Below are 57,671 nucleotides of genomic sequence, written 5' to 3'. Positions count from 1 at the left end.
GACAGCACCTCGTCGATGATCAGGATTTCCGGTTCAAGGTGGGCGGCGACAGCAAAAGCGAGTCGCACATACATGCCGGAAGAGTAGCGCTTGACCGGGGTATCGAGGAATCTTTCAACTCCCGCAAAATCGACAATTTCACCGAATTTTTTTCTTATTTCCGCCTTGGACATGCCGAGGATGGCCCCGTTGAGGAAGATATTCTCGCGGCCCGTCAGTTCCGGATGGAAGCCGGTTCCGACTTCAAGCAGAGAGGCAACCCGGCCATCTAGTTCAACGCGCCCGGATGTAGGCTCGGTGATGCGAGATAAAATCTTTAACAGGGTTGATTTTCCCGCGCCATTGCGGCCGATGATGCCGAGCACCTCACCGCGTTTCACCTCGAAGGAGACGTCCTTGAGCGCCCAGAATTCTTCAACAGTGTCGCCTTGGATGATCTGGCGCCCACGGGCCATGTCCACAGCTTTTCGGACATAGTTCTTGCTATGGCGGACGATAGTATCGCGTAACGAATGGTAGCGCTCTTGGGGGCCATCGTGGCCGATTAGGTATGATTTAGACAGGTTTTCTACGCTAATTACAGTATCGCTCATAGGGTCTGGATTCGGAATATAAGCTAGAGGAATGGCAAGTCGAACGGCGCCTTGTCACTTAAAGGCGATCTCAAGGATGCGAAGAAACAGTTTTCCGCAATAACGGGAGAATGATTTTCCTGGCGCCCCAAGCGCTCATGTGCTGTGAGTCTCGATATAGGGCTGATCCGTCCGTCTCAACGATGTAGTGAGAACCGTTTGAGTTCAAAAATTCGGGTCGCGGGTCCAAGATGTACCCGCCTGCCTGTCGCAATTTATCGCTAAATTCAGGATTTGCACCGATGAGACCACTATTTGTTTGTGGAGTCGCGCAAAGTTCAACGATGTTTTGCCCCCGTATCGAGAAGCGAGCCAGCATTCGTGGTACGTCAAAAGGCTGGGTGGGCGCCTCAAGGAGTATCCAGGGGCGAGATCCGGTTTTCGCGATTCTCCTTACCGTCGCAATCAATGACGTTTCGAACGGAAGATTACTGGGAAAACGGGGGTCATTGTCGTCACAGCAACTCCACCTGCCGATCAGCACGACATTCGGAATACGCCGGGCCTGCAGTTGGGCAAAAACCGCGTCGTTGAAAGCAACTGCACCAGGCCCAAGACCATACTGGGTTCTTTGGAAATAGTTGAGGATAGGAACAGTGGACGAATGAGTGGCGGCTAGGCCTGCCTGACCCTGTTCTTTTAAGAACGCGTCGAAGCCAGGTAGTGCGGCCATCGCGAAGCTGTCACCCCAAACCAACCATGTCAAAGGCGCTCCCTGTTTCTCAGATCCAAACTGGACAAATTTGCCGGCAATAACATCGCTGGTGGTAACCTCATTAACAAATTCCGAATCTTTCGCAGCTTGGGCGTAATGCGAAGCAACAGCGGGGAGGCGTTGAGGAATTCCAGATTTGAGGCGGAGCATGGCCCCCGATGCGGCAGTCACGGCAGTAGCAATCGCGCCGAAAATGAAGATCGATTTTCGGGATGGACAATATTGACGCTTCCGAAAAGGCGTTTCTATGAATCGCCAAGAGACTATGGCGAGAAGCAGGCTGCAGAAAACCAATGCGAAGCGCCAGTTCAGGTTCAATGGAAGCAAGGCCCAATATCTACTGAATGCGAAAAGAGGCCAATGCCATAGGTAGAGTGAATACGAGATTAAGCCGATAAAGACTACCGGACGCCTGGAAAGCAGTAGGGCGATGGCTGGGAGGCGGGTACCGGTTCCAGTGATCCGGGTGGAGAAGATAAAAAGGGCAGCACCCAGGCAAGGAGGAAGGGCCGCCATACCGGGAAAATGCGTTTCCTTGCTATAGAGGAAACAAGGAAGGAGGATGCTGGCGAGAGCGAGTATGGACAGGATTTCTCGTAACGTGCGATTCAAAGTGAATCCAGGCAGGAGTGCGACAAAGGAACCAAGGACAAGCTCCCAGGCCCGACTGGGGAGAAGGTAGAAACTGGCGGTCGATTGACGGGATACTCCGTAGATACTCAAAGCGAGACTTGATAAAATAACTACTCCACAAACGGAAAGAATCACTTTCCGACTCTGGAGTCTTGGAATGCGGAAAATTGCCAGCAGCAGAAAAGGAACAAGCAAATAGAACTGCTCTTCCACAGCGAGCGACCAAGTATGCAACAGTGGCTTTTCGTCGACAGCTCCGTCGAAATAGCCTGTTTCGCGCCAGAAGTAAATGTTGGCAGCACACAGCGCTTGGTAGAATGCGGACTTGCCGAGAGAAGATAAATCATCCGGGAGAAACATAAACCAACCGGCCACAAGCGCCAGGAGAGCGACCAGCCCCAACGCCGGCAGGATTCGACGAATTCGTCGTTCCCAGAAATTGAACAAGGTAAAGGTTCCCGATTCCAGGTCTTTGATAATTAAAGAAGTGATCAGATAGCCGGAGATAACGAAAAAGACATCAACTCCAATATAGCCACCGGGGACGCCAAGATCAGCATGAAAGAAAACAACAGCCAACACCGCGATAGCGCGCAAGCCATCGATTTCCGGCCGATAGCGCAGGTTTTCGATCAATGATGCCATACAAGAAAACAGACTATCGTTGAGTGCTCAGCGAAATGGATTTCCGCCTCGGTTTCAGTTGCTTGATCGAGTGAGGTTGAACTCATTTCCCAACGACAAGCCGAGACTCTTATTCACCAATAGCATGACGATTGAGTATCCAACGCCGGATAGGTCGTTCAAAATAGGCAAATACAGCGTAAGTAGCCATGATCGACATAGCAGCAAAGACAACAATCCCAATCCATGAGTCGAACGCAGACCAACCGAGTCTCACGGTAGCGACGTAAATGAGGGCGAGGACCATCAATCATTCAGACTAAATTTATCTTCTGTCTCCTCCCCTTTTTTCAAATCAGGTCCGCAAAGCTCTTCTCGGTTTTCCTGAATTGGCGGATTCCCAGCCAGAGGAAGAAGGCGGTGACGCCGAGGGAAAGTCCGAAGGCCTGCCAGTCGATCGCGGACTGTCCGCCTAGCAGGCACCAGCGGAAGCCGTCGATGACGCCGACCATGGGATTGAGCGAGTAGAGCAACCGCCATTTTTCCGGAATGACGGAACTGGAGAAACCGACGGGAGAGATATAGAGACCGAATTGGACGATGAACGGGATGACGTAACGGAAGTCCCGGTATTTCACGTTGAGCGCGGTTATCCAGAGGCCGGGGCCGAGGGAGGTGAGGAAGGCGATGAGGACAAAGACCGGCAGGAGCAATATCTGCCAACCGGGTAGGAAGCGAAACCAAACCATCATGCCCACCAAGATGATGAAGCTGATTAGGAAATCAACAAAGGCGACCACGACGGTGGCGGTCGGAACGATGAGCCGGGGGAAATAGACCTTGGAGATGAGGTTGGAGTTGGAAACCAAACTGCCAGACGCCTCAGATAAGGCGGTGGCGAAGAAGGTCCAGGGTAACATCCCAGCGAAGACCATGAGGGCGTAAGGCGTGCTGCCTTCCGAGGGAAGTTTGGCGACCCTGCCGAAAATGACGGTAAAGACGACCATCGTGAGGAATGGCCGGATCAACGCCCAGGCAACGCCAATGATGGTCTGCTTGTAACGGACCGAGAGATCGCGCCAGGCGAGCACTTGGAAGAGTTCGCGGTAGCGCCAAAGATCGCGCCAATAGTTTTTCTCGGCACGGCCGGGTTCAAGGATGGTCTTCAAGAAATGGATAAGTAATAGCGGAAGGTGCCTATATGATGCACATGCTGCCGCCCTTGGTGCACCGTATATAGTGGGGCATTCAGGGGCGGGAACAAGTTTTGAGGATGGAATCGGGGAGAATCCAAGAATTCACAGTTAAAAGAAGTTTCGAGAAAGCGTCAAAAGGAATCCGAAAGCCGTGTTCAACGGACATTTGCCAGCGGGTCGAGACGTTGCACCAGTGGAACACTCGCTGATCGCATTGGGAACAAGCGCAGAACCCTTGGGACCGAGACAAGTTCCTATCGGGACGACTCCTTGAACCCATGGAACCAGGAGTGGTTCCGTTGGTTTCACGCGAAGAACCGCTGGAACCGGCCTTGATTCCGTTGGAACAAGCCTTGGTTCCAATGGCGCAAGCCTGTTGTCCAACGGAACAAGACGATGATCCGGCAGGAAAAGTGCAGTGGCAGCGGCGATTATTTTTAAGGAAAATGATGGGGGTGCCTCACTCATTCTTTCTAAGCGGTTGATCCACAGGGAGATAGCAGATTTATCGCCCTGGCAACAAAAGCGAGTGACTTCAAAATAACGCATTGACGAAAAAGACGAATGCCTGCATCCTGTCAACAAGCATGATTCCCGCAGCCACCACTCTTTTCGGCACTCGCCTGCTCCAGGCGCGCAAGCGTCATGCGTGGTCTCTGCGAGATCTGGCCGAAAAGTTGGGGGGGCAGGTTTCAGCCGCCGCCCTCAACAAATATGAAAAAGGAGCGATGCATCCGTCGCCTTCCATCGTGATCGCGCTGTGCGAGATACTGGGGCTGTCGGAAGATTTCTTTGTCCGTCCTCTCACCTCCCGCCTCGGACGGGTGGATTTTCGCAAACGCTCCAGCCTTGGGGTCAAGGAGGAGGAGTCGATCCGGGAAATCACTTCCGATTTTTTCGAGCGATACACGGAATTGGAGGAGCTGGTGGGGCTGACGGATGTGTTCATCAATCCTCTGGCGGGACACCGTGTTGAGAAAGCAGAAGACGTGGAGGCGGCAGCCGATCAACTGCGAAAGCTCTGGAAGATGGGCACGGCTCCCATTCCCTCGGTGGTCGGGCTGCTGGAGGCGAAACATATTCTGGTTCATCTGCTGGAGGCCCCCTCCGGGTTCGACGGGTTTTCTGGAAAGGCTGGCCCGCGCGATGTGGTGGCTTTGAACTCCCGCTATACGGTGGATCGGCGGCGCTTCAGTGCGTTGCACGAGCTGGGCCATATCGTGCTGCAGTTTGCGGCTGATGCGTTTGACGAAAAAGCCCGCGAAAAGCTGTGTCATCGCTTTGCCGGCGCGATGCTGCTGCCCAGAGAGACTTTCCTGGCCGAGATCGGCTCCCGTCGGCAGCATATTTCTTTGGCCGAACTGAAAAATCTCAAGTCCATCCATGGAATCTCTTGCGCGGCCATACTCAGCCGGGCTGGCACCCTGGGAGTGCTGGCAGAATCGACTTTGACTCGCATCTGGGCGAGGTGGTCCGCGCAAGGGTATCGCACACAGGATCCAGGGGAATGTCCCTTTGATGAAACGCCGCGCCGGTTTGATTTGCTCCTCCAGCGCGGGGTGGCGGAGAAATGCCTCAGCCTGGACAAAGCAGCCATGCTGGCCGGGAAATCTGAGGAAGAATTTAGCAGTGAATGGGAGATCTATCCATGAACCTGGCCATTCACGACATCCGGCAGCTTTCCCGATTGCATGAGTCGGGCCAGACCCAGACGTGGGCGGCGCGAAAGGTCGTTGGATGGGTGACGCGCGGGCAGTTTTTGCGCCGCCCGCATCTGGCCAGCTTGCAAAGAGAGGTGCCATTGCACTTGATGGAGCTCGCGCCAGAGGAAGAAGACTTTTTCCTGATCTTTCAACAGCCGCTGCGCCGCCTGACGCACCGTGAATCCCTCCTTCTCTACCTCGCCGACCGGACGGGGAGCGTAGTGCTGACCGGAGAACCGCTGGTGGTGCAAATCGCACAAAGCCTCGGCCTGCGCGTCTGCTCCGGCAGCGAATCCTCCATGGATCTTCTTTTTCCGCTGCTGCCACAGAGCGTCGCAAAACCCGCAGCCACGTTCAAGCCGCCGGGTTTGTCCGTGACGGACATCGTGAACGATTTGTCCGCATCCCTTTCCCCAGAGCCTCCTCCATCCTCCTGGCGTGTGCCAGATCGGGATGAACCTGTCTCACGCCCAATCGCCATCGCCCTCCGCAGGTCGAAGGAACCCGGCAGGCAGCTGGGCACGACGCAACGCAACCAACAATGAATAAGTCATGGCCAAATCAAAACTACCGGTCTCCATCGACAAACTTCTCAGTGCCTGGGAACAACTGGCTCCTGACGCCATCTTTTCGGAGATGACGCGGGAACAGTTCCTCGCCGCCAGCCTGCCATCCAACACCGTTCGCACTCGCATTAGCGATATCGACCGGGAGCGGAAAGCTTCGCTGGCGACCCGGAAAACCTCTGATGCGACTTCCAGCGTGCTCTACCAGCGCGTGGTGAATTCCATCAAAGGCTCTCCGGCGCATGGAGAAGATTCCGCCCTCTACCGCGCGATTGGTTATAAAACCAAAAGCGAACGGAGTTCCGGGCTGACCCGCAAAGCGCAGGCTTCGCCCGAAAACCCCGTGGTCCCGTAAGGTTGCAGCCTTGCCAGACCCGGATTTCCTTGCCGGCGGATTGCTACGCCAAAGGAAACCTCACGATTATGAAACGGCCATTCACCTCGGTGGATGGCCGTTCTCATTGGCAGAATAGCTCTTTTGGTTCCTTTTTCAATAAACGAATCTGTTAATGCCCAAGGCCAGATCACACCATGGTTCCGTTCGCTCCAGTTTTCTTGTGGGGGCTTGGTTTCTTGGTATGTTCAGCCATCCCCCAATCATGGATCTGACTCATTCCCCCGAGCTTTTGGAGTCTTCCGATGTGCCAGTCCTTTCCTGGAAACAGTCAAATTTCTGGCTGGTGACATTGTTTGCCGTGGTCCTTTGGGGCGTGTTGTGCCGGATGCTGGGAGCGGAGTGGTCCGTCAATGAGCAGTACAGCTATGGATGGTTTGTCCCGGCTTTTGCAGTTTATCTTTTCTGGCTGCGCTGGCCAGACCGTCCCATTCGGGAATCGGGCAGGGGCTATCTGCCAGGGACTTCGGTCCGAATTCTACTGGGTGCAGGCGCCATTTTACTGTTGCTGGCATGGGTTCCCATCCGTCTTTTTGAAGTGGCCAATCCGGAATGGCGGCCTTTGGAGTGGGTCCATGCTCTGTTGGCCCTCGGTTTGAGTTTGAGCCTGCTCTGGCTGGCGGGTGGCTGGCCCTGGCTGAGGTATTTTGCGTTTCCTGTGGCCTTTGTGCTGGTCGCCGTTCCTTGGGTGACCCCTATCGAGGTTCCAATCATCCAGGGATTGCAGCATGCGGTGGCGATCATCAATACCGAATTGATGAATCTGATTGGCATTCCCGCGCAGCTGGAGGGGAGTGTCATTCGCCTGCGAACCGGATTGGTTGGTGTGAATGAGGCTTGTAGTGGCGTGCGTTCGTTGCAGACCTCGATCATGGCGGGGCTGCTCTTTGGCGAATTGAATCGAATGAACTGGCGGCGCCGGGTTGGGCTGCTGGGGGCAGTCGTTGCGCTGGCTTTTGTGGCCAATGTGATGAGGGGCGGTTTTCTGGTTTGGACAGCGGCCACGAAAAGCATTGAAGCGGTGGATCATGTCCACGATGCGGCTGGCCTAGCGGTGCTGGGGATTGTGATGGTCGGGACTTTCGCGTTGGCGAATGTTTTCCGGGATAGGCGACAAGGTGTTTCCTCCACAGAGTCCAATGGAACTCGACTGCGTTGTATTCCTGCAGTTGGTGACGGTTCCCTGCGGAAGATTTTGATTGTGGCCTTGTGCTGGCTGGTGGCAGTGGAGATTGGCGTCGAGGCCTGGTATCGCCTCCACGAAAAGGGTTTGCTAACCACGGCCCAATGGTCGGCGCAATGGCCGGAGAAAGCTCCCGGATACGCCAAGGTGAAGATCGATGAAATGACACGCAGCACGTTGCGTTACGACAAGGGCGGCGGCGCGATGTGGCGGGTGGGTCAGTCGGCGGCTCCGGAAACGGCGCAGCCGCAGCTCAATATGGATCAGGGCTGGCTCATGTATTTCTTCCGCTGGGAGCCGGGGCAATCCAGTGTTTTGCGGGCGCGCGCCCATCGGCCCGATGTCTGTTTTCCAAACACAGGCTGGCGTCAGACTGAGGATCGCGGTGTGAAATATTACGAGGCTGCCCCTGGCCTGAAGCTACCGTTTCGTCATTTTGGATTCATCCATTCGCAAGGCCGGTCCGTAAAATACGCCCATGCGTTCTTCTGCCTGCAGGCGGATAAGGTTTCAGCTCGCGAAAATCCACTGGCGGCTAATAACGAAGTGGCCGGAAGCTCTTTGGGCGATTGGAATATCTACGACCGCATTCGGATGGTGCGGGAAGCCCGGCGGGATCTGGGGCAGCAGGTGATGGAAATTGTCATCACCACAGATCGCGAAGTCGGAGGAGAAGCCGCAGAGGCGGCTTTTGCACGCGAGTTGGGAGCCTTGGTGCAAACCAAATAGAATCCCGCAGATTCGATCAGCCGATGAGCCGTGGATTCGACGGCAGAAGCCGCGCGGCTTCGATCTCGATCTCCCGCATTTGCCCGAGAATCTCGAAGAGGATGGCGACTCTTTTTTGGGCCGGAATCAGACGAGTGACCAAGGCACGCATCCCTGCATACGGGCCGGAGGCGATGACGATTTCCTGTCCGGCTTGGGGTTCCTGCTGGATCTCGATGGTTTCCTGATCTGTGACTAGAGAGCGGATTTCCGCCACCAAGCTGTCTGGCAGAGGTTGAATGAGATCGCCAAACCGAATGATGTCGGCCACTCCAGACGTGGCTCGGATCTGGCGATGATGCCAGGCATAGACGCAGCGGACAAAAACGTAACCCGGAAAGAGGGCTTCCGAGACCCAGATGGGGACATTCCGGCGGGGTCGGCGAAAACGCAGGACGGGCGAAAACACCTCGAGTTCCATCTCTTTGCGCAGCAGGCGGGCCACTTTATTTTCCTGCTTGGGACGAGTGGAAACGCAATACCAGAGAAGTTGCTCAGCGGAGGACATGAACATCCGAGAATAACTCAGGACGTGACCGCCATCTACGCAAAAATAGCGGTTTACCGGCTGCGATCTTGGAGCCACGCGGTGGCGAAATCGAGGGCTTCGCCGATGACGTGGTGCATGTCCATGTAGCGGTAAGTGGCCAGGCGGCCCAGAAAGGAGACGGTGGATTCTTCTTTCGCGAGGGCTTGGTAGGCGGCTAATTTTTCAAGGTCGCCGGGGAGACGTTTTGGGTAATACGGGACGTCTTCGGGCGCGGTTTCCTTGCTGAATTCGGTGAAAACATCGGTCTTTGCGTGCTCTTCCCATGGGGTGAAATGTTTGTGCTCGTGGATGCGGGTATGGGGAACGTCCTGACTCGGGTAATTGATCACGGCATTACCCTGAAAGTCGCCTTCGTGGCTCTCGTGCTTCCAGAAAACGGTGCGGTAGGTGAGGCGACCGTGGGTGAAGTTGTAAAACGCATCGATCGGGCCGGTGTAAAAAACGTGCTCAAACTCCGCCGCCATCGACGCGTCGTAGGACGTGCTGAGTTTCACTTCGATGTTCGGGTGGTCCAGAATGCGCCGCACGATCTCGGTGTAGCCGTCGCGCGGAATGCCCTGGAACTTCGTGTTGTAATAATTGTCGTCGTAATTAAAGCGCACTGGCAGCCGTTGCAGGATCGAGGCGGGGAGTTCGCGCGGCTCGCAGCCCCATTGTTTCTTGGTGTAGCCGTAGAAAAAAGCCTCGTAGAGGTTGTGGCCGAGAAACTTCAGCGCCTGCTCTTCGAAGTTAGCGGGTTCGAGGATTGTTTGGTCGCCCAGATTTTGCACAAACGCGCGCGCCTCGGCCGGTCCGAAGCGTTTGCCGAAAAATTGATTGATCGTGTGCAGATTGATCGGCATCGAGAAAACGCCGCGCTCGATGGAGGCTTTTACCCGGTTGATGTAGGGGACGAATTCCCCGAATTTCCGCACGTAATCCCAGACCTGGACGTTGCTCGTATTGAAAATATGCGGCCCGTAATGGTGGATCATCACGCCCGTCTCGGCGCTGCGCTCGGTGTGGCAATTTCCGGCGATATGATTCCGCGAGTCGATCACGAGAGAATACAGTCCGGCTTCGGCCAGTTCACGCGCCAGAACAGCCCCGGAAAATCCGGCTCCCACAATTAAAAATCGACTCATAGTTTGATCAATATCGCACTTGCTCCCAAAGCCAAATGTCTAATCCTCTCAGACTTGACGTGGAAAGACGCCTGATTCGCTCCAGAAGGGCGATTTGGCAAAGCGCTTCAATCGAGTCCAAGTCGGATGAGAACGTTTAATGGCCGTTTAATGCGTTCTTTGGCTAATTTAATCTACCTGGCGCATCCACTGGCACGCTTCATGCATTTGGGGCGGGTGTGTCTTTTCCACGCCATTCAGCACTTAGCCTCGTGAACGCAGGACGACAGTTCACAAAACCGACTCAATGACGATGATCAACTGGTTCAGAAATCTCAAAGTGGCCCAGAAGCTGGCTCTCATCAGCATCTTCTTCGTCATGCCCGATTCGGTGATGCTCTATCTCTTCATCACAGGCATCAACGCGAACATCGAGTTTGCCCGGCAGGAGGAGAAGGGGAATGAATACCAGCGTCCGCTCGAAGATTTGCTCGAATTTATTCCGCAACATCGCCAGCTCGTTACCCAATCGATTCGGGGCGAGTCTGTGGCCGCTGAATTGACTCAGAAAGAGGCGGAAATCGAGTCGGCTTTCGATCGATTGCAGGAGATCGATTCCCGCATTGGCACCGATCTGCAATTCACCCCGGAAGGCCTCGCCAAACGCAAGCGCGAGCACTACAAGGCGGCCATCGTTCGCGCCGAATGGACCAAGCTCAGGCAAAGTCTGAAGGATCTCGACCCGGCGGCCTCGGCGGCGCAGCACCTGCATTTGATCGCCGATATTCGCGTGATGATCACCCATGCCGGCGATCTTTCGAACCTGATCCTGGACCCGGACTTGGATAGTTATTACCTGATGGACGCCACGCTGCTGGCCCTGCCGGAAACGCAGGATCGCCTGGCCGCCGTCGTCGCCCACGGCGAGGCGGTGCTGCGGCAGCCGTCCATTTCCAATGCCGAGCAACAGCAGCTCGCGATCTACGCGACCATGTTGAAAGAGGCCGACTTGGAGCGCATTCAGGGCAGTGTGCAGACCGGCTTGAATGAGGACGCCAATTTTTACGGCATCAGTCCCACGCTTCAATCACGCGTCCCAGCCGCGCTGAAACAATACGTCGCTTGCAACGAGAACTTCATCAAAATGATCGAGCTGCTCGTCAGCTCCGGCAAAAAACAGGTCTCCACCACGAGTTATCTCGCCGCCGGAACTCTGGCCCGCGACGCCAGTTTCAATCTCTGGAGAATCACCGACAACGAACTCGACAAGCTCCTCGAAATCCGCATTCACGCCTATCAGCACCGGCGCGCGCGCAGCCTCTTCGTCGCCGCCGCCGCCCTCGTCGCTGCACTGTGTTTTGTGACGTTCATCACCCGAAGCATCTCTGGTCCGCTTCGCAAACAGGCCAATGACCTCACGGCGGCCAACGATTCCCTGCAAGCCGAGATCCTCGACCGCAAACGCGCCGAGGCCGAGTTGCGTCACAGTGAAAACCAGCTTGCCATCGCCCAGAAAATCGCCCGCGTCGGCAGTTGGGACTGGGATATTCACTCGAACATCATGCATTGGTCGGAGGAAAATTACCGCATTCACGGCTACGCCACCTCGGGCGAAAAAGTGAGCTACGACACGGCGCTCCAGCTCATTCATCCAGACGATCGAGAGTTTTCCGACAAGACCTTCAAGCGCGCCTTAAAAGAAAAGAAACCCTTCAGCTTCGAGCAGCGCATCATTCGCCAGGACGGCACCGTGCGCATTCTCCAGCAAAACGGCGAGGTTCTCCTCCACGCCGACGGCAAAGTCGCGGAAGTCTTCGGCACCGCCCAGGACGTGACCGAGCGGAAACTTTCCGAGCAGGAACTCGAGCGTGTGAACAAGGAATTGATCACTGTCTCCCGCGAGGCTGGCATGGCCGAAGTCGCCACCGGCGTGCTGCACAACGTCGGCAACGTCCTCAACAGCGTCAACGTTTCCGCCATGCTCATCTCGGAGCGGCTGGGCAAATCGCGCATTGCCCACCTTACGAATGTCGCGCAGCTCCTGGAGCAAAATTCCAAGAACCTTGGGAAATTTCTCACCACCGATCCGCGCGGCAAGATGTTGCCCAAATTCATCAACACCCTCTCCGAGCGCCTCACCGTCGAGCAGGCCGAGACATTGGCCGAAGCCGAGCGGCTCGCAAAAAACATCACTCACATCAAGGACATCGTCGCCGTCCAGCAGAACTACGCCAAGGTGTCCGGTCTCCTCGAATCCATGCCGGCGAGCGAACTCGTCGAGGACGCGCTCGGCATGAATGGAGCCGCCTTCGACCGTCACCACATCGAAGTCGTCCGCGATTTCGCCGATGTGCCGCTCGTTCGCGTGGACAAACACAAGGTCCTGCAGGTGCTGGTCAACCTCATCCGCAACGCCAAATACGCCGTCAGCGAAGCGTTGCGACCGGAGAAAACAATCAAAGTCCGCATCGTCGCGAGCGGCAAATCGCGGGTAAAAATCATCGTCGCCGACAACGGCATCGGCATCGCTCCGGAGAATCTCCAGCGCATCTTCGAGCACGGCTTTACCACCAAGGAAGACGGCCACGGTTTCGGCCTGCACAGCGCTGCACTCGCCGCCAGCGAGATGGGCGGCTCGCTCTCCGTCCACAGCGCCGGCGTCGGCAAAGGAGCCACCTTTACCCTGGAAGTCCCGGTGGACGAGGAAACCATCGGACTTCCATCCTAATCTCCATGCGCGCCAAAAAAGATTCCCACTCCACTCAGCCAGCGCAGCCCAACCAGCGCATTCTGGTGATCGACGACAATCGCTCGATCCACGACGACATCCGCAAGATTCTCGGCAACCCGGCGCAGGAAGACTCGGAACTCGACATGGAGGCCGCCGCACTTTTCGGGGTCGAAGTCGAGGCATTGATGGATACCGAATTCGAGATCGACTCCGCTTTCCAGGGCCAGGAAGGGCTGAAAATGGTCCAGGCTGCCGTCAAGGAAGGCCGCCCCTATGCGATGGCCTTTGTGGACGTGCGGATGCCACCCGGCTGGGACGGCGTGGAAACCATCACCCGCATTTGGAAACTTTTTCCCGACCTGCAGATCGTCATTTGCACCGCGTATTCCGACTATTCCTGGGCCGACATGATCCGGAAATTTGGCAAGACCGACAGTCTCGTCATTCTCAAAAAACCTTTCGACAACGTCGAGGTGCTGCAGCTCGCCCACACGTTGACTCAGAAGTGGACCCTGAGCCATCGCCTGCAAACTCACCTCGACAGCCTCGATCACATCGTCGCCAGCCGCACCGAGGAACTTCAGTCGGCCAACGCCCGACTGCGTCAGGAAATGGGCGAACGCGCGCAGGCGGAAAAGGAATTGCGCCAGTCCGAGGAACGTTTCGCGCGGGCTTTTCAGGCGAGTCCCATTCCCATGGCGATCCAGTCGCTCGGCAGCGAACTTTACATTGACGTGAACGACGCCTTTCTCGCCATCTCAGGCTGGGAACGTGCGGACATCATCAACCACACGCCCGACGAACTAAAAATCAGTTCCAACCCCGGTCTGCGCACGCTCGTTATCGAGCAACTTCGCCAGGGAAAAGCCGTCCGCAATTTCGAGTGTCCGCTCCGCACCCGCGCCGGAGAAACGCGGGAATGTGTCATCTCCGCCGAGGCGTTTCGGTTGGGCGAGGAAATGGTCGCGCTCATCGCCACGCTCGATGTCAGCGAGCAGCGGAGCCTCGAAAAACAACTTCGACATTCGCAGAAACTGGAGGCCGTTGGGCAATTCGCGGCCGGCGTTGCGCACGACTTCAATAACATTCTCACCGTCATCCAGGGCCACGCCAGTATCCATCTCGCCGCCGACAACCTCGACCGTGGCGTCGCCGAATCTCTCAACCACGTCTCCGTCGCCGCCGAGCGCGCTGCCGCATTGACCCGACAACTTTTGAGTTTCAGCCGCAAGCAAGTCATCCAAATGCGTGCGCTCAACTTGAACGACGTCGTGAAAAATCTCGACGGCATGTTGAGCCGCCTCATCGGCGAACACATCGAGTTGCGCTGCAACTTTGCGAAGAAACTCCCCGGAGTTTGGGCCGACCAAAGCAACGTCGAGCAGATCGTGATGAACCTTGTCGTGAACGCGCGCGACGCGATGCCCACCGGCGGCAAACTAACCATTCAAACCAAGGTGAATAACATCGACGACGCTCATGTTAGCAAACATCCGCAGGCGCGCACCGGCACCTACGTTTGCGTGAGCGTTACCGACACCGGCACCGGCATGAGTCCGGAAACGATGAACCGCATTTTCGAGCCGTTTTTCACCACCAAGGAAGTCGGCAAAGGCACAGGCCTCGGCCTCGCCACCGTCTATGGCATCGCCGCCCAGCACGAGGGTTGGATCGAAGTAGCTAGCCAATTAAAGAAGGGCTCCACCTTCCACATTTACCTGCCCGCCAGCGCCGAGATCCCTTTGCAGGCCGACGGTTCCAGTGGCGAGGAATTGCGCGGAGGCAGCGAGACCATTCTCGTCGTCGAAGATGAGCCCGCCGTGCGCGAAATCATGACGCACGTCCTGCGCGACTACGGTTACGATGTTCTGGAGGCCGCCGACGGGCCGACTGCGCTGGTTGTGTGGTCGAAGAAACATCGCGAGATCGATTTGTTAGTCACCGACATCGTCATGCCCAACGGGATGAGTGGCAACGCCGTCGCCGAGCGGCTGCAATCGGAAAAGTCCGCGCTCAAAGTCATCTTTTCCAGCGGCTATAGTTCCAACTTCGCCACCCACGCCGACCCGCAAAACGGCTTCATCAACTTTCTGGAGAAACCCTACAAACCCGAAGTCCTAGTCCGCGCCGTCCGCGATTGTCTGGATAGCTAGGAGTAGTAATCTCCCCCGAGAGCGCACGCGTTTGCCTCGATGAACATTTTCCTCGTTCCCAAACTCCGTTTGGGAACGCACTTGTCTTGGAAACTCTGTTTCCTAACCATCGCAGCGGGTCCGCTGCCCCCAAGTCCTACTCGATCAACATGCTTTCCGTCTGCGCGAGCACATCGGAAAACGGCAGATGCGCCAGCATCCCAAACGCATCATGCCGCGTGAGCCGATCCCGCTGCAACGCCGGGCTCTGCAAGCCGCAGAGAAATTTCGCCAGTTGTCGGCTGCTGCGAAGCGCGGGCTCCTTCTCCTCGATCAGATCGCGAATCAACGCCACTTGCTCCAGGCTGATCGGAGTTAGACGCGACTGCGGCAGCTTCTTCCTAACCTTGGAAGAAACACAATTCGCACAATGCCCGCACGGCGGAATCTTCTCTCCAAAATGCAGCAGCAACCGCGAGGTGAGACATTGCGTCGTCTCGGCCAGCGCCACGATGGATTTCAGCCGCTTCATATCGGCGGCCTCGCGCTCCGTGAAAAACGGATGCAACCAGTCTGCCAGCGATGCGGGAGTATGCTCAGCCGCGCTTCCTAACAATCGATAGCTATGACGAATCCCTTTCGGCACGAGAACAATGTCGCCCGCCTCCTCCAGCAACTTTAAGTTGCGCAAAATCTTCTCGCGCGACTCTTCCAGCATCTTCACCGCCTCATTCATCGTAATGGTTAGTTTTCTCGACCACTGGCCGCGCTTCGTTCCGCAAGCCAGCAACTTCTGCAAAAATCGCTGACGCCCCTCGCTGTGTCCACTCAGGGCGCGACCTTCGCCGTGGGTAAACGTGATCTCGAACTTCGTGTAATACGACCCCGCCGGCTCCAGCACCTTCGCCTTTTCCAGATAAATCAGAGCCGTTTCCAGCACGATTGTTTTCACATCGTGGCTCCGCGACAAATCATAGCGGCTGATAGAAAACTCCTGGCCCTGACGCAGAAAATGACCGGTGAGTTCCAACAGTGCGTGGCGCGTTGGCGTGTCTCCTAATATGAAATTCTCCAGCACGCGAATGTCGTCGCCGCAGGCCAGCATTTCGCAGTGCGATGGAAGTCCGTCGCGGCCAGCGCGTCCGATTTCCTGCTGATAATTCTCCAGCGTCTTCGGCAGATTGAAATGAAACACGGATCTAACATTTGCCTTGTCCACGCCCATTCCGAAGGCAATCGTCGCCACGATCACCTCGATGGCGTCTAACATAAACGCCTGCTGCACCTCGCTCCTAACATCATCCGCCAGACCCGCGTGATAGGCGCGCGCGCGGATTCCGGCGCGTTGCAGGTGGGCTGCAACGGACTCGCTCGTCTCTTGCAGCGTGACATAAACAATCGCCGGGAAACGCGTTTCCACTGTTAGTTTTTCCACCAGAAGCGCAATGCGTTCCGAGGCTTTGACCGGCGTGATTTGCAGAAACAAATTCGGACGATGAAATGACGTCACCACCCGGTTCTCGCGAGTGATGCGAAATTCTTTGGCAATGTCGCGTGCCACATCGGGAGTGGCCGTGGCGGTCAATGCCAGCACGCGCGGGATGCGCCATTTCCTAACGATCTTCGCCAGGCGCAGATAATCAGGTCGGAAATTGTGTCCCCATTCCGAGATGCAATGCGCCTCGTCGATGGCCACCAGCGCGATGTTAACACCCTTCATCCGCTCGACAAATTTCTCATTCGCCAGCCGCTCCGGGGCGACATAAAGCAGCCGCAGCGAGCCCTCCTCGATCTGCCGGAAAACAGAGGCGAGTTCCATTGCATTCAAAGTGGAATCCAGCCGCGCCGTGGCAATCCCTCGAACTAACAACGCATCCACCTGATCCTTCATCAGCGCGATCAGCGGCGAAATGACCAAGGTTAGACCCTCCAGCAAAAGCGCGGGCAACTGATAGCAAAGCGACTTTCCGCCGCCCGTCGGAAAGATCGCCAGCGCAGAGTGTCCCGCCATCAACGCCTCCACCACCTGCCGCTGCCCGGGCCGAAACTCCGCATGACCGAAGTGCGCGAGCAACGTCTTTTCCAATTCCGGCAACCCGGTCTGCTCCATCATTTCACGTTCCAGCACAGCGAAACAAGTAGCGGCGTGAGAAGCCTCTCACCAACAAAAAAGACGCCGCGATTCGCCTGGCCACTGGTCTTTTTGCGTCCACCTTTCCAAAAAAAGGCCTATGCCGTCACTTCCGCGTCTGCTGCTCTTGTTTATTCGCCTGTCCGATAATCCATCGGCCAGCCTTTGCGGGTGAGACGGATGGTGTGTGTTAGAACCCATTGCCAGAGCCAGGTGAGCGCGAGGGTTGCGCTTAAGGTTAAGAGAAAGAGCCAGAAGACGGTGGTAGGCGTTTGGGTTTTGGGGTAAAGGTCGCGCAGGGGCGGCAGGAGGATGCCGAGGCCGCTATGCAGGAGGATGAGGTGAAAGACATAGAGCGGCAGCGAACGGGCTCCGCACCATTGGATGGCTCGGGTTAGGAGGCGGTCGGTGGTGAGCAGCCACGAGCACAACGCGCAACCTAACAAGACGACGCTTAATCGAAAAAGGAAGGCGTCGTAGCGAGTGGCATAGGTCTGTGACTCAAACCACGCGGCCATGGTGAACTTCAGCATCCAGCCGAGCGCGGTTGTTAGTAGAAAGCCGACGGCGAACATTCGGGGCAAACGGCTGGCCAGGGCTCCTGCGAGCAGAAAGGCGCTCCAGGGGAAGAGGGGAAACAAGGCTCCACGATGGGCGGTGAGGTAGCCAGCGATGGGCGCGGGGAAATTTTCAGTCGAGTTCCAGACGAATGGCGCGGCTAGGATGAGGCCGATGGTTAGCAAACCCACCATCGCATCGAAGGTGATCAGCCGCTTGCAGAGTTTCGCTAGTACTAGCAGTGATGCGAGTGAGATCGCAATGCAATGGAGCACGTCGATCCGGCCCAGGGCGATCCAGACTTTGTCGCCGTCGAAAGGCGAGTTCCAGGGGAATTGCAAGGCGTAGGCGAGGAGCAGAAGGACGCCGATGGAGCGAAACCGCCGGGCGAAGGACGTCGGCGCGTCCCAGTTTTTGCGGATCGACGCGCCTTGCAGAAAACCGGCGATGAAAAGGAATGTGGGCGCGACGATGCCGTTGAGGTAGCTGAGAAATGTGAACCAGCCGCCAGTGCGATAGACTGGAGCTAGAAACGAATTGACCGAGTGCGTCTCGATCATTCCCAGCACAGCAAGCCCGCGCAGAAAGTCGATCCAGAGGAGGCGCTGTTTCAATGCCTAGCGGGTGAAGAAGTTTCGCTGCTTTTCGGAGATGGGGATGGCCAGTTTTTCCATGACCATGAGGAGGTCTTCCCAGACTTTGCGTTTCTCGCTGGTGGCCTGGTTCCGAAGCAAATACGCGGGGTGATAGGTGGGCAGGAGCGGGGTTCCTAACAAATGCAGCCACTGGCCGCGCAACTGGTTCATGGGTCGCGTTTCGCCGATGAGTCCCTCGACGGCTGTGAGGCCGAGGGCGACGATGACGCGCGGTCTAACAATGTCGATTTGCTCGAGCAAATACGGGAGGCACGTCGCCATTTCGATGGAAGTCGGCTTGCGGTTGCCGGGAGTATTGGGCGGCATGTTAGGACGGCACTTGACGACGTTGGCGATGTAAACGTCGTCGCGCTGGAGGCCCATGGCCTGGATCATTTTGGTGAGGAGCTGGCCGGCTTTGCCGACGAATGGTTCGCCTTGCAAATCCTCGTCCTCGCCCGGTGCTTCGCCGACGAACATGAGGTCGGCGTCGAGTTGGCCGACTCCGAAGACAACCTGGGTGCGGCTGGCGACGAGTTGGGGGCATTTCGTGCAGGGCAACGCGATGGCGCGGAGGGCTTCGATGCGTTCCTGTTTGCTGCCGGAGGTTAGGAAACTGTTGGCTGCCGAGGGGACGGTGGGAGCGGTCGGAGCGGTGGGAGCGGTGGGAGCGGTGGGAGCGGTGGTCGCGTGCTGGGGCTTCGTCTGGAGGAGTTTTTGCAGGAGCTCGGGGGCCGCGGAGGGGGCGCGATGAAGCAGGCGTTTTTGCGCGGTGAGTTGCTCGATGACGAGGTCGAGGCCGGAGTTAAACGGGGTCATAGCTGGAGAAATCGAGGGAGAGGTTAGCGAAATCCGGCGGGAGGTCAGCGCAAAATTCCATGAGTCGATTGGAAGTCGGATGGGTGAAACCGAGTTTCCAGGAATGCAACATCTGTCGCGGAAAACCGTCGCCGGCGCGTCCGTAAACGGCATCGCCAGCGAGCGGATGGCCGAGGTGTTTCATGTGGACGCGAATCTGGTGGGTGCGTCCGGTGAGCAGACGGCATTCAACGAGGGTGAGGCGCCCGAGCGGCGGCGGTAGCGGGGAAATGACGCCGTAAAGCGTCTGCGAGGCGCGGCCTTTTTCCTCCGCGACAACGGCCATTTTCTTTCGGTCAACCGGGTGACGGGAAATCGGGGCGTCGATGAGACCGCGGAGTTTTTTGGGCATTCCATGGACGATGGCGAGGTAGCGTTTTGTCGTTTCGCGCTGGGCAAATTGCTCCGAGAGGGCGCGGTGGGCGATGTCGTTTTTGGCAACAACGAGGCAGCCGCTGGTGTCTTTATCGAGCCGGTGGACGATGCCCGGCCTCTCGACGCCGCCGATGCCGCTGAGGCTGTCGCAATGGTGGAGGAGCGCGTTGACGAGCGTGCCGGATTCGTTGCCCGCGCCGGGATGGACGACGAGGCCGGGTGGCTTGTTGAGGACGATGAGGTCGGCGTCTTCAAAGAGGATCGTGAGCGGGATATCCTCGGCGGCGACTTCCGATGGAATGGCCGGTGGCTCGGCGATGCGAATGCGGTCGCCCGCAGCGACGGGGTGCCGGGGTTTGACCTTTTCCTCGTTCACCAGAATGGCGCCGTCCTCGATCAACGTCTTGGCTCGCGACCGCGAAAACTCCGGGGCGATCTGCGCGACGACGGCATCGAGGCGCGACCCGGCGTGTGTCGCGGAGACGGTGTGCAGGGTGATGGTGGCGGCGTTCATGGTTTTTTACAGAAAGTTGCAACTCGGCTGTGCCGACGGTGCGTTTTCTGCTAGTAAATAGTTCAGTTTGCGGATTTCACCGCTGGCTGATAACCTCCCACACACTATGTCCCCCGCAGACGAAGAATCCAGAATTCTCGATCCGTGCCCGAATTGCACGACCCTGATCGACGTGACGGCGATGGAGCCGTTCTCCGAAATTCATTGTCCGATCTGCGGGACGAAGATGCGGATTCGCACGCAGTTTAATAATTTCGCTTTGCAAAGAGTCCTTGGTGAAGGCGGCATGGGTACGGTCTTCGAGGCGATCGACCTGAATCTGCAGCGTCCGGTGGCAGTAAAAATCCTGAAGCGGGAATACAGCGCCGACGAGGCGAGCATTACCCAACTGGAAACCGAGGCGCGCATCACGGCGTCGATCAGCCATCCGCATGTGGTGAAGGTTTTTTCCGCCGGACGGGATCACGGGCAGTTTTATCTGGCGATGGAATTGGTCGCGAAAGGCACGCTGGATCAACTGATGGCGCTGCAAGGCCAGGTCGCGGAAATGCAGGTGCTCGATGTGGGCATCCAGATTGCCGACGGGCTGAATGCGGCAGCGAAAATCGGGTTGATTCATCGCGACGTGAAGCCGGGTAACATTCTTTTTTCCGATGCGCGCACGGCCAAGGTGGTGGACTTCGGCCTTGCCATCCTGATGGAAGACGAGGCCAAGACGCGCGGCGAAATCTGGGGCACGCCCTACTATGTGGCACCGGAAAAGTTGAACAACGAGCCAGAGGATTTCCGCAGCGATATTTACAGCCTCGGCGGCACGCTTTTCCACGCGCTCTCGGGGCGTCCGCCCTTCGAGGCAGCGTCGGCGTCGCTGGTGGCGTTGAAGCATTTGAAGAGCCAGGCGGTGAGCCTCCAGGCGTTCGCGCCAAATGTGAGCAATGAGACGGCCTACGTCATCAACCGGATGTTGAACAAGGACCCGCTGGAGCGTTACCAATCCTACGAGGAACTGATCGAGCACCTGAACTACGCGAAGGCGCAGTTGCTGGATCGCACGGCCAACGGCGTGAAACCGAAGACGCGAGTCGTGGTCGAATCGGACGAGACGAAAAGTTTCACCGCCTGGATTACGCTCGGACTGGTCGTTCTCATGATCGGCATGGGCGCTTACATCTGGATGAAACGCGCCACGCTTTTCGCCGGACCCGATGCGCCGCTGCCCAGCGCCACGGGGATCGTCCCCACGCCGGCAAACGACAGCGAGGCCTACAAGGAAGGGCTGGAGTTGCTGGTGAAAGGCCAGGCGGACGACGCGATCACGTTGTTCGATCAATTCATTACCGCGCCCGACTCGCCGCAGCCACGCCTGAGCTGGGCCATGCTCCAGAAAGGGATTGCACTCCAGCTAAACGGCCGCCTCGACGACGCCCGGAGTCTCTATGCCGACTTGCAAAAGAAAGGCCCCTACTCGCAGGAAAGCAGCGAAGTCCGGCTCGCGGGGTTCTTTGTGGAAACGGCCAAGCAGATGAAGGAGAAAAACGGGATTTCATCCGTGGTCGCGACCGCCTACGACAACACCAATTACGAGGCGATGGCGTTGCTGGCTTTCGCGATGAAAGACTGGTCGCTGGGGGATTTTGCCAACGCAGGCCCGCTCTTGCAGCAGTTCAAGGACGGCAAACTCGACGACCAATATCAGTGGATCGCCGACTACAAACCTCTCGTGGATAAGTATCTGGCCGACTACAAACTTTACACTGCGGTTGCAGCCAAAGTCGCCTCAGCCAAGACTCCCGCCGACAAGGCTTCCGCGCTGAAGGCCGTGCAGGAAGGCAGTGGAAAACTCGGCACGAGCGGACCGATGCCCGAGCAATTTCAAAAATGGGAAACCAGTCTTTCCCAGGATCTCGGGATGGCCAAAAAACAGGCGGACGAGGCCGCCGTCAGCAACGCCCAGAAGATGCTCGCCAGCGAGACGGCTCAGTGGGACGCGCTCTCCCGAAAAGTGCTCCAGCCGATTCGCAATTTCACTCCCGAAGTGGTGCTGGCCGAGGTGAAGAACGCCACCTACACCAACGAATCTCTGGCCACCAAAAAGAACATGCTGCTTCAGCGCATGGAACTGCTGGCGGAGTTAAAAAGCAAGCTCGTCGCCGGCCTGCAAACCACGAAATACGAATGGCCCATCACCAGCCGCAGCGGCGCAGTCATTCCTGGAAAAGTGGCCCGGGCCAGTGTGGAAAATCTCTACATTAAATCCGACTACGGCGAGACCACCGTGGCTTGGAAAGACGTGAGCACGCGTTCCGTGATGGACATGGCGCAGAAGTCCGCGGCCGACTCCAACCCGGATCACAAAAAATGGCTCGTCGGGGTTTACGCCACGCTTTGCGGCAACGAAGCCGAGGGCAAGCAAATCCTGATCGACGCCGCCCAGTCCGATGCGACTCTGCGCGATAATCTCGCGGTCTTTTTCGACCAGGCGAAATAGCTAGTAGCGGCCCAGCAGCCCGGCATACCAGCGGACGAGTTCCGGTCCGGCAAAAATCCAGGCGAGCGCACCGACGGCGAGATATGGGCCGAAGGGAATCTTCGCCGACCATTCGCGCCGCCCGATCAGCATGGAACCCACGCCCAGAATCGAGCCGCAGACCGCCGCGACTGGCACGGTGAATAGCACCGCCTGCCAGCCGAGAAACGCTCCGATGGCTGCGATAAATTTCACATCGCCGAAGCCCATGGCCTCGCGCGGAATGACGATTTTCGAGACGAGCCCCGAGACCATCGTGATCTCCGAGAGCGCGCTTTTTTCCCCGGCGACTTCCATTCGATCGTGGAAGAAGACGAGTTCCAATGCACTCACCGGCTGGTCGTTCACGGCGGCTTTTTCTACGGTCAGAATCATCCGGTCCGACTCGCGGGCAAAGAGGTCGATCCAGGGCATTGATTCATCGCCAACGGTGAGCACGGGCTGGTCCTCGACCTGTTTGACGTGGAACTCCGTGTCGGCGGGAAAGGTGAGTTTTTTCCGTCCAAAAGCGAGCTTGCCCAGCTCGACCACACTCCAGAGCAGGAAGTAACCAGTCGCCGCGCCTGCAACCGACCAGAGCAGCGACTGCCATCGAGAATCGACTTGCATCATGCTCGGAAAAATCCCGCTGAGAACAACGCCTGCAACCACTCCGCCCCAAGTGATTTCGTTCGGGATGATGAAAAATTCCAAGTCGATGAAAGTCGCCACGACTAACACGGAAGCTAGTATCCAGTAGGGCAGCAGTAGGGGCAGTTGAAAGAGCGGTTCCAGTCTCCAGTAAATCGCCAGAAACAGGCCGCCGGTGAGACATTCCACCCCCAGATAGCGCGGCGAGATCGGCACTCCGCAGTAGCCGCATTTCCCCCGCAGCCAGAGCCAGCTAACTATCGGCAGATTGTGATACCATTTGATCTGCGTTTTGCAGTTCGGGCAGAAGGAACGCTTGGGCTGGTTCACCGCCATGTCGCGCGGCATCCGGTAAATGCAGACGTTTAGAAAGGAGCCAATCATCGAGCCCAGAATGAACGAGAAGACTTGGAAAATAAGCGAATACCATTCGGCGGGCACGGGCTCAGTGAACCCGCTCCGCCGCCGAGCGTCAATCCCGGTCTTGCACCGCTCGCGGTGTTGCTTACGATGGGCTGCATGATGCAAAATCCAGCCGGTTTGCGCCGCGAATACGCCCTTGCCGGACTCCGCCGCGCCGATCTGTCGGAGAGTCCGTTTGATCAATTCACGACGTGGTTCGGCATCGCCGTGGCGCAGGCCGCGGGCGAGCCAAATGCGATGACGCTCGCGACCGCAGATAGCGATGGAACTCCCGCCGCGCGCACGGTTTTGCTGAAGAGCTTCGATGATCGCGGGTTCTGTTTTTTCACGAATTACGAGAGCCGGAAAGGCCGCGAGCTGAGGGAAAACCCACGCGCCTGCCTGACGTTTTTCTGGCAAAACCTGGAGCGTCAGGTGGTCATCGCGGGCGCGGTCGAACGCGTCTCGCGCGAGGAAACGCTCACCTATTTTCACAGCCGTCCGCGCGGCAGCCAGCTCGGCGCGCTTGTTTCCAGCCAGAGCGCAGTCATTCCTGATCGCGATTATCTGGAGAAACGGCTGGAGCAGTTGGAAAAACACACCGCTGGCACCGAGATTCCGCTGCCAGAAAACTGGGGCGGTTTCCGGGTTGTGCCGGTGCGGTTCGAGTTTTGGCAGGGCCGCCCGAACCGGCTCCACGACCGTTTCCAATACACTCTGACTGAACGAATCTGGCAGATCGACCGTCTCAGCCCCTAACTTTATGCGCCGCTCACTCATTCCCGCTTTTTTTTCCACCCTCATCCTGGCGCACGCTCAGACTGCTTTCGATCCAGCGAACATCGACCCCGCCACCAAGCCTTGTGAGAATTTTTTCCAATACGCCAACGGCACCTGGCTGAAAAACAATCCCATTCCCGGCCAGTATTCGACTTGGGGCAGCTTCATCGAGTTGGTCGAGGACAACAACCTGAAACTCAAAACCATCCTCGAGGAAGCCTCTGCCGACAGCGCCGCGCCTGAGGGTTCGGTGCGGAAGAAAATCGGCGATTTCTATGCGAGTGGCATGGATGTCGAGGCGGTAAACAAGGCGGGTGTGACTCCGCTGCAACCCGAGTTTGATCGCATTGCGGCGCTCGCTTCGACGAAGGAATTGCCCGCGTTGCTGGCGCATTTGCACGACCTCGGAGTCGGGGCCGGGTTTGGCTTTTTTGCCGATCAGGACGCGAAGGACAGCAGCCGCGTAATTGCCCAATTTTACCAGGGCGGCCTCGGACTTCCCGACCGCGATTACTATCTAAAGACGGACGACGCCTCGAAGAAAATCCGCGAGCAATACGTCGAGCACGTCGCGAAAATGTTCACCCTGCTCGGCGATAAACCCGACGCCGCCAAGACCGAGGCCGACACCGTGCTCGCCTTTGAAACCCAACTCGCCGAGGCCTCCATGACGAAGGTCGAGCAGCGCGATCCGCAGGCGGTTTACCATAAAATGACGCTCACCGAAGTGTCCGCGCTCACGCCCACATTCGACCAGAAGTCGTATCTCGTCGGACGCGGTCTCGGTGATCCCGGCGACTTCTGCGTCGGCCAGCCCGACTTCCTGAAAAAGTTCGACGCCATGCTCACGTCCGTCTCGCTGGAGAACTGGAAAACCTACCTGCGCTGGCAGTTGCTCACCGATAACGCGGGCGAGCTGAGCGACCCGTTTGTCGATGAGAACTTCCACTTCTTCGGCACGATTCTCAACGGCACGAAAGAACTCAAACCCCGCTGGAAACGCGTTCTCGCCGCCACCGACGGCGCTCTCGGCGAAGCCACCGGCCAGCTTTTTGTGGAGAAATATTTCCCGCCCGAAGCCAAGCAGCGCATCCTCGACCTCGTTGCCTCCCTCCGCGCCACGCTCCGCACCCGCATCGACGGCCTCGCCTGGATGGGCGACGACACGAAAAAAGCCGCCCTGCACAAGCTCGATAAATTTACCGTCAAGATGGGTTACCCCGACAAGTGGCGCGACTATTCCACCCTCCAGATCGACCGGAAAAGCTACGTGCTCAACACCCTGCGCGCCGCCCAATTCGAGATCCATCGCAATCTCGCCAAGATCGGCAAACCCGTGGATCGCGACGAGTGGCTCATGACCCCGCAAACGGTCAATGCCTACTACAATCCCGCGCTCAACGAGATCGTTTTCCCGGCGGGCATCCTCCAGCCGCCCTTCTTCAGCGCGAAATCGGACGACGCCATCAACTTCGGCGGCATCGGCGCGGTCATCGGCCACGAAATGACTCACGGCTTCGACGACCAAGGGCGGCAGTTCGACGCCGATGGCAACCTGAAGGAATGGTGGACCGAGGCTGACAAAAAAGCCTTTAACGAGCGCGCGCAGAAAGTGGTCGATCAATACGGCAACTACACCGCCATCGACGAGTTAAAGCTCAACGGCCAGCTCACCCAGGGCGAAAACATCGCCGACATCGGCGGCGTCCGCATCGCCTGGACCGCCCTTCAGGAAAAGTGGGCCAAGGAAGGCAAACCCGCGCCCATCGACGGCTTCACCCCCGAGCAACGCTTCTTCCTCGGCTGGGCGCAAGTCTGGCGGTCGAACATTCGCAAGGAAGCCCTCCGCATGCGCGTCCTCACCGACCCGCACAGCCCCGCGATCCACCGCGTGAACGGCGTCGTGGCCAACATGCCCGAGTTTTTCCAAGCCTTCGGCTGCGACGCCAGCAGCCCCATGGCGAGAAAAGACACCGACCGAGCCGCGATCTGGTAGGCTTGGGTCGTCGTTTTATCCTGCGCAGGTCAGACGACGAGGCTCTCGCTATGCCTCTCCAGGATTTTCGCCATATACTCCATCAGCTCCACATCCAACTGTGAGACCTGGCTGAGCTTGTAATCGAAATGGCAGATCGTTCCAAACATTTTGCCATCGCTGTTTAAAAGAGGGACTCCGCAATACGACTGCACGGTTTCCTGCTTCGGATGGTCTGCAGGCGCTCGAAATGGAAGGTGTCGCCGCTCATCGTGTGCGGAGTTTCCAAGGCCAAGGCGAATAAACCTGGCTTCGGGAACGAGGGGAGACCTAGCTAGTGGTCACTCGCACTTTTACCGCTTCGTCTGACGTTTTTTGGCAATGTCGTAAGCCTCGGCAATCATCGGGCGCAAAGTCTCGAACGTCTCCGCAGACAGATTCAGCACACAGATGAAATGCTGCGCTGCGTAATCTGGGTGAGGCATGATCGTGTCCAGCGCGGTGAAATCGTAGCCGCTCACATCCACCGCATTCGGGCCGAAAAGCGATTGGAAAGTCTGCTTGCCGACACCCACATTCAGACGAAAAACCCCCGGACGGTCGAGGTTCGAGACGCGGTCATATTCATTGTCAGAGGACGCGAGCGTCGCAAACGGTCGCTTGTGGTCCGCTCCATAGAAAAAGAAGGTGTAACCAAAATTCGAGGCCGTCTCGACCTTGGTAAAACTTTCCGTGATGATCTGCTCGATGGAGGCTGCATTCATGCCGGAAAACTAGCACGCCTTGTGTAGGAGAGGGGCCGTGCCTTTTATTTTGAGATGCACTTTCATTGTCCTGCTATTTGGCAGCTTTACAAAGTTTTCAGCAGAAACTGGCGGCCATAGTTCGCCAAGGCGCGGCGGGAGATGGCGCGACAGGCGACTTGCACTAACATCGCGCGAATTTCTTTGCGGGGGACTTTGATTCGATTCTGCGGCGGGGTGGTTCCTAACATAGCCAACGTGCGCAGGCCGATGAGCACGGGCAGGGCGCAGGCGAAGCGCAGCCGCCACCAGCGCAGGGCGAGCACGTAGCGCCAGCCGTTTTCTAACAATATGTTAGCACGCTGCCGCCATTGGTCGTAGTCGGACGGGATGTAACTCCGCCCGTTTTTTTCGTCCTCGGGGTAGTCGCGCAGGATGTTGACGAGCTGGAGGCCCTTGCCGAAGTCGGCCCCGAGCTGGATCATTTCGGCGTCGGGCAGGGTGGCGTAGTGCTTCAGTTTTCGCAGACCGAGGCGGGTCCAAAATTCGCCGACGCAGCCGGCCACGAGCCAGGTGTAACGCTCCAGGGCTGCGGCATCGGCGAGGCGCGGGGTTAGCAAATCCTCCTCCTGGCCTATGGTGATCTGGTCGAGCACCCAGCGCACGTCGGCGTGATCGGCGGGCTCGAGCGATTGATAGTCGGCGAGGATTTCGACGAGATGGGTGAGGAGAATTTTCTCAGCGGAGTTCGATTGCAGTGGGGCGACTTCGATTCCCATGCGAGCCGAGTCTTCGAGAGGTTTTTCTCCGAGAATGATGGAGCGCAGCAGACGCAAATGCCGCAGCCGATCCAGCATCGGAATGGAACTCGTATCGGCGATGGTGTCGGTGGCGCGGGCCAGCAAATACGCGGTGCGAATCGGCTGCCTCAACGCCTTCGGCAAGGCGCGAATGGTTAGATAAAACGAGCGCGAGACGGACTCGAGTAGCACGTTTTTCTCCAGCTCGGTTTGCATCAGGGCAGCATCCTCACCTCGGATTTGCCTGCGTTGCCGAGGCCCATTTCGCGGGCGCTTTGCAGGTAGCTCGCGTCGGCGGCATTGGGGCGCATCCGGGCGCGGACTCGCCATTTATCGATCTGCTGGAGAGCCGCCGTGTCGAGCGCGACCGGGTCGCGGCTGGCGTAAATCGTGGCGTGATGAATGGCGTAATTGGGCTGGAACTCTGGTCCGCCAGCGAACTGCGCGATGAGGCCGTCCATGATGGTTAGCACGACTTTGTTAGTCACGAGCGGATCGCTGTAAATCTCGGGAATCGCGGGATCGGATTGCGCGAAGCCGGTGGTGAAGCGGCGCCAGTTGTCGATGTTAGGAATGGTCATGTTATACAACGCGCAGGCCAGGCCGCAGGAGGCGTGCGCACTGAGCACGGGAAGGTTGATGACCTTGTCCACTTCGCTGACTAATACCGAGGCGAAGTGACTGTTAGAACTGAGGTTGTCCTTTGGTTTTTCATTAGGGTCTAACTCGAATGTGGAGTAGCGCCGGGTGAAGTCGAGGTCGCCCCAGATGAGTTGACCTAACACCGAGCTAACATAGATGCTTTTCGGCGCGTAGGCCTTGCCGGGATACGACCAGCGGACTTTGTAGCTGGCGTTGTCGCGGTAGCCGGATTGTTTGAGGTCGTCGGCGCTGCGATCCCAGAGAATGATGTTAGTCACCCCGGCCTGATGCAACCCACTAACAACGGCATCGACAACGGCGTGATGCGTGGCGAAATACTGCTGCCCGGTAGCGGAAATTTTCAGCCCGACGCGATCCGAGGGCTTCACCAGCGAACTCCACGCGGCGGCGATGCTGGGCTGTTTGGTGACGGCCATGACGACGCGATCCACGGCGGATTTCACCTGCGCGTCGTCAGTTTCGTAGCTGGTGATCATTCCCGAATCGTGGACAGCGACGACTTCGCCAACAGGCACCTCGGGGAGCGCCATGGGAGTCGGTTCGGGCTCTGGTTTTTGCGGATCGAGTTGCGCGCAGGCGGTGGCGGCGAGCAGGAGGAAAACGAGTCCGATGCGCATGAGGTGCGCGCAGCCTAGCATGGAACTCGGGCGCTTGCTCAAGTTTGAGGAAGGGGGCGGGTTGCAGTGCAATCAGACGTCCAGTTTGGGCTGGTTTTTCGATGGGCTAACAGGTTCCCTTGTGCTGTTACGTGAAGGCTAAAAATATCAAAGATCCCATTTCGCCTGTTGCCGCCGCGAGTCCGCAAAAAATGCCACGTCGCCGTATTTTGAAGAAACCGCTGGCGCAGTTGCTGGCATGGGCGGCGTTCAATGCCTTTTTTACGGGCGCTTCCGTGGCCCTCTTTGCATTCTGGAGAGACGGACCGGTTTTTCTCTCGGCCTCGTGCCTCAGCTTCTTGCTCGGCGCGTGGCTGGTGGCTTTGTTGCCGCTTTTCGTGTTTGCGCCGGGCCGATTCTGGAGTGCCGCGTGGTGCGCGGTCGGGGGCGCGCTCGCCGGGGGAATAATGATTCTGCTCTGGGGCTACAGCCATCCAGAAATGGGCGACCGGCAGATGTTGGCCATTCCGGCGGCGGTGATGGGCGGATTGACCTGTCTGCTGGGAGCCAAATTTCGCTATCGTCTGCGCCAGGAATTGCAGGGCAAATGTCGCCGGCGCGCTCGCAACCAGATTATTGCCTGACCTGGCCGGTGCCGCGGATCTGGTATTTGTAGGTGGTGAGTTCTTCCAGACCCATCGGACCGCGGGCGTGGAGCTTGTCGGTGCTGATGCCGATCTCGGCTCCGAAACCAAACTCGCCTCCATCGTTGAACCGCGTGCTGGCGTTCCAGAAAACCGTCGCGCTGTCCACGGCGTTGAGGAATTGCTCAGCGCGCGCCTCGTTGTTGGTGACGATGCTATCGCTGTGGTGCGAGCCGTATTTCTCGATGTGCTCGATGGCGTCTTCCAAGTTGTCCACGATGCGGACGTTGAGGATGAGGTCGAGGTGTTCGGTGCGGAAATCCTGCTCGGTGGCCTCGCGCAATTGCGGGTAATCCACGGCGCTGAATCCACTGTAACTCCGCTCGTCGGCGCGGACTTCGACGTGGTTGAGGGCGAGTTCGCGGGCAATGATGGGGAGGAAAACGGGGGCCGCCGCGCTGTGAATGAGGACGGTCTCGACGGCGTTGCAGACTCCGGGGCGCTGGCATTTGCCGTTGATGATGATGTCGCGGGCCATGAGGTGATTGACGTTGGCATCGACATAGACGTGGCAGATGCCGTCGTAATGTTTGATGACGGGCATCCGGGCGTGCTGGACGACGGCTTCGATGAGGCCCTTGCCGCCTCGGGGAATGATGACGTCGAGATACTGGTTCATCGCGGCCATGATGCGGACACCGTCGCGGTCGGTCTTCGGCACAAGTAAAATAGAATCGGCTGGAAGTCCGCTCTGTTGCAGGCCGGTCTGGAGGGCGGTGGCGATCGCGAGATTCGAGTGAATCGCCTCGGAGCCGCCCCGGAGCAGGGTGGCGTTGCCGGTTTTCAGACAGAGAATGGCGGCGTCGCTGGTGACGTTGGGGCGGGATTCGTAAATGATGCCGATGACGCCGATGGGCACGCGGACTTTGCTGATGCGGATGCCGTTGGGGCGTTCCCACTCAGCGATGAGCGCGCCGGTGGGGTCGGACAGGCCGGCGACGCTGCGAATGCCCTCGGCCATTTTCGCGAGGCGGTCGTGGTCGAGCCGGAGCCGGTCGAGCATGGCAGCGGAGAGTCCATTGGCACTCGCATGAGAAAGATCGGTGGCGTTGGCCGCGAGAATGGCGTCGCTCTGGGCGAGAACGGCATGGGCCATGGCGAGCAGGGCGGAGTTTTTCTGCTCGGTGGTGGCCTGGGCGAGAATGCGCGAAGCGGCTTTGGCGCGCTGGCCGAGGCTGTGGATTTCTTCTTCGAGAGTCATGGCGCTTTATTTACCACGAAGGCACGAAGACACGAAGAAAAGTTGAGACGAAAGGGAGGCTTAACTTTTCCCCGCTGTGACGCGAGTTCCAATCGACTCACCGGCGACGATGCGACCGATGCTGGCGGGTTTGCGTCCGTTGGCGATGACGACCTGGATGCCAGTGCTGGCGGCGTGGGCGGCGGCCTGGAGTTTGCTTTTCATGCCGCCGACGCTGAAACGCCCTTTTTCGTCGCGGACGAGTTCGCCAGCCTCGGAGAGATCGCTGACCAGTGGGACGACGGTGCCTGTTTTTTCATCCATCAAGCCGTCCACGCTGGTCAGGAGGATGAGCATGTCGGCCCCAGCCAGAATCGCGACTTCGGCGGAGAGCCGGTCGTTGTCGCCGAAACGGAGTTCCTCGACGGCGACCGAGTCGTTTTCGTTGATGATGGGGATGACATTTCCGCAGGTAAACAGGCGGTCGAGTGTATTCCGGGCGTTGGAATAACGGGCGCGACTGTCGATGTCCTGATGCGTGAGCAGGAGCTGGCCTACGTGCAGATCGTGCCGGGAAAAAAGTGATTCATAGACTTGCATCAGCCGCGATTGGCCGACCGCGGCGCAGGCTTGGATGGAAGGCAAATCCGTCGGACGCTCAGTGAATCCCAACGTCGCGAGACCGGCCGCGACCGCCGCGCTGGACACCACGCAGACTTCGTGGCCGAGTCGAATCAAACTCGAAATCTCGTCGGCGAGCGCCTGCATTTGCGGAAGATCGAGCGCCATGCCGTCCGGGAGCGCAAGAATGCCGGTGCCAAACTTCAGGATGATGCGTTTTTTACGTGGAGACATGGGCGGCCAGCATTTCATCGGGAGGCGTGGGTGTAAAGTTTTGGCTGTCGCGGATTGGAAGCTAATAAGTCAGCTCGAGGTGTTGGGTAACGGTTTAATCATTCATTTTACCAAATTCTTGACGCATACTTGAGAATTACCTATAAATTGCCCAACTCCTTAAACCTATGAAACCCATCCTGATTCCTCTCACCTTCTGCATTCTCCTCACCAGTTCCGTGGCTGCGTTGGCCTCGGCTCCCGATCTCGATCACGACGGCATTCCGAATATCTCCGATCTGGACATCGACAATGATGGCATTCCCAATCGACTCGACCGCAACGTCGATGGTGGGTTTTGCCGCAAAGGTCCGCTTCGGGGCCACTACATTGGCGATCATCTCAACAACGGCAGCGCCGCTGAGAAGGACATCGACGCAGATCGTTTGAAAGACGACGCGCTCGCCGAAAAAGACATGGACGGCGACCACCTGGCGGATGATTCCACCCGCGAACACGACATTGACGGCGATGGCATCGACGACCAGACCGACACTGACATCGACGGTGACGGCCACGAAAACGGTGACGATAACGATATCGATGGTGACGGCCGCGGAAATGGCACAGACGACGATATCGATGGCGATGGTCATGAAAACGGCGATGACAATGACATTGATGGTGACGGTCACGACAACGCCGACGATGACGACATGGACGGCGATGGACTGGCCAACAGTGATGACAATGAAAGTCACGGCCACGGCGGCGAGCCCGGCGACATTTAATCTGAGCCCTCGCTTTCGCTTGGTAGCCATTGACAACCGGTTCCTCATCGAATCGATTGTCCACGCATGAAACTCCTCCTGCCCGCCGTTTTTCTGGGCGGACTCGCGCTCGGCTGGCTCGGCGGCTCGCTCACCTCCAGCCATCCCACGGCGGCTCCTGTCGTGGCGTCGTCCTCTCATTCCTCCACAACGTCCGCCAACGCTCCGGCGGAAGCGCCCACGCCCGAGGCCCGTTTTCAGGTTGCTGATCCGAAAGGAAACCCTAAAACCGGCGACAGCCTCACCGACGCCCTGCAAATCGTTGAGGAAGACGCCCGCAACACCGCCTTGCGCGCCTACGCCGAAAGCCTCGCCGGCAGCGATCTTCAGAAAGCATTGGAACTCACCTCGCAGATCGGCAGCATGGCGGATCGCACAGTTTATCTTTCCGCCGTCATTAAAACGTGGGTCCGCAAAGATCCGCAGGCCGCGCTTAAATACACCGCCGCGCTTCCCGCCGGCAGCCTGCGCACGGAATGTCTCTCCACCGGATTGGAAGACTGGGCCACGGCGCACCCGCAGGACGCCCTCACTTGGGCGCAAAATAATCTCGACGGTCCACTGAAAGTCGAGGGCCTCACCGCCGCATTGAAAGCCTGGTCCACCCTTTCGCCGCAGGACGCCGCCAACTGGGTTCGCAGCGCCCGGCTAGGCACCGCCACTGGCAACGCCCTCGAAACCATCGCCACAGCCTGGACCAATATCGATCCCGCCGCCGCCGCGCAATGGGCGGAAGGCCTCCCGCAGAGTCAGAAGGCCGCCGTTCTCCTCGCCGTCACTCAGGAATGGTGCCGCCAGTCACCTGCCGCCGCCGCCACTTGGGTTGGACAACATTTGAACTCGCCCGGCAGCGGCGAACTCATCAACCAGGTCGTAGATGCCTGGGCCTCCGACGATCCGGCGGCAGCCTCGGTATGGGTCAATTCATTGCCCAAAGGCGAGTCGCAGTCGAATGCCGCCAGCGCTCTCGCCAGCATCTGGGGCGCGTCCGATATTCAAGCCGCCACGAAATGGGTCGGCCAGATTTCGAATCCCGAGGTTCGCCAGAGCGCCGTGCTCGAACTCGCGCAGACTTGGGGCGGCATCGAACCCGAAAAAGCCCTCCGCTGGGTCGCCACATTGCCCGATCCGAAAACTCGCGACGAAGCCTTCACCAACACGCTCAATTCCTGGGCTGCGACCGACAGCGATGGACTCACCAAATGGGTGCAGCAACAGGCACCGGGCAGCGCACCCAGCGATTTGGGCCGCGAGGCCTTGAGCGATCAATTTGCCGAAACCGACCCCGCGCAAGCCTTGCAATGGGCGACAACGATCAGCAATTCCGACAAATCGCAGGAGCAGATCACGACCATTTACGACAACTGGAAAACGGACAGCCCGGCCAAAGCCGCCGCGTGGCTGCAAAAATCCACGCTTCCAGCCGACTTCAAGCAACGGCTCCAGAAGTAACGCGCGAGTCGGATTTATCGGGAGCGCACGCGTTTACCTCGGTGGGAAAATATTGGCGAGGCGATCTGACGGTTCGCGTGCTCCAGCGGACGTCTCGTCCGATGACGGAACCCAACCCTTTCGCGAGACGCAAAAGGGAACACGCGGGACGCGTGCGCTCCCGGAAACTTTTCCATCCGAGTCAGGGCGCGATTGCTGCTCATCTCACTCCTGTGAAACTCCTCATCTTCGTCGGACTCAACATCGGCGGCTATCTCGGCTGGGCCGCCGCCGAGCCGTGGGGACTCACATGGGCCTTCGCCATCAGCTCCATTGGGAGTCTCATCGGAGTCTATGCGGGCTGGTGGCTGGCCCGGCGTTTGGGGAAATAGAAAAACCGTCATTTTCCGAAGACCGACCGGCGCTCATTCGCATCCAACTCGCGCCACTTTCCAGCAGCGAGATCGCCGAGCGGAAACGAGCCGACTTGCACTCGAATCAGCCGCAGCGTCGGGTGCCCAATCGCTGCCGTCATTTTGCGCACCTGACGATTCCGCCCTTCGATCAACGTGAGCGCGATCCAGATGTCGGCGACGTTTTTCCGAAACCGCACTGGCGGATCGCGCGGGGCAACGAGCGGTTGAGGCTCCAAAATTTCAACTTGGCATGGACGCGATTTTTTCCCATCGAAGACGACGCCCAGCCGCAGTTGCGCGAGCGATTTCTCGCCGGGCACCCGCTCAACCAGCGCATGATACGTCCGCGGATGCGCTGCCTGCGGATCGAGCAGACGCGAGTTGAGTCCCGCTTCGTCGGAGAGCAAAAGCAGACCCTCGCTATCGGCATCGAGCCGCCCGAGCGGATAGACATTTTTCGGAAACCCGAAGTCGGCCAACGTTCGATTGGAACTCCCATCAGCGGTGAACTGGCTGAGCACGCCAAAGGGTTTGTGAAAGGCGAGGAGCATTGACGGGGCGAGGGGAAGGCGGGATGGTCGGCGCGATGAGGTATGGCATTTTTGCGGCGGTGTTGTCGCTCTTTTTGGGCGGGAAAATGGCGGCTGCGGAGCGTTTTCCTTTTTCGCGACATCAGGAATATGCGGCTGGAACGATTCGGCCTGCGCAGTTTTCCCAGGAACGGCAGGATGCGGATGTGGCGCGGTATTACGACCGTTGGAAGGGCGATTTTCTGGTTCGCGAAAACACAGGGAGTCGCATTGCATTCGGCAAATCGGGCTCCGAGCACCGGCGGACGGTGTCGGAAGGGCAGGGATACGGGTTGATTATTGTCGCGCTGATGGCGGGTCATGACCCGGAGGCGCGGGAGATTTTTGATGCGCTGTGGAAGTTTTCCCGGGCGCATCCGAGTCACATCGAAACGCGTCTGATGGCTTGGGAAGTGCCGGGCGAATCGGGCGACAGTGCGTTTGATGGCGACATGGATATTGCCTACGGATTGCTCCTGGCCGACCGGCAATGGGGCAGCGAGGGCACCATGAATTATCGGGCGGAAGCGCTGCGGGTGATCGCCGGAATCCTGGCGGCGGAAATCGGCCCGGAGAGTCATTTGCCGATGCTGGGCGATTGGGTGCGGGGCAGCAAATACACGCAATGGCAGACGCGGCCCAGTGACTTCGCACCGGGGCATTTCCGGGCGTTTAGGCGGGCCGCAGGCGACTCGCATTGGGATGAAGTTGTGCAGGCGACTTCCCAGGTGATCGAAAATTTGCAGTCGAGTCGCAGTCCACTCACGGGATTGTTGCCCGATTTCGCGGTTCTGGATGCGGATGGCCGTGCAAGACCCGCGCCGCCGAAGTTTTTGGAGGCGAAAACCGACGGCGACTATTCTTACAATGCGTGCCGCATTCCCTGGCGATTGGCGACGGATGCGTTGCTCAATGGCGATGTGCGTTCCAAGGAAACCGCTGGGAAGCTGTCGCTCTGGATCGAGAAATCTGCGTCGGGCGAGCCGGAGAAAATTCGCGCCGGCTACCATCTCAATGGAACTCAGCTGAAGGGAGGCAACTATTTTACCGGGGCTTTTGCCGCGCCATTCGGGGTGGCGGCGATGCTGAATCCCTCGCAACAGGCCTGGCTCGACCGGCTATATGCGGCGGTGTGCGCGCGGCACGAAGGTTACTATGAGGATACGGTGACGTTATTGAGTTTGCTGGTGATGACCGGCCATTTCTGGGACCCGACGACGATGAAGTGAAAAGTTTTTGCGAAAGGGGCGATTTTCCATTTGCAAAAGGCCCCGAGTCCGACGATAAACCCAGTCCCGCAAAAACGGGAACCGCAGGAGAGTCACCTCAATCAACTGACAAACGACTCGTCCGAACTGCCAAAAATTATGCAAAAAAATCGTTCCAAACGCTACAAAGCCGCTCTCGCTCTCGTCAACAAGGACAAGACTTACTCGCTCGAAGAAGCAGTGCAGAGCCTCAAGAAATTTGAACCCGTGAAGTTTGACCAAACGGTGACTCTTTCCCTTCGACTCGGAGTCGATCCCCGTCAGTCCGACCAAATGGTTCGCGGCACCTGCCCGCTGCCTCATGGCTCTGGCAAACTGGTCCGCGTGCTCGTTTTCGCGGAAGGTTCCGCAGCCGAAGCCGCTCGTGAAGCCGGCGCCGAATACGTCGGATTCAAGGACATGATCGAGAAGTGCGTCGGTGGTTTCCAAGATTTCGATGTCGCCATCGCCACTCCAGCCGCCATGGCGGAAGTCCGCAAACTCGGCAAAGTCCTCGGGCCTCGCGGTCTGATGCCCAACCCGAAGACCGGCACTGTGACCGACGACACTGCGAAAGCAATTCGTGAGGTCAAGGCGGGCCGCGTGGAGTTCAAACTCGACAAGAACGGCAACGTCGCTGTTCCCGTTGGCAAATTTTCCTTCAATGAAGCGCAACTCGTCGAAAACGGCAAAGCGGTCATTGACGCAATCGTCAAGGCGCGTCCATCGGCGGCCAAGGGCAAGTTTGTGGATAACATCGCGCTCGCCGCGACCATGACTCCCGGCATCAAAGTGGACGCCTCTCCGTTCCTGAAACACTAACGCGTCTCCACCTACTAACATTTCTATTCAACTCGTATGAGACTCGAAAAAAAATCCATCGTTGCCGACCTCTCGAAGTCGCTCAACGCCTCGCCTTTCCTCCTGGTTACTGATTACACCGGCCTCCGCGTTCATCAGTTTTCCGAACTCCGCAACCGGCTCGCCGGTGTTGGCGCCCAGTGCCACGTCGTCAAAAATTCATTCCTGAAGAAGTCCGCGACCGAACTCGGTTATCCCGATTTCAGCGACTCGCTCGCTGGCCAGACGGCTATCGTCACGGGTGAATCCGACGTTTGCGCCGCTGCGAAAGTCCTTAAGTCCTTCACCGCGGAATTCCAGAAGCCAGTCGTCAAGATGGGCGTTCTGGACAACGCGCTGCTTTCCGCCGACGAAGTTAAATCGCTGGCCGATCTTCCTTCCAAGGACGTTCTCCGCGCCACACTCCTCGGGGTGTTGCTTGCGCCAGCCAGCAAACTCGTTCGCACGCTCAACGAGCCAGCCGCCAGCCTCGCCCGTTTGCTTGCCGCCAAGGCGAAGCAGGACAGCGAAAACGCTCCGGCTCCCGAAGTTGCCGCAGAGGTTCCCGCAGTCGAAGCCAGCGCTCCCTCCGAGGAAGCTGCGCCTGCTGCCGAGGCAGCGCCTGAGGCCGAAGCTCCCGCAGCGTAATCGAACTCGAATCAAAATTTTTGCGGTTTGTCGAAAGTCGGACCGCATTCACCAAAGCAAACAACAACCAAACAAAGGGTTCCTCGGCGGACCAGCGGCTGCTGGTCTTAATCGACTCAAAGCTTTGAGACTCACCGATACCGTTAGAAAAAAATAGTTATGGCAGATACCAGTGCATTAGTAGAACAACTCAGCGGCCTGACCGTTCTTGAAGTTGCCGACCTCGTTAAATCCCTCGAAGAGAAGTGGGGCGTTTCCGCCGCAGCTCCTGTCGCCGCCGCCGCTCCTGCAGCGGGTGGTGCAGCCGCCGCGGCCGTGGAAGAGAAGACCACCTTCGACGTGATCCTCAAGGAAATCGGCGCCAACAAGATCGGCGTCATCAAGGAAGTTCGTGCTTCCGTGGCCGGCCTCGGTCTCGCTGAAGCGAAAGCCCTCGTTGAATCCGCTCCCAAGGCGATCAAGGAAGGTGTCACCAAAGAAGAAGCTGAAGAGATCAAAAAGAAGATCGAAGCAGCCGGCGCCAAGGTCGAGATCAAGTAATTCCCTTCGTAGCACGGCGATGGGAGTTTCATTCCCATCGCCGTCTGCGATCCGATGTTGGGCCTCTTATAAAAATAGAGCTCGTTCAGCATCCCTCACGGCGAGGTTTATCTTTGTTCCCAGTCGGCAAAGAGACCTTGCAGTGATTTGTTAGTCGTCCGTTATTAGACTGCCCGCGAAAGAGCCACATTTTAACTTCGGATTCATTTCCTAATCTAAAATCCAGCCACAAGGTATCCCTCGATTTGACAGAGGTTTGCTTTGGGGCTATTTCTGTCTCCCGCTTTTTCTCGGAATTCACTTCCAATTTGTCAAACCTCACCCATCTCGCCGGTCAGCGAGTGGCTGAACAGTAACCCAGACCGACCGCACAGCTATGTCAGAAAGAATCTACTTCGGCAAACTCAAAGAAGCGATCGAACCACCCAATTTGATTGAGGTGCAGCTAAATTCCTATGTGGAATTTTTGCAAAAAGACGTTCCGCCCAGCAAACGCAAAAACACCGGACTTCAATCCGTTTTCAAGGAGGTTTTTCCCATCCAGAGCTATGACGACAAGATCGTCCTGGACTTTGCCAGCTATGAAATTGGCGAACCCAAGCTGACTTCCATGGAGTCGCAGCGCGAGAGTCAGACTTTCAGCGCGCCACTCCACGTCACCTTCCAGCTCAAGGAAGAAAAAGCCGTCAAGGAGGAGAAAGTTTACATGGGCGAAATTCCGCTCATGACCTTGCAGGGCACTTTCGTGATCAACGGCGCTGAACGTGTTGTGGTTTCGCAGTTGCACCGCTCTCCGGGCATCGCCTTTGAATCGACCGTTCACTTGAACGGCAAATTGCTGCACAGCTTCCGCATCATTCCTGATCGCGGCTCCTGGCTGGAAGTGCAATACGACACAAGCGACTTGCTCTATATCTATCTTGACCGCCGCAAGCGTCGCCGGAAGTTTTTGGCCACCACGTTCCTGCGTGCCCTCGGCTACGGCTCCGATGAGGAGATCATCAAGTTGTTTTATGATGTCGAGAAACTCGCCATCAATGACCAGCTTGAAGATGAAGAGTTGACCACCAAGGTTCTCACCGCCGATGTGCGTGACGGGGAAATCACGGTGGCTCGCGCCTTCGAGCCGCTCACTGTGGCCACGATTCGCCAGATTCTTTCCCTCGGCATCACTGAAATCGAAGTTGTCGATATCAAAAAGGACGACTCGATCATCAAGGCGCTCAAGAAAGATCCCGCGCATGACGAGGAAGAGGCGCTCAAAGACATTTATCGCAAACTCCGCCCTGGCGATCCACCCACGGCAGCGAACGCCCGCGGCTTGCTCAAACGTTTGTTCTTTGATCCAAAAAAATACGATCTAGGTCGGGTCGGACGTTACAAGATCAACCAAAAGCTCGGCATCAACGTCGATCTCAGCGAGCGCTGCATGACGAAGGAAGACTTCGTCGCGGCGATGAAATATCTCATTCTCCTGCGCAACAACGAAGGCGTCCTCGACGACATCGATCACTTGGGCAGCCGTCGCGTTCGCACTGTCGGCGAATTGCTTGCCAACCAGTGCCGCGTGGGTCTGGCCCGCACGGAGCGTCTCGTTAAAGAGCGCATGACGTTGTTCGACGTGAACATTGAGGGCATGACCCCTCAAAAGCTGATCAACCCGAAAGCTCTGAGCGCGGTTATTCGCGACTTTTTCGGTCGCAGCCAGCTCTCGCAGTTCATGGATCAGACGAATCCTCTCGCTGAGTTGACTCACAAGCGCCGTCTGTCGGCTCTCGGGCCAGGCGGCTTGAGCCGAGATCGCGCCGGATTTGAAGTCCGCGACGTGCATCCCTCGCACTACGGTCGTATTTGTCCGATTGAAACGCCCGAAGGTCCAAACATTGGTCTCATCAGCTCGATGTCCACCTTTGCGCAGATCAACGATTTCGGCTTCATCGAAACGCCTTATCGCAAGGTTGTGGACGGTCGCGTGACTGACCAAATCGATTATCTCACCGGCGACCGTGAGGAAAACTATCTCGTCGCCCAAGCCAATTCACCTGTGGATGACAAAGGGAACTTTACCGCGCCGACTGTCTCGATCCGTTATCGTGGCGACTTCCTCGAAGTCGAGCCTGCGAAGGTTCACTACATGGACGTTTCCCCGAAACAACTCGTTTCCGTAGCTGCCGGTCTGATTCCGTTCCTCGAACATGATGATGCGAACCGCGCCTTGATGGGCTCGAACATGCAGCGTCAAGGCGTTCCTCTGATCGTTTCCGAGGCGCCGCTTGTCGGCACGGGCATGGAAGGCAAAGTCGCCCGTGATTCGCGTGCGGTCATTGTGGCTGAAGCCGATGGCGTCGCTGCCTCTGTCACTGGCGATCAGATCATCATCACTCCTGACGGCAAAATTCCGGACTCCAAGCGTAAGCTGAAGACTGATGTCGCCAACGGTGTTTATGTCTATGAACTCCGCAAATACATGCGTTCCAACGCGGGCACTTGCGTGAATCAGCGTCCGATCATCAAGAAGGGTCAGACCATCAAGAAAAACATGGTCATCGCCGACGGTCCGAACACCGACAAAGGCGAGCTCGCCCTTGGTCGCAACGTGCTCGTCGCGTTCATGCCTTGGAATGGCTATAACTTCGAAGATGCCATCATGATCTCGGAGAAAGTCGTGAAAGAGGACATCTACACCTCGATTCACATCGACGAATTCGACATCGGTGCACGCGACACGAAGCTCGGACCCGAAGAAATCACCCGGGATATCCCGAACGTCTCCGAGGAAGCCTTGCGCAACCTTGGACCAGACGGCGTCATTCGCATCGGAGCCGAAGTGAAGCCCGGCGATATCCTCGTTGGTAAAATCACTCCGAAATCCGAAACCGAACTTGCCCCTGAAGAACGCCTCCTGCGCGCCATCTTCGGCGAAAAAGCAGCCGACGTGAAAGACACCTCGCTGACCGTTCCATCCGGAACCTATGGCATCGTGATGGACGTGAAAATGTCCTCCCGCAAGGAAATCACTCGCTCGAAAGTCACGCCTTCCGAAGCGAAGCGTCAGGCTAAAACCATCGACGACGACTATCGCAAGAAGAAAGACGAACTGACCGAGGAACTCACCGAGTCGCTTTCCAACGTCCTCTTGGGTGAAAAAATTCCGCTCGACGTGGTCAACGCTGAAACCGGCGAGATCATCATTCCTGCGAACCGAAAGATCACCAAAACCCTCCTGCGCAAGCTGGCTGGTGTTTATGATCATATCGACATCGATCCGAGCCCGATCCGCAACAAGATCCGCGAGATTATTTCTTCCTTCGAGCCGAAGTTCCAGGAACTCGAACTCGAAAAAGAGCGCTCGATGGATCGCGTTGAAAGCGGCGACGACATCGACCCTGGTATCATTAAGGAAGTCAAAGTCTTCATCGCCAGCAAGCGCAAGCTCTCGGTCGGTGACAAGATGGCCGGTCGCCACGGAAACAAGGGCGTTGTCGCTCGGATCGTTCCCGAGGAAGACATGCCGTTCCTAGCTGACGGAACTCCGGTCGAAATCGTGCTCAACCCGCTGGGCGTGCCTTCTCGCATGAACGTCGGACAGGTGCTCGAAACTCACCTCGGCGTTGCCGCCAAGGCGCTCGGATTCACCGTTGCGACCCCGGTTTTCGACGGTATTGACGAACTCAAAATCCGCGAATACCTCCGCCAAGCCGAGAAAGTCGAAGGCTTTACTTGGACCAACGAAAACGGCAAATCCGATCTGTATGACGGACGCACCGGCGACAAGTTCGATCAACGCGTCGTGGTGGGTTACATCTATATGTTGAAGCTCGGCCACTTGGTCGCGGATAAAATCCACGCCCGTGCCGTCGGACCTTACTCGCTCGTCACCCAGCAACCGCTCGGTGGTAAAGCGCAATACGGCGGCCAGCGTTTCGGTGAGATGGAAGTCTGGGCGCTCCAAGCCTACGGCGCCGCCTACACCTTGCAGGAATTGCTCACCGTTAAATCGGATGACGTTCAAGGACGCACCCGGATTTACGAATCCATCGTCAAAGGCGACAACTCGCTCGAAGCCGGCACGCCGGAATCCTTCAACGTGCTCGTCAAAGAAATGCAGAGCCTCTGCCTCGACTTCAAAGTCGGCGGCAAAGCGCCCGGCCAGACGGAGTTACTCGCTTCCTAATTGGAGGCGAGACTCCCAGTTTTCCACACGCCAGTTACCAGATAAAATATGCTCGATACCAATCTACGTGAAATTTTAGGTGAAGAACGCTCGGTCGGATTTGACCAAGTGGGAATCAACGTCGCGTCGCCCGACTCCATCCGCTCCTGGAGCCGTGGAGAAGTGAAAAACCCCGAAACGATCAACTATCGCACGTTCAAGCCTGAAAAAGGCGGCTTGTTCTGCGAACGCATTTTCGGTCCTACTCGCGACTGGGAATGTTCCTGCGGCAAATACAAACGCATCAAACACAAGGGCGTCATCTGCGACCGTTGCGGCGTTGAAGTTACCTTGAGCCGCGTTCGCCGCGAGCGGATGGGTCACATCGAACTCGCCGTTCCCGTGTCCCACATTTGGTTCTACAAATGCATGCCTTCCCGTATCGGCCTGATGCTCGACATGAGCGGCCGCCAGTTGGAGCGCGTCATTTATTACGAGGACTACATCGTCATTGATCCGGGTCAGACTCCGCTCACCAAAACCCAGCTTCTCACCGAGGCTGAGTATCGTGAAGCTGTCGAGCAGTACGGTGAAGGTAATTTCGTCGCCGGAATGGGCGCGGAAGCGATCAAAACTCTGCTCTCACTAGCTGATCTGGCCACGCTCGCCAAGGAATTGGAAGAGGCGATGGGCAACACCAAGTCCAAGCAGATTCGCAAGAAACTGGCCAAGCGCATCAAGCTCGTTCAGGGTTTTGCGTCTTCGCATTCCCGTCCTGAATGGATGGTTCTGGCGGTTCTGCCTGTTATCCCACCGGATCTTCGCCCGCTCGTTCCGCTCGAAGGTGGACGTTTTGCGACCTCCGATTTGAACGACCTCTATCGTCGCGTCATCAACCGCAACAACCGGTTGAAAAACCTGCTCCAGCTGAAAACTCCAGACGTGATCATTCGCAACGAAAAACGCATGTTGCAGGAAGCTGTCGATGCCTTGTTCGACAATGGTCGTCATGGCCGCGCTGTAACTGGTGCCGGCAACCGTCCGCTCAAATCTCTCAGCGACATGCTCAAGGGAAAAGGTGGTCGTTTCCGTCAGAACTTGCTTGGCAAACGCGTCGATTACTCGGGTCGTTCCGTCATCGTCATCGGACCGGAACTCAAGCTTCACCAGTGCGGTCTGCCGAAGAAAATGGCGCTCGTTTTGTTCGAGCCCTTTATCATTCGCCGCCTCAAAGAAATGGGCTACGTCCACACCGTACGCAGCGCCAAAAAGCTCATCGAGAAACAGACTCCCGAAGTGTGGGACATTCTGGATGAAGTGACCAAGGGTCACCCGATCCTGCTGAACCGCGCTCCGACATTGCACCGTCTGTCGATCCAGGCTTTCGAGCCAATGTTGATCGAGGGTGAGGCGATTCGTGTTCACCCGCTCGTTTGCACGGCTTACAACGCCGACTTCGACGGTGACCAGATGGCCGTTCACGTTCCGCTCTCCGTCGAGGCTCAGATGGAAGCCCGCCTGCTCATGCTGGCGACGAACAACATCTTCTCGCCATCGAGCGGCAAGCCCGTGATGACTCCTTCGCAGGACATCGTTCTCGGCTGTTACTATCTCACTCAAGAGCCCCGGAAAATAACCGATGGCAGCGCGGAACCTCGCAAACCCCTCTTCGCCGACGCTGGCGAAGTTGAGTTCGCAATGGCTGACGGTGCGGTCAAAGTGCATGACCGCGTGCGTCTGAAGAACCCCGATTTCGGCAAGGTCACCCATTATGGCGACACGACTTCCCGCATTCTCGAAACGACCGCAGGCCGTGTTTTGTTCAATCAGATCTGGCCAGCGAACCTCGGTTTCTTCAACAAGACCTGCTCGAAGAAACAGCTCTCCGACGTTATTTTCCGCACCTACCAAGTCGCGGGACAGAAAGAGACCGTAACCTCGCTGGACCTGCTCAAGGAGCTTGGCTTCCGCTGGGCGACCAAGGCCGGCGTCTCCGTCGGTATCGTGGACATGATTATTCCACCGGAAAAGCATCATTCCATCGACCATGCCCGCAAGGAAGTCGGAGTTGTGGAGAAACAATTCCGCTCCGGCATCATCACTCCCGGCGAGCGCTACAACAAAGTCGTCGATATCTGGACTCAGGCTGGCAATGCCATCTCGGACGTTATGTTCCGGACCTTGCAGCACAACGAAGGCCGCAAGGAAATCAACCCGGTCTGGCTCATGGTCGATTCCGGCGCTCGTGGTAACCGCACCCAGGTCAACCAGCTCGGCGGCATGCGCGGCCTCATGGCCAAGCCTTCCGGCGACATTATCGAACGCCCGATCACTGCGAACTTCCGCGAAGGTCTCTCGGTTCTCGATTACTTCATTTCCACGCACGGCGCCCGCAAGGGTCTGTCTGATACGGCGTTGAAGACGGCGGATTCCGGTTACCTCACCCGCAAATTGGTCGATGCGTCCCAAGACGTTATCATCAACGAGGCGGATTGCGGCACGACCAACGGCATCGTTGTTCGTCCGATTTACGAGGGCGACGAGGAAGTTGTGGATCTTAAAACCCGCATCATCGGTCGCGTTTCTTGCGAAACCATCAAGGACTCGATCACGAACAAGACGCTCATCAAAGCCAATCAAATGGTCGATGAAAATGCGGCGGACGCGATCGACAAACTCGGCGTCGAGCAACTCAAGATTCGCTCGGTTCTCACCTGCGAAACCGGTCGCGGCGTTTGCGCCCTCTGCTATGGACGCAACCTCGCCACTGGCGGACTCATCCGCCTCGGTGAAGCGGTCGGTATCATCGCCGCCCAATCCATCGGCGAACCCGGCACCCAGCTCACGATGCGAACCTTCCACATCGGTGGCGTCGCCTCGCAGACCTTCAAGCAGCCGATCATCAAGGCGAAAAACGCAGGCGAGTTGCGGTTCATTGACCTCCGCGTCGTGCAATCGCTCGACGGCAACTGGATCGTTCTCAACAAGAACGGCGCGGTCGCTGTCTTTGCCGAGGACGGTCGCGAACTCGAGAAACACAACGTCGTCATTGGTGCGGTCATCGCATTTGCCGACGGCAGCAAGGTCAAACCCGCCGACACCCTCGTGCAATGGGATCCTTACAACGTGCCGATTCTCACCGAGAAACCCGGTATCGTTGAGTTCCGCGACATGATCCGTGGCGTCACCGTCAAAACCGACGTGGACGAGCAAACAGGCGTCAAAGGCACTGTCGTCATCGAGCACAAAGAGGATTTGCACCCGCAGATCGTCATCATCGGCGACAGCGGAGAAATCATTGCCAGCTACTCCATTCCTGCCGGCGCCCACATTTCCGTGGCCGAAGGCAAGAAAGTCCAGGGTGGTCAGCTCCTCGCCAAAACGCCGCGTAAAGTCGCGAAAACCAAGGACATCACCGGTGGTCTGCCCCGTGTCGCCGAGCTTTTCGAGGCTCGCCGTCCGAAAGACGCCTCTGAGATCGCCAAAATCGACGGTGTGGTCGAGATCGCGGGAACCGTTCGCGGCAAACGCAAGATCATCGTCAAGGACGCCGATACCGGCGCGGAAGAGGAACACCTCGTGCCGCTCGCCAAGCACATCATCGTTTCCAAGGGCGATTTCGTTAAGAAAGGCTCCCAGCTCACCGACGGACCTGTTCCGCCGCACGACATCCTTGACGTTTGCGGACCGCAGGCGCTTCAGGAGCATCTCGTCAATGAGGTGCAGGAAGTCTATCGTCTGCAAGGCGTCGAAATTAACGACAAGCACATCGAAATCATCGTTCGTCAGATGCTCCGCAAGGTCAAAGTCACCGAACCCGGCGACACCAGCTTGCTCTGGGGCGATCAGATTGACCGTCTCGAATTCGAGAAGGAAAACGCCGCTGTCATCGAAAAAGGTGGCAAGCCTGCAGAAGCCAGTCCAGTTCTGCTCGGTATCACCAAAGCCTCGCTCGAGACTGACTCGTTCATCTCGGCGGCTTCGTTCCAAGACACCACCCGCGTCCTTACCGAAGCGGCGACTCTGGGCAAGATCGACATTCTGCGCGGCTTCAAAGAGAACGTCATCATGGGTCACCTCATTCCTGCGGGCACCGGTTTCCCCGGCTATCGCAACACGAAGACTGTGGACATGGTCGAGACCTTCGAAGACGTCAGCGAAGACGAGGACGAGGTCGAAGTATTCGAGCCAGCCGTCGGCTAAGCGACATCACATTCAACAAAAAAGCCGGATCGCAAGGTCCGGCTTTTTTGTTTTTGTGGGCAGAGTTAACTGGAACTCGATTGAAAAATCAGCTCCACGATTTCACCGCCAATCGCCAGCGAAGCCGTGGCAGCGGGCGAGGGGGCATTGAACAAATGCAACGCATTCGCGCGCTGGACCAGTCGGAAATCCTGCACCAATTCGCCATTCGGCGAAATCGCCTGCGCCCGCACACCCGCGCCGCCGGGAGTAAGATCGGATTCTTCTATCTCCGGCACCAGCTTCCGCAGCGATTGGGCAAAGAGTCGCCGGCTAAACGAGCGCAGCGTTTCATCCCAGCACATGCGCGGATACTGCGCCATGAACTTCCACAGTCCAGGAAACGACAGTGCGTCCGTCAGATCAGGGAGCGAGATTCGAGTTTTGGTATAACCTTCCCGCGCCAGCGCCAGCACCGCATTGGGCCCGGCCTCCACGCCGCCGTGAATCATGCGCGTGAAGTGAACTCCCAAAAACGGAAACTTCGGATCGGGCACGGGATAAATCAGATTTCGCACCAGGTGAGTTCGATCCGACCGCAACTGATAGTACTCCCCGCGAAATGGCAGAATCCGATCTTCTGGATTTTCACCAGCCAGCATTCCGACGCGATCACAATGCAGCCCGGCGCAGTTGATTAAATAATCAGCCGCGTATTCCTTTTGAGTCGTCCCTATTTTACAGCCTGTTCCATCCGGCGTAATGCGAGTCACATTCGACTGCAACTCGACTCGGCCGCCTTTCCTAACTATCTCCAAGCTCATCGCATCGCAGACGGCCCGATAATCCACGATTCCCTCCTCGGGCACGCGCACGGCGGCGACGCCGGCGACATGCGGTTCGATCTCGCGCATCGCCCCGGCTTCCAGCCATTGCAAATCGCGCAATCCATTTTGCTGACCGCGCTCCAATAAGGTTCTGAGTCGGCTCACTTCCTCCGCATCCGTCGCGACGACCAGTTTCCCGCAAATCTCGTGCGCTACCCCGTGCTCCTCGCAAAACCGAATCATTTCCCGAATGCCCTGCACAGCCAGCCGGGCCTTGCGCGAGCCGGGTTTGTAATAGAGCCCCGCGTGCAGCACGCCGCTGTTGTGCGTGCTCTGGTGATTTCCCACGCGCGCCTCTTTTTCGAGCAGAGTGACGTCTAACTCCGGCCGCTTCGCGAGCAACTTCAACGCCGTTGCCAGTCCCACAATCCCGCCGCCGACGATAACAAATCGCTGGGCCGCCATGAGAACTAGACGCGGAAGCCCTTGCGCAGAATCGTTGGCACATCGAGGTCGTGGCCTTCGACGATGGTGGGCTCGCTTTTCTCGAAACGTCCGCGCGAGACGGGTTCAAACTGGAGGACTTCCTGTTTCACTTCCTTGGTTTTCTCCACAACTAGAGCGTGCGCCGGGGCCTTGGGCTCGGGAACCGGACGCGGGGCGCGGGTGATTGGAGCGGGCCGGGGAGCGATGGGTTCGGGCGCTTCATCTTCGGGGAGCAGCGCGGCAATTGGCGGGATAACCACATCGGTAATCGGCTCGTGTGCTCTTTCTAGCGAGGGCAATGCGACTGGTGTGCTCACCATCGAAACCGCCTGGCCCAGCGTGCTCATGAGCGTGACGCAAAGTTTCCCGCCAAGTCTCGGATCAATGCTAGTACCCAGCAAAAGATGCGTCTCTTCGCCGATATGACGGTTGAGTTCGTTCATCAAAACCTCGACCTCGGCCAAGGTTAGATTCGCGGAACCGGCGATGTGCACGAGAACGTTGCCCGCGTTTTCGAGGAGCTTGCCGCGTTCCATCAGCGGATTGCGCAAGGCATAGGCGAGCGCTTCGTGGGCGCGATTGTCGCCGTCGCTTTCTCCGCAACCGAAGAGACAACGCGGATCGTCGCTGCGTAGAACGGCCAGTAAATCGTCGAGGCCTACCTTCATGATTCCGGGGCGTCCTAACATCGCAAGAATGCCGCGGATACATTCGCTCATAGTCTGGTCGGCAGCCATGAAGGCTTGCTGAATGCCAGCTTTGGGTGCGACTAACTCGGACATGCGGTCGTTCTCAAAACAGATCACCGCGTGACAAAGCTGGCGCAGATGATCGAGGGCGGCGAGCGCCTGCTGGTTGCGGCGTTTTCCCTCAAAGGCAAACGGCAGAGTGACAATCGCCACGACGACCGCGCCAGCTTCCCTCGCTGCGTGGGCCATGAACGGAGCGGAACCAGACCCGGTTCCACCGCCTAGTCCTGCTGTTAGGAAAACGATTTGATTTCCCTCTACAGCAGCACGCAACTCGGGCAATGCATCCTGCGCGGCGGCCATGCCGACCTCGGGATCACCACCCGCGCCGAGGCCGTGGGTGAGTGTGTGGCCGAGGAGGATTTTTTGCGCGGCGACCGAGGAGGAAAGCGCCTGCATGTCGGTATTGATCGCGACCAGATCGGCGGCATCCACGCCGTCTATGAGCAGCCGGTCGATCACACTGGAACCCGCGCCGCCGACGCCGACAATCTTGCGGGTGAGTGGAATGAAACTCGCCGCCGTGTTGGGTAGGGAACGGTTGATCTCGATCATCGGATTAGCGGCGGAAGATTTTTTTGAAGGGGTTGAAGATTTTGGTTAGAAGACCTTCTTGCGGAATTTCGGAACGAACGGCCTGGGCGTATTTCACAAGTCCGATCGCGGTGGAGTATTGCGGATTTTGAAATGCCGAGGTGATGCCAGCCATGGTGTGCGCGTGAGTGAGAGTCGTCTCCATTCCGAAAACTTCGGTGGACAAATGATCGATGCCTTTGAGCAAACTGCAGCCGCCCGTGATGTGAACACCGGAGCCGACCATTTCAAATTTCGGATCGTTTTCCAGTCGGCGCAGGAGAAGTTCAAATGTTTCCTTCATCCGCATGTGGATGATCATGTTGAGCTTTTCTCGCTCAATCTCGCGACCGGCGAATCCGGTTTCGTCTTTCAAGAACACTTTTTCTCCGGGAATGGAGTTGCCGAGAATGACGCTGCCTTCCTCGATTTTCAGGCGTTCCGCGCGCGCCATCGGGATTTTTAGCAGCATGCTAATATCGTTGGTAATGTGGTCGCCGCCGACTGCTAGTACGCCGCTCTGGCGAACCGCTCCCTCATGGTAGAGAACGTAATCCGTGGTGCCGCCGCCGATGTCGAGCACGAGCGCGCCGAGATTTTTTTGCTCCTGATCGAGCACAACCTGCGCGGAGGCGAGGCCGTTGAGAACAATGTCGGCGACGCTCAAAGGGATCTCGCGGACACAGCGCAACGTATTATGAATCCGGTTCCGAATGCCGTGAATGATATGGTAGTCGGCTTCCAGCTTCGTGCCGAAAATTCCCACCGGATTGAGCACGCCCTCGCGGTCGTCGATGTAGTAGTGCTGGAGAATCTGGTGCAGAAAGGAATGCTCCGCCGGGATGTTTACCTCGATGGCGCTGGCCTTAACGTTGGCGATGTCGTCCTCGTCGATCTCGCCTTTCTCCTCGGGAACGATGACGACTCCACGGCTGTTGAAGCTCAAAATGTGCGAGCCGGTGATGCCGACAAAAACGTTGTCGATCTCGATGTCGGACTTTTGCTCGGCATCGACGAGCGCGTCGTGCAGACATTGCTGCGCGGTGTCGAAATCGACGATCTCCCCTTTGCGAATGCCCCGGGAAGGCACCTGGCCGACCCCTAGAATTTTGATCGTTCCATCCTCCTGATCCTCGGCGACAACGACGCAAATTTTGCTGGTGCCTATCTCCAGGCCAACGACGATGTCATCCCTTGCCATTGGTGATTTTCTTTTTCTTGTTAGGAGTGGTGAGTGGGACAGCCTTGCGAACAGGGATCGGCTCGCCGCCTGGCTTGATCGCAGGCAATGTTAGATCGGTGGTATCGAGCTGCACAAAAGTCACCGGGACATTGCGCTGTACTAACAGATTGACTGTCTCCATTTTCTTCTGGTTGGCGTCGCAGTAATCGAGCAGCAAGCGCAGGCGCTGGAGTTGCCCGTCGATGTCGTCGAAGGAAAGCCGCGCCGCCGTGTGCTCGCGGTCGTGGACCTCCATGCTGTAGCCGTTACTGAGATCGATGCAGGCAATCTCGAAACGGCCCGGCAGAATGTCGGAGGTTTTTTGAATGAGCGAGAGCGATGTTAGCACATCCGAAGAGGGGATTTTTTTTCCAATGCGCAGACTGTCCGTCGCCACTCCGGCAATGATCGGCAGCCGCAGGTATTCGGGGAGAATCGAGCGGCTTTTCAGCACCACGCCCGCGGCATCGATCATCAGCGCATGAGTGTGATCCAGCGAATCGGCCTCAGCTCGGGTGTTCGCCAGCCAGGCGACCGGGTGACGTTCGCGAATCGTGATCTTCAGCGTGTCGGGCAGCGCGCGCTGGATTTGCGCATCCTCCACTTGCGGGATGTCGAGCAATGCCTGGCGCGCTTCCGGCAGGGAGATGGAGAAAATGTTTTCACCACGAGTTAGCTTGGCAGCAGAGATGATTTGCTCGCGCGGCAGTGTGCCCTCATTCTCCACGTCGATCTGATTCAACACATAGTTAGGATTGGCGAAGAACATCCGGTTCATGCCGTAGCGGCAGCCATAGACCACGCCGACGATAAGCGTGACGAAAACGAGGATCTTGCAGCCGAAGAGAACGATTCGCTGATTGCGCTGCGACCGAGCTTTGTCCGAGCGAATGTTAACATCGAGCAGATGCTGTGACTGCTTCCGGCGTTTGTTAATGCTGCGCCGGTTGTTCTGCCGTGGAGCGCCGCTGGTTCTGGCTTCAAACATCATGATGAGACTCCCTTCAGACGCGCGGTGGAGAGTTCGATGATGCGTTCGCAAAGCTGGCCCATGCTCAACCCCGCCACTCCGGCGGCTTCTGGCAGAAGGCTCGATTCAGTCATTCCTGGCACGGTGTTAACTTCCAACACAAACGGCTCGCCCTGGCCAGACAAAAGAACGTCCACTCGGCTATAAACTTTCAACCCAAGCGACCGATGCGCCTCCAGCGCGAGCGCCTGAATTTTCCGGGTGAGCGTGTCGTCGAGCGGAGCCGGGCAGAAATGATCGGCCGCGCCGCCCGGATTGAGCCAGGGATATTTGTTTTTGAAATCGTAAACGCCGTCCTTCGGGCAGATCAAAATAATCGGCAGCGCCAGATCGCCGAGGATACCGACTGTTAGCTCGTCGCCTTGAATAAATTCCTCCACGAGAATGTCCTCGCCAAACTCCGTGACGGCAGTGAGGGCGGCATCTAACTCGACTGAGGTTTTGCAAATGTAAACGCCGACACTGGAGCCCTGGCGCGGCGCTTTCACGACGAGCGGCAGCGGCAGCGTGGGACGTGCGTTGCCGATAAGTGTCTCGCTGCGCGGCGTGGCGATACTAGCGGCCACGAACGCTTCTTTGGAAAGAATTTTATCGAAGGCGATGCGGTTGGATTCAGGAGAATCTCCAGTGTAAACGACGCCGCGCTTTTGCAATTCCGCCTGCAAGTCGCCGTCCTCGCCGAAGGTCCCGTGGATGACGTTGAACGCGATATCGATGTTAGGTGGCAGCGCGAAACTTTCATCCGTCACGTCCACTTCGATAACACTGTGACCCGACTGGCGCAGGGCGGCGGCGACCGCGCTGCCAGAGCGCAGCGAGACTTCGCGCTCGGCTCCGGGTCCTCCTAACAATACGGCAATGTTTAAGCTCATAAAAATTTCTAACTCAGCGGCTCTCCGACGATCTGCACCTCGGTCTCGAGTTGGATGCCTTTCTCGGTCAGGGCCACGTGCTGGATGTCGCGGATCAGGCGCATCACATCGGCGGCGCTGGCCCCGCCATCGTTCACGATAAAATTGCCATGCACCTCGGAGACGCGGGCCTGTCCGACATGACTGTTTTTCAGCCCGAGATCCTGCACGAGTTTGCCGGCTGGAAGTTCGGCGGGATTTTTAAAAATGCAACCAGCGCTCGCCGCAATCGGCTGGCTGGTTTTGCGTTTTTCCATTGAGGTGCGCAGAAGGCGCTCCGTCTCCGCAGGATCGCCTGGCTGGCCTTGGAAAATAGCCGACACGGCGTAATTTTTTGCGAGCAACGGCACACTGCGATAGCGCACATCCACCTCTTGCGGAGTGACCTCATGAAGCTGGCCGAAGTGATCGAAATAGCAAAAGCTAACCACCTGCGAAAACGTATCCGCTCCCATCGCTCCGGCGTTCATCCGCAGACTGCCGCCGACGTTTCCGGGAATGCCTTCCATCCATTCGAAACCGCCGATGCCGGCATTTTTTGCGGCAGCGGCAAGCTGTTTCAGGCGCACTCCGACTCCGGCTGTGATGGTTAGTCCATCCACTGAAATCTGCGAAAAATCTCCATCGCTGAGATGCGCGACAATTCCGGGAATGCCGCCGTCCTGCACGAGTAGGTTAGAACCGCGGCCGACAACCATGAAGGCGAGATTGCTGGCATGCGCGTAGCGGATCAGCGCGGAGAAGGCTTCCTCGGTTTGCGGCTGCACCCAGTATTGCGCCGGGCCGCCGACTCGCAAAGTGGTGTGACGCGAGAGCGGCTCGTAAAGTTTCACCGTGTTAGCACCGGTCAGCGCCTCGATTTCATCGACGCGTCGCAGGTCGCCGATCAAGCGCATCCCTTGCTCGTGAATATCGCCCGCGCCGAGACTGAGCACGAGGTCGCCCGGGGCGATTTGCGGTGCTATCTCTTTCCAGAGCCGCTCTTTTTGCGGGCGATAAAAAATGTTAGTCATTCCCAGCGCCTGCGCGGCATCGACGATGGTCTGCCCGCTGATGCCCGGAATCGGCGTCTCACTGGCGGCGTATATGTCGGTCACATAAACTTTGTCCGCGAGGGTAAACGCCTTGCCGAAATCATCCTTCAACGCCGCCGTGCGCGTGTAGCGATGGGGTTGAAACATCACGATTATCCGCTTCGCTCCCTCGGTGCGGGCGGTGGCGAGCGTGGCTTTTACCTCGGTGGGATGGTGCCCGTAGTCGTCCACGACCCGGATGCCGCGCTCGTTGTATTTCACCTCAAACCGGCGGCGCGCTCCGCGAAAATTCTCCAGCCCTTCGGCAATTTTGCGCGTCTCGACTCCGAGTTCGTGAGCCAGCGCGATGACGGCAGTGGCGTTGCTAACATTGTGGGCTCCAGGGATGTTCAGAACGAAGCTGCCGAGGGATTTTCCATTGCGACTAACCTCGAAGGTTGTCTGGAAATTTCCTGTCGTCACAATGTTGTAGCGGTAGAAACAATTCTCTCCGGCACCATAGGAAATCGCCCCGGCTCGATGGCCGCAGACACGAGTTGCATGGATATCGTCGCCGCTATAAACGATCATCCCCGGCGTCTGCGCGAGGAGTGTTTCAAAGACCGACTCGATGTGCGCGAGATCGCGATAGAAGTCGAGGTGCTCCTCCTCGATGTTCAAAATGATGGCGTGCTGCGGATGATAGTTCACCAGAGTTCCATCGCTCTCATCGCCCTCGACCACGAAATTTTCGCCGGTTGCATCCCAATAGGCGTTAGTACCGAGAATGGGAATCTCAGCCCCGACATAATGCGACGGGCGCAATCCGCCGACACGCAGAACGTGCGCGGCCATGGACGAGGTCGTCGTTTTGCCGTGCATGCCGGCAACGACGATGCCTTTTTTCGCGCTCATGATCGCGGCCAAAGCCTCGGCGCGGCGGATCAGCGGCACGCAAAGCCGGATGGCTTCGTCATAGGCCGGGTTGCCGCTTTTGATGGCCGACGAGTAGATGACGAACTCTGCGTCTTGCACCGAGAGCGCGGTTTGTTTCGAGTGAAAGTGGAGTCCGAGTCCGATCAGCCGCTCCACTTCGCGGCTCGAAGTGCGGTCGCAGCCGCTCACGCGATGGCCCAGCGCCAGCAGCAAACCCGCGATGCCGCTCATGCCCGAACCGGCCACGCCCAGGAGATGGATGTGGCGCGCGGAACCGGTAAAAATAGTCGTCAGGGCGGCGATGTCAGACATGGGAGGAGACTATCGGCGGCATTGCTGTTCGATCAAATCCACCACCGCGGCGGCGGCGTTGTCGCGGGCAAAATTTTTGCTTTTGGCGGCCATGGTTGTTAGCAATTCGGGCTTGGCGATGAGGCGGCGCAGGACGTCGGCGAGGTCGCCCGCAATGGCGTTTTCCTCCTTGCAAAGAATCGCCGCGCCGGCCCGCACAAAGATTTGCGCGTTCAAGGTCTGGTGATCCTCCGCCGCATACGGAAACGGGATCAGCACCGAGGGCAGTCCAAAATGGGAAAGCTCCGTGAGACTCGCCGCGCCGGATCGGGAAATCGCCAGATCGGCCACGGAATATGCCTCCTGCATGTCGTGATGAAACGCCGCGACATAGGCCGCGCGACCCTGGCTGGCGTATTCGGCGCGAATCGTTTCCTCGCAGCGTTTGCCGGTAAAATGAATCACCTGTAACTCGTCCGCCGGAAACGTGGCGACGGCAGCCGACGCGGCGCGGTTCAGGCCCTGCGCGCCCTGGCTTCCTCCCATGATGAGCAGCGTTTGCACATTTTCACGCAAGCCAAATTTGGCTAGCACCTCGTGGCGGTTGACCGGTGTTAGGAGGCTGTGACGAACGGGCGTTCCGGTGACTTCGGTTTTTGACTTAGGGAAGAATGTGGCGCATTCCGCGAAACCTAATAACACCATGGAAGACACCCGTGCGGTGAGTTTGCTAGCCTTGCCGGGAATCGCATTCGACTCGTGGATGAATGTGGGAACCTTCCGCGTGCGCCCGGCCAAAATCGGCGCGGTCGAAGTAAAGCCGCCCATGCCGAGCACGGCGTCGGGCTGGAACGAATCGTAGATTTGTCGGCACTTCTGATAGCTGCCGAAGAATCTAACAAAGAACTTCGCGATGGCCGGTGAGAAGACATGCGGCATTCCGACGGAGGGAAGTTTCTCAAGCCGCAGATCGTCGCGCCCCTGCGTGGCGAGCGAGTCGATTTCTTTTTCCGAGATGAACACCAGCACCTCGTGCCCGCGTTCCAGGAGCACATCGGCCACGGCTAGTCCTGGAAATAAATGGCCACCAGTGCCTCCACATGCGATTGCGACTTTCATGGGAGTTACAGACGAATCGTCTTGCGGGTTTTCGCCGCCAGCACTCGCGGGATGGATGCGAGCGTGGTCACTTCGCTGTGACGATGGATGCTGATAAGAATCCCGATGAATAAAAGGCAGAGGCAGAGATTCGATCCGCCGTAGCTAACAAAAGGGAGCGGCATTCCTTTGTTAGGAAGCAGAGCCGTGGTGACGCCGATATTCACCGCCGCCTGAATGGCTAGGAGCATGACGCAGCCGAAGCCGAGCAGCATTCCGAAATGGTCCTTCGAGCAGAGGGAAATCATCGTTCCGCAAAGAATCATCACGACGTAGGCCGAGACGATTCCGAGGGTAAACCAGAGCCCTAGTTCCTCCCCGATCACGGGGAAGATAAAATCGGTATGGGCGAAGGGGAGGTAGAGCAATTTTTGGCGTCCATTGCCCAGGCCAAGCCCCTCCACTCCGCCGGAACCAAGCGCGGTCAGGCCAGCATATTGCTGGAGCCCGTCGCCTTCCTTGTATTTTTCCAAATTTCGATAAGCTAGAATGCGATCAACGCGCTCCGGCATTTTACTAACTACCACGATGACGCCGAGCATGCCGACGACTAACATCGGCATGAAGTAACGCAAACGACTCCCGGCGACGAACATCACGCAGAACATCGTGGTGGCGATGAGCAGAGTAGCGCCGAGGTCGGTCTCTCTAACAATCAACAACAGCATGGCACTAATCACTGCCAGGGGAATGACGAATCCATGGACGAAGGTCGTGGTTTTTTCCTGATGCTTGGTGAACCAGGAAGCCAGGAAAATGATGCTGGCTAGTTTGGCTAGTTCCGATGGTTGAAAGCTAAATCCAGCGACGCGAATCCAGCGATAGGAGCCGTTGATTTTATGTCCGAATGGCGGCAGGCAGAGGATGAGCAAGAGAACGGAAAGTCCCAGCAAGTAGGGCCAGAGTTTTTGCCAGAAGTGATAGTCGGTAACAGAAACGATGACCGCAGTGACGAGGCCGATGGCAAGCCAGGCGGATTGAAGGCGGAGGAATTTGGAGGCGTCGCCGTGGCTGTCTGCGGCGAACGCGCCCGTGCTTGAAAGCATGACGAGCCCGACTGTCATGACAGCTAGGACGGCGACGACTAACAAATAAACTCCGCGAGACTGCATCGTTTTATTTCGAGGGAATAATCAGCTTTTGGCCGATCTGAAGTTTCTTGGGATCGGTGATTTTGTTGGCTGTTAGCAAGTCGGCATATTTCACGCCCTGGCGCTTGGCGATGAGCACGGGGTTGTCGCCTTTTTGCACGACATAAATTTTCCCTCCGGCGGGTGCGACTGTGTCCACTGCGGGAGCGGTTTTCGGTGCGGCTGGAGTGGTGTTGCTCACCTTCACAGGCAGCGGCTCGGTCTTGGTGTTCTGCGATAGTTGCAGAAGTTTTTGCACATTCAACGGCACGGGTTGCGCCGTGGATTTCGTGGGGATGATGAGCTTGTCGCCCATTTTAATGGAACTCGACTCTGTTAGGTGGTTGGCCGTTTCGAGATCATTCCGGGTAAGTCCAAAAGTCGAGGCGATGCTGCCCAGATTATCGTTGGCCTTGATGGTATAAATCCGGCTGTCCGCAGGGAGATCGCTGCCTTTGGCCGGACTCTCGACTAGTGGCGTGTCCATAGGAGCCGGAGTGTTTTTCTTGAGCGAGCTGAAGGCAAAAATGCCGCCGACGGCGACAACGTGCAGCAGCATGACAACGAAAAATGCCTTCGAGAGTTTTACGTTCGGCTCGTCGATGTCGTAGTCTTCCGCGATCGGCATGGTGGCGCGTCGTGTGGTGGCGTTCA

The 57,671-nt window shown here is 57.6% G+C and carries 44 protein-coding genes (2 of these 44 running past the window's edge); 19 read left to right on the top strand and 25 right to left on the bottom strand.

Annotated features, from left to right (window positions below):
• The 3 genes from ABIT76_00710 to ABIT76_00700 all read right to left on the bottom strand — a co-directional run.
• Positions 1-593, bottom strand: partial view of a polysaccharide ABC transporter ATP-binding protein gene (locus ABIT76_00710; GenBank protein MEO7931656.1) — the 5' end (the start) only. It extends 658 nt beyond the left edge of the window; 593 of the gene's 1,251 nt are visible here — the first part of the coding sequence; it begins with the start codon at positions 591-593; its stop codon lies off the left edge, out of view.
• A gap of 70 nt (positions 594-663) precedes the next feature.
• Positions 664-2,625 carry an acyltransferase family protein gene (locus ABIT76_00705; GenBank protein ID MEO7931655.1) on the bottom strand — a complete coding sequence of 654 codons (1,962 nt, stop codon included), beginning with the start codon at positions 2,623-2,625 and terminating at the stop codon, positions 664-666.
• Between the two features lie 329 nt (positions 2,626-2,954).
• Positions 2,955-3,782, bottom strand: a complete 828-nt coding sequence (locus ABIT76_00700; GenBank protein ID MEO7931654.1) for an ABC transporter permease — start codon at positions 3,780-3,782, stop codon at positions 2,955-2,957.
• A 605-nt stretch (positions 3,783-4,387) separates the two neighbouring features.
• Here ABIT76_00700 and ABIT76_00695 point away from each other — a divergent pair.
• From ABIT76_00695 to ABIT76_00680, 4 genes are all read left to right on the top strand, one after another.
• Positions 4,388-5,452, top strand: a complete 1,065-nt coding sequence (locus ABIT76_00695) for an XRE family transcriptional regulator (protein MEO7931653.1) — start codon at positions 4,388-4,390, stop codon at positions 5,450-5,452.
• A complete protein-coding gene (locus ABIT76_00690) occupies positions 5,449-6,048 on the top strand; it encodes a hypothetical protein (GenBank protein ID MEO7931652.1) in 600 nt (199 codons plus the stop codon). Before ABIT76_00695 ends, ABIT76_00690 begins: the two co-directional genes overlap by 4 nt.
• A gap of 7 nt (positions 6,049-6,055) precedes the next feature.
• Positions 6,056-6,424, top strand: coding sequence for a hypothetical protein (locus ABIT76_00685; GenBank protein ID MEO7931651.1), 369 nt, complete (start codon positions 6,056-6,058; stop codon positions 6,422-6,424).
• 223 nt (positions 6,425-6,647) lie between these two features.
• Positions 6,648-8,375: an exosortase/archaeosortase family protein gene (locus ABIT76_00680; protein ID MEO7931650.1), complete on the top strand. Its 1,728-nt coding sequence runs from the start codon at positions 6,648-6,650 to the stop codon at positions 8,373-8,375.
• A 16-nt stretch (positions 8,376-8,391) separates the two neighbouring features.
• Here ABIT76_00680 and ABIT76_00675 read toward each other — a convergent pair whose 3' ends face one another.
• Together ABIT76_00675 and glf are read right to left on the bottom strand one after the other, a co-directional pair.
• Positions 8,392-8,922, bottom strand: a complete 531-nt coding sequence (locus tag ABIT76_00675; protein MEO7931649.1) for a transcription termination/antitermination NusG family protein — start codon at positions 8,920-8,922, stop codon at positions 8,392-8,394.
• Positions 8,923-8,975: 53 nt separating this feature from the next.
• Entirely contained in the window at positions 8,976-10,088 is a 1,113-nt protein-coding gene (gene glf / locus ABIT76_00670; protein ID MEO7931648.1) for a UDP-galactopyranose mutase, read from the bottom strand.
• A 292-nt stretch (positions 10,089-10,380) separates the two neighbouring features.
• Between glf and ABIT76_00665 the strand changes: the two genes are divergently transcribed.
• Both ABIT76_00665 and ABIT76_00660 read left to right on the top strand, forming a co-directional pair.
• Positions 10,381-12,795 (top strand): ATP-binding protein, encoded by a 2,415-nt coding sequence (locus ABIT76_00665; GenBank protein MEO7931647.1) that lies wholly within the window; start codon positions 10,381-10,383, stop codon positions 12,793-12,795.
• Between the two features lie 5 nt (positions 12,796-12,800).
• A complete protein-coding gene (locus tag ABIT76_00660; GenBank protein MEO7931646.1) occupies positions 12,801-14,951 on the top strand; it encodes a response regulator in 2,151 nt (716 codons plus the stop codon).
• A gap of 136 nt (positions 14,952-15,087) precedes the next feature.
• Here the strand turns inward: ABIT76_00660 and ABIT76_00655 are convergent, their stop codons facing one another.
• The 4 genes from ABIT76_00655 to ABIT76_00640 form a co-directional block, all read right to left on the bottom strand.
• A complete protein-coding gene (locus ABIT76_00655; GenBank protein ID MEO7931645.1) occupies positions 15,088-17,058 on the bottom strand; it encodes an ATP-dependent DNA helicase RecQ in 1,971 nt (656 codons plus the stop codon).
• A 134-nt stretch (positions 17,059-17,192) separates the two neighbouring features.
• Positions 17,193-18,233, bottom strand: a complete 1,041-nt coding sequence (locus tag ABIT76_00650) for an acyltransferase family protein (protein MEO7931644.1) — start codon at positions 18,231-18,233, stop codon at positions 17,193-17,195.
• 3 nt (positions 18,234-18,236) lie between these two features.
• On the bottom strand, positions 18,237-19,073 hold the full coding sequence (locus ABIT76_00645; GenBank protein ID MEO7931643.1) for a uracil-DNA glycosylase: 837 nt from the start codon (positions 19,071-19,073) through the stop codon (positions 18,237-18,239).
• Complete coding sequence (locus ABIT76_00640; GenBank protein MEO7931642.1) at positions 19,060-20,001, bottom strand: RluA family pseudouridine synthase; 942 nt, start codon at positions 19,999-20,001, stop codon at positions 19,060-19,062. The genes ABIT76_00645 and ABIT76_00640 overlap by 14 nt, the downstream gene beginning before the upstream one ends.
• Positions 20,002-20,107: 106 nt before the next feature.
• On the opposite strand from ABIT76_00640, the gene ABIT76_00635 reads away from it, so the two are divergent.
• Entirely contained in the window at positions 20,108-22,489 is a 2,382-nt protein-coding gene (locus tag ABIT76_00635; GenBank protein ID MEO7931641.1) for a protein kinase, read from the top strand.
• Here the strand turns inward: ABIT76_00635 and ABIT76_00630 are convergent, their stop codons facing one another.
• Entirely contained in the window at positions 22,490-23,599 is a 1,110-nt protein-coding gene (locus tag ABIT76_00630; protein MEO7931640.1) for a prepilin peptidase, read from the bottom strand.
• 78 nt (positions 23,600-23,677) lie between these two features.
• Between ABIT76_00630 and pdxH the strand changes: the two genes are divergently transcribed.
• Both pdxH and ABIT76_00620 read left to right on the top strand, forming a co-directional pair.
• On the top strand, positions 23,678-24,319 hold the full coding sequence (pdxH, locus tag ABIT76_00625; protein ID MEO7931639.1) for a pyridoxamine 5'-phosphate oxidase: 642 nt from the start codon (positions 23,678-23,680) through the stop codon (positions 24,317-24,319).
• 4 nt (positions 24,320-24,323) lie between these two features.
• Positions 24,324-26,336 carry a M13 family metallopeptidase gene (locus ABIT76_00620; GenBank protein ID MEO7931638.1) on the top strand — a complete coding sequence of 671 codons (2,013 nt, stop codon included), beginning with the start codon at positions 24,324-24,326 and terminating at the stop codon, positions 26,334-26,336.
• A 332-nt stretch (positions 26,337-26,668) separates the two neighbouring features.
• Here the strand turns inward: ABIT76_00620 and ABIT76_00615 are convergent, their stop codons facing one another.
• The 3 genes from ABIT76_00615 to ABIT76_00605 form a co-directional block, all read right to left on the bottom strand.
• Entirely contained in the window at positions 26,669-27,079 is a 411-nt protein-coding gene (locus ABIT76_00615; GenBank protein MEO7931637.1) for a DUF6194 family protein, read from the bottom strand.
• Positions 27,080-27,165: 86 nt separating this feature from the next.
• Entirely contained in the window at positions 27,166-28,050 is an 885-nt protein-coding gene (locus ABIT76_00610) for a squalene/phytoene synthase family protein (GenBank protein MEO7931636.1), read from the bottom strand.
• A gap of 23 nt (positions 28,051-28,073) precedes the next feature.
• A complete protein-coding gene (locus tag ABIT76_00605; protein MEO7931635.1) occupies positions 28,074-29,180 on the bottom strand; it encodes a DUF362 domain-containing protein in 1,107 nt (368 codons plus the stop codon).
• Between the two features lie 149 nt (positions 29,181-29,329).
• Here ABIT76_00605 and ABIT76_00600 point away from each other — a divergent pair, with 149 nt between their 5' ends.
• Positions 29,330-29,761 (top strand): hypothetical protein, encoded by a 432-nt coding sequence (locus tag ABIT76_00600; protein MEO7931634.1) that lies wholly within the window; start codon positions 29,330-29,332, stop codon positions 29,759-29,761.
• Here the strand turns inward: ABIT76_00600 and ABIT76_00595 are convergent.
• On the bottom strand, positions 29,751-31,022 hold the full coding sequence (locus ABIT76_00595; GenBank protein ID MEO7931633.1) for a glutamate-5-semialdehyde dehydrogenase: 1,272 nt from the start codon (positions 31,020-31,022) through the stop codon (positions 29,751-29,753). The two genes, ABIT76_00600 and ABIT76_00595, sit on opposite strands and share 11 nt — an antisense overlap.
• A 60-nt stretch (positions 31,023-31,082) precedes the next feature.
• Entirely contained in the window at positions 31,083-31,856 is a 774-nt protein-coding gene (gene proB, locus ABIT76_00590; protein MEO7931632.1) for a glutamate 5-kinase, read from the bottom strand.
• A gap of 167 nt (positions 31,857-32,023) precedes the next feature.
• Here proB and ABIT76_00585 point away from each other — a divergent pair, with 167 nt between their 5' ends.
• From ABIT76_00585 to ABIT76_00575, 3 genes are all read left to right on the top strand, one after another.
• Positions 32,024-32,626 (top strand): hypothetical protein, encoded by a 603-nt coding sequence (locus ABIT76_00585; GenBank protein MEO7931631.1) that lies wholly within the window; start codon positions 32,024-32,026, stop codon positions 32,624-32,626.
• 66 nt (positions 32,627-32,692) lie between these two features.
• The gene (locus ABIT76_00580; protein ID MEO7931630.1) at positions 32,693-34,117 is read left to right on the top strand and encodes a hypothetical protein; all 1,425 of its coding nucleotides are present in this window, start codon (positions 32,693-32,695) and stop codon (positions 34,115-34,117) included.
• Positions 34,118-34,329: 212 nt separating this feature from the next.
• Positions 34,330-34,488, top strand: coding sequence for a hypothetical protein (locus ABIT76_00575; protein ID MEO7931629.1), 159 nt, complete (start codon positions 34,330-34,332; stop codon positions 34,486-34,488).
• A gap of 8 nt (positions 34,489-34,496) precedes the next feature.
• Here the strand turns inward: ABIT76_00575 and ABIT76_00570 are convergent, their stop codons facing one another.
• The gene (locus ABIT76_00570) at positions 34,497-35,063 is read right to left on the bottom strand and encodes a pseudouridine synthase (protein ID MEO7931628.1); all 567 of its coding nucleotides are present in this window, start codon (positions 35,061-35,063) and stop codon (positions 34,497-34,499) included.
• 35 nt (positions 35,064-35,098) lie between these two features.
• Between ABIT76_00570 and ABIT76_00565 the strand changes: the two genes are divergently transcribed.
• From ABIT76_00565 to rpoC, 6 genes are all read left to right on the top strand, one after another.
• Positions 35,099-36,310: a glycosyl hydrolase family 8 gene (locus ABIT76_00565; protein ID MEO7931627.1), complete on the top strand. Its 1,212-nt coding sequence runs from the start codon at positions 35,099-35,101 to the stop codon at positions 36,308-36,310.
• A 138-nt stretch (positions 36,311-36,448) separates the two neighbouring features.
• The gene (gene rplA / locus ABIT76_00560; protein ID MEO7931626.1) at positions 36,449-37,150 is read left to right on the top strand and encodes a 50S ribosomal protein L1; all 702 of its coding nucleotides are present in this window, start codon (positions 36,449-36,451) and stop codon (positions 37,148-37,150) included.
• Positions 37,151-37,186: 36 nt separating this feature from the next.
• Positions 37,187-37,816, top strand: coding sequence for a 50S ribosomal protein L10 (gene rplJ, locus ABIT76_00555; GenBank protein MEO7931625.1), 630 nt, complete (start codon positions 37,187-37,189; stop codon positions 37,814-37,816).
• Positions 37,817-37,975: 159 nt separating this feature from the next.
• On the top strand, positions 37,976-38,356 hold the full coding sequence (gene rplL / locus ABIT76_00550; protein MEO7931624.1) for a 50S ribosomal protein L7/L12: 381 nt from the start codon (positions 37,976-37,978) through the stop codon (positions 38,354-38,356).
• Between the two features lie 376 nt (positions 38,357-38,732).
• Positions 38,733-42,530, top strand: coding sequence for a DNA-directed RNA polymerase subunit beta (gene rpoB / locus ABIT76_00545; protein ID MEO7931623.1), 3,798 nt, complete (start codon positions 38,733-38,735; stop codon positions 42,528-42,530).
• Positions 42,531-42,578: 48 nt separating this feature from the next.
• Positions 42,579-46,712 (top strand): DNA-directed RNA polymerase subunit beta', encoded by a 4,134-nt coding sequence (rpoC, locus tag ABIT76_00540; GenBank protein MEO7931622.1) that lies wholly within the window; start codon positions 42,579-42,581, stop codon positions 46,710-46,712.
• Between the two features lie 65 nt (positions 46,713-46,777).
• Here rpoC and lhgO read toward each other — a convergent pair whose 3' ends face one another.
• The 9 genes in view from lhgO to ABIT76_00495 are tightly spaced (at most 9 nt apart) and all read right to left on the bottom strand, a layout consistent with a single transcriptional unit that may run on beyond the window.
• Positions 46,778-47,983, bottom strand: coding sequence for an L-2-hydroxyglutarate oxidase (gene lhgO, locus ABIT76_00535; GenBank protein MEO7931621.1), 1,206 nt, complete (start codon positions 47,981-47,983; stop codon positions 46,778-46,780).
• Between the two features lie 5 nt (positions 47,984-47,988).
• Positions 47,989-49,308: a hypothetical protein gene (locus ABIT76_00530; protein ID MEO7931620.1), complete on the bottom strand. Its 1,320-nt coding sequence runs from the start codon at positions 49,306-49,308 to the stop codon at positions 47,989-47,991.
• A gap of 4 nt (positions 49,309-49,312) precedes the next feature.
• Positions 49,313-50,527: a cell division protein FtsA gene (gene ftsA / locus ABIT76_00525; GenBank protein MEO7931619.1), complete on the bottom strand. Its 1,215-nt coding sequence runs from the start codon at positions 50,525-50,527 to the stop codon at positions 49,313-49,315.
• Positions 50,514-51,539 (bottom strand): FtsQ-type POTRA domain-containing protein, encoded by a 1,026-nt coding sequence (locus tag ABIT76_00520; GenBank protein MEO7931618.1) that lies wholly within the window; start codon positions 51,537-51,539, stop codon positions 50,514-50,516. The genes ftsA and ABIT76_00520 overlap by 14 nt, the downstream gene beginning before the upstream one ends.
• Entirely contained in the window at positions 51,536-52,450 is a 915-nt protein-coding gene (locus tag ABIT76_00515) for a D-alanine--D-alanine ligase (GenBank protein MEO7931617.1), read from the bottom strand. Before ABIT76_00515 ends, ABIT76_00520 begins: the two co-directional genes overlap by 4 nt.
• Positions 52,451-52,458: 8 nt before the next feature.
• Complete coding sequence (murC, locus tag ABIT76_00510) at positions 52,459-54,750, bottom strand: UDP-N-acetylmuramate--L-alanine ligase (protein MEO7931616.1); 2,292 nt, start codon at positions 54,748-54,750, stop codon at positions 52,459-52,461.
• Between the two features lie 9 nt (positions 54,751-54,759).
• Positions 54,760-55,848, bottom strand: a complete 1,089-nt coding sequence (gene murG, locus ABIT76_00505) for an undecaprenyldiphospho-muramoylpentapeptide beta-N-acetylglucosaminyltransferase (GenBank protein ID MEO7931615.1) — start codon at positions 55,846-55,848, stop codon at positions 54,760-54,762.
• Positions 55,849-55,853: 5 nt separating this feature from the next.
• Positions 55,854-56,999 (bottom strand): putative peptidoglycan glycosyltransferase FtsW, encoded by a 1,146-nt coding sequence (locus ABIT76_00500; GenBank protein MEO7931614.1) that lies wholly within the window; start codon positions 56,997-56,999, stop codon positions 55,854-55,856.
• Positions 57,000-57,003: 4 nt separating this feature from the next.
• Positions 57,004-57,671: the 3' portion of a LysM peptidoglycan-binding domain-containing protein gene (locus tag ABIT76_00495; protein ID MEO7931613.1), read on the bottom strand. 1 nt of this gene lie beyond the right edge of the window; 668 of the gene's 669 nt are visible here — the last part of the coding sequence; the start codon is cut by the window's right edge — 2 of its three bases fall inside, at positions 57,670-57,671; it ends in the stop codon at positions 57,004-57,006.

Source organism: Chthoniobacterales bacterium, from assembly GCA_039930045.1.
In the GTDB taxonomy this organism is placed as follows: Bacteria; Verrucomicrobiota; Verrucomicrobiia; order Chthoniobacterales; family DASVRZ01; genus DASVRZ01.
Note: the sequence above shows the minus strand (reverse complement) of the source record. Positions and strands in the feature narration are given on the sequence as shown.

Bases quoted from the DNA above. Each gene is read 5' to 3' on its own strand.
- ABIT76_00705 (MEO7931655.1), bottom strand. From the start codon at position 2,625: ATGGCATCATTGATCGAAAACCTGCGCTATCGGCCGGAAATCGATGGC.
- ABIT76_00695 (MEO7931653.1), top strand. From the start codon at position 4,388: ATGATTCCCGCAGCCACCACTCTTTTCGGCACTCGCCTGCTCCAGGCG.
- ABIT76_00690 (MEO7931652.1), top strand. From the start codon at position 5,449: ATGAACCTGGCCATTCACGACATCCGGCAGCTTTCCCGATTGCATGAG.
- ABIT76_00685 (MEO7931651.1), top strand. From the start codon at position 6,056: ATGGCCAAATCAAAACTACCGGTCTCCATCGACAAACTTCTCAGTGCC.
- ABIT76_00680 (MEO7931650.1), top strand. From the start codon at position 6,648: ATGTTCAGCCATCCCCCAATCATGGATCTGACTCATTCCCCCGAGCTT.
- ABIT76_00675 (MEO7931649.1), bottom strand. From the start codon at position 8,922: ATGTCCTCCGCTGAGCAACTTCTCTGGTATTGCGTTTCCACTCGTCCC.
- glf (MEO7931648.1), bottom strand. From the start codon at position 10,088: ATGAGTCGATTTTTAATTGTGGGAGCCGGATTTTCCGGGGCTGTTCTG.
- ABIT76_00665 (MEO7931647.1), top strand. From the start codon at position 10,381: ATGATCAACTGGTTCAGAAATCTCAAAGTGGCCCAGAAGCTGGCTCTC.
- ABIT76_00660 (MEO7931646.1), top strand. From the start codon at position 12,801: ATGCGCGCCAAAAAAGATTCCCACTCCACTCAGCCAGCGCAGCCCAAC.
- ABIT76_00645 (MEO7931643.1), bottom strand. From the start codon at position 19,073: ATGACCCCGTTTAACTCCGGCCTCGACCTCGTCATCGAGCAACTCACC.
- ABIT76_00640 (MEO7931642.1), bottom strand. From the start codon at position 20,001: ATGAACGCCGCCACCATCACCCTGCACACCGTCTCCGCGACACACGCC.
- ABIT76_00635 (MEO7931641.1), top strand. From the start codon at position 20,108: ATGTCCCCCGCAGACGAAGAATCCAGAATTCTCGATCCGTGCCCGAAT.
- pdxH (MEO7931639.1), top strand. From the start codon at position 23,678: ATGATGCAAAATCCAGCCGGTTTGCGCCGCGAATACGCCCTTGCCGGA.
- ABIT76_00620 (MEO7931638.1), top strand. From the start codon at position 24,324: ATGCGCCGCTCACTCATTCCCGCTTTTTTTTCCACCCTCATCCTGGCG.
- ABIT76_00615 (MEO7931637.1), bottom strand. From the start codon at position 27,079: ATGAATGCAGCCTCCATCGAGCAGATCATCACGGAAAGTTTTACCAAG.
- ABIT76_00600 (MEO7931634.1), top strand. From the start codon at position 29,330: ATGCCACGTCGCCGTATTTTGAAGAAACCGCTGGCGCAGTTGCTGGCA.
- ABIT76_00595 (MEO7931633.1), bottom strand. From the start codon at position 31,022: ATGACTCTCGAAGAAGAAATCCACAGCCTCGGCCAGCGCGCCAAAGCC.
- proB (MEO7931632.1), bottom strand. From the start codon at position 31,856: ATGTCTCCACGTAAAAAACGCATCATCCTGAAGTTTGGCACCGGCATT.
- ABIT76_00585 (MEO7931631.1), top strand. From the start codon at position 32,024: ATGAAACCCATCCTGATTCCTCTCACCTTCTGCATTCTCCTCACCAGT.
- ABIT76_00580 (MEO7931630.1), top strand. From the start codon at position 32,693: ATGAAACTCCTCCTGCCCGCCGTTTTTCTGGGCGGACTCGCGCTCGGC.
- ABIT76_00570 (MEO7931628.1), bottom strand. From the start codon at position 35,063: ATGCTCCTCGCCTTTCACAAACCCTTTGGCGTGCTCAGCCAGTTCACC.
- ABIT76_00565 (MEO7931627.1), top strand. From the start codon at position 35,099: ATGAGGTATGGCATTTTTGCGGCGGTGTTGTCGCTCTTTTTGGGCGGG.
- rplA (MEO7931626.1), top strand. From the start codon at position 36,449: ATGCAAAAAAATCGTTCCAAACGCTACAAAGCCGCTCTCGCTCTCGTC.
- rplJ (MEO7931625.1), top strand. From the start codon at position 37,187: ATGAGACTCGAAAAAAAATCCATCGTTGCCGACCTCTCGAAGTCGCTC.
- rplL (MEO7931624.1), top strand. From the start codon at position 37,976: ATGGCAGATACCAGTGCATTAGTAGAACAACTCAGCGGCCTGACCGTT.
- rpoB (MEO7931623.1), top strand. From the start codon at position 38,733: ATGTCAGAAAGAATCTACTTCGGCAAACTCAAAGAAGCGATCGAACCA.
- rpoC (MEO7931622.1), top strand. From the start codon at position 42,579: ATGCTCGATACCAATCTACGTGAAATTTTAGGTGAAGAACGCTCGGTC.
- lhgO (MEO7931621.1), bottom strand. From the start codon at position 47,983: ATGGCGGCCCAGCGATTTGTTATCGTCGGCGGCGGGATTGTGGGACTG.
- ABIT76_00530 (MEO7931620.1), bottom strand. From the start codon at position 49,308: ATGATCGAGATCAACCGTTCCCTACCCAACACGGCGGCGAGTTTCATT.
- ftsA (MEO7931619.1), bottom strand. From the start codon at position 50,527: ATGGCAAGGGATGACATCGTCGTTGGCCTGGAGATAGGCACCAGCAAA.
- ABIT76_00520 (MEO7931618.1), bottom strand. From the start codon at position 51,539: ATGATGTTTGAAGCCAGAACCAGCGGCGCTCCACGGCAGAACAACCGG.
- ABIT76_00515 (MEO7931617.1), bottom strand. From the start codon at position 52,450: ATGAGCTTAAACATTGCCGTATTGTTAGGAGGACCCGGAGCCGAGCGC.
- murC (MEO7931616.1), bottom strand. From the start codon at position 54,750: ATGTCTGACATCGCCGCCCTGACGACTATTTTTACCGGTTCCGCGCGC.
- murG (MEO7931615.1), bottom strand. From the start codon at position 55,848: ATGAAAGTCGCAATCGCATGTGGAGGCACTGGTGGCCATTTATTTCCA.
- ABIT76_00500 (MEO7931614.1), bottom strand. From the start codon at position 56,999: ATGCAGTCTCGCGGAGTTTATTTGTTAGTCGTCGCCGTCCTAGCTGTC.